Raw genomic sequence first — 57,671 nt, 5'->3', positions numbered from 1 at the left:
AAGCTCACCGTCCACCCCGTCCGGGAGCGCATCCCGCTGTACATCGCCGCCATCGGCCCGAAGAACCTGGAGCAGACCGGCGAGATCGCCGACGGCGCCCTCCTCGTCTTCTTCGCGCCCGAGCACGCCGAGGAGACGGCCCTGGCCCCGCTGCGCGCCGGACGCGCCAAGGCGGGCAGGGAACTGGACGGCTTCGACCTGTGCCCGACCGTCCCCATGGCCCTCGGCGGGGACTCCGAGGCCGACATCGACGCGCTCGCCGACACCTTCCGCCCCTACACCGCCCTGTACGTCGGCGGCATGGGCAGCCGCAAGCAGAACTTCTACAACAAGCTCGCGCGGCGCATGGGCTACGAGAAGGAGGCCGCCGAGATCCAGGACGCGTACCTGGCCGGGGACAAGGACGGCGCCGCGCGCGCCGTGCCCCGGCAGCTCATCGACTCCACCACCCTGCTCGGCAGCGTGGACCGCATCGCCGACCGCATGCGCGCCTACGCCGAGGCCGGGGTCGGCACCCTCTCGCTCGCGCCCGCCGGTTTCACCCTGGACGAGCGCCTCGCCTCGCTGCGCGCCGGAGTGGAGGCCATGGAGCGCGCCGGGCTGGCCTGACGCCGCCCCTTTGGCGGTGGCCGCAGGAGGGGCGCGGCCGTGGCGGGGGCTCGGGGGTCGACCCCGCCACGGCCGTCACCGCACCCAACGCCCGGCCCCGCCCGAAGTTACGGGGCCGGTCCGCCCCGGTGCGTCACGTCCCGGGCCGCCCGGCGGCCGGTCCCGTCGCGCGGTGCCCCGCGCCATCCGCCCGGGCGTGCGCCTGGCTTACCCTGGCTGGCATGCCCACCCTGCTCCTGGTCCGTCACGGCCGCTCCACCGCCAACACCGCCGGGCTGCTGGCCGGACGCGCGCCCGGCGTCCGTCTCGACGAACACGGCGAGGCCCAGGCCGCCGCGCTGCCCGACCGCCTCGACGGCCTGCCGCTGGCCGCCGCCGTCCGCAGCCCGCTGCTGCGCTGCCGCCAGACGCTGGCACCGCTGGCCGCCCGCCGCCCGGAGCTGTCCGTCACGCAGGACGAACGCGTATCCGAGTGCGACTACGGGGACTGGACGAACCGCAAGCTCGGCGAACTGTCCGACGAGCCGCTGATGGCGGTCGTCCAGCACCACCCCAGCTCCGTCGCCTTCCCCGGCGGCGAGACGATGCGCGGCATGCAGCAGCGCGCGGTGGAGGCCGTACGGGACTGGAACGCCCGGGTGGAGGCCGAGCACGGGCCGGAGGCGGTGTACGTGATGTGCACGCACGGGGACGTCATCAAGTCCGTCGTCGCCGACGCCCTCGGCATGCACCTGGACCTCTTCCAGCGCGTCAGCGTCGAACCCGCGTCCGTCACCGCGATCCGCTACACCCCCTCGCGGCCCTTCCTGCTGCGGCTCGGCGACACCGGCCACCTCGCCTCCCTCGCTCCCCGCGAGCCGGACGCCGCACCCGCCCGGGGCGCGGGGGACGCCCACGGCCGGGGCGGCGACGCAGCCGTCGGGGGCGGTGCGTGAGCGCGTAGATCACCGCGCGCAGTAGGGTGCCATTGACCCACGTTTCCGAAACCGTTGGAGCAGGACGTGTCCCGTCAGGTGTTCCTCTACGACCCCCCGGACCGATTCGTCGCCGGGACGGTCGGACTGCCCGGACGGCGCACCTTCTACCTCCAGGCATCAGCAGACGGGCGCACCACCAGCGTCTCCCTGGAGAAGGCCCAGGTCGAGGCGCTGGCCGAACGGATCGACGAACTGCTCGACGAGGTCGTGCGGCGCAGCGGCGGCAGCACCGCCGTGCCGGCCGTCGCACCGGCGGAACTGGCCGACAGCCAACCGCTGGTGAGCCCGGTCGAGGAGGAGTTCCGCGTCGGCACCATGGCGCTCGCCTGGGACGGCGACACCGAACGCATGGTCGTGGAGGCGCAGGCACTGGTCGCGCTGGACGCCGAGACGGACGAGTCGCTGGCCGAGGCCGAGGAGCGGCTGCTGCACGACGACGAGAACGGGCCGCCCATGCTGCGCGTGCGGATCACCGGGTCCATGGCCCGGGCCTTCGCCAAGCGCGCCATGGAAGTGGTGAACGCCGGGCGGCCGCCCTGCCCGCTGTGCAGCCTGCCGCTCGACCCGGAGGGACACGTATGCCCCCGGCAGAACGGGTACCGGCGCGGGGAAGCGTGACCCCCTCCGTACCCGCGCCGCCGCCCGCCCCCGGGGGCGCTAAGGGCGCCGGGGGCCCCGACCGCGTCGCCGCGCTGCTGGCCGGCGGCGAGCTGACGGTGACCGGCCGCATCACGGACGCCTCCAACGCCGTGCTGTACGGCACGGTCACCGCCGTGCCCGACGGCGGGACGGAGCCGGTGGCCGTCCCCTGCGTCTACAAGCCGGTCGCCGGGGAGCGGCCCCTGTGGGACTTCCCCGAGGGCACGCTCGCGGGCCGCGAGGTCGCCGCCTACGAGGTGTGCCGGGCGCTGGGCTGGGAGATGGTGCCCCCCACCGTGCTGCGGGACGGACCCTACGGCGAGGGCATGTGCCAGCAGTGGGTGGGCCCGCCCCCCGACGGCTCGTCGCCCCGGCCGACGGCCGCCGACGGGCTGCTCGCGCTGGTCGACGGCACCGAGCCCGAGCCCGGCTGGAAGGCCGTCGGCTTCGCCGAGACCGGACCGGGCCGCACCGCGCTGCTCGTGCACGCCGACGACGCACGGCTGCGCCGGCTCGCGGTGCTCGACGCCGTCCTGAACAACGCCGACCGCAAGGGCGGCCACCTGCTGCCGCTGCCCGACGGCAGCCTCCACGCCATCGACCACGGCGTCACCTTCCACTCCGACGACAAACTCCGCACCCTGCTGTGGGGCTGGGCGGGCGAGCCGCTGCCCGCCGAGGCCACCGGGCGGCTGCGGGGCCTGGCCGACGCGCTCGCCCCGGACCGGCCGCTCGCCGCCCGCCTGGCCGCGCTGCTGCCCGCCGCCGACCTCGACGCGCTGCGCAAGCGCACCGGGAACCTGCTGGCGGCCGGACGCCATCCCCTGCCCGGCGGCGACTGGCCCGCCATCCCCTGGCCGCCCATCTGACCCGGCCCGCGCGCGATGCCGCGCCCGAGCCCCTCCCGCGCCCCCGCCGCCCCGTGGCCGGGGGCGCGCCGCGTGCCGCCGTGATGCCCGCCGGGCGGGCCGTGCTGCTCACCGGATGGTCAGCAGCCGCACTCCGACGCCTGTTTCCGCACGTGGTGAACGTGTCCACGGCCGTTCCACGGCGTTGACACGCGCCTTCACCGCCACCGCCACGCCCTGCTGCCAGCGTATGCCGCGTGAAGCCGGACGACGGGGAAGGCGGTGCGCCGGTGCGGGCGAGAGCGACGGCGGTGGCGGTCCTTGCGGTCCTGCTCGCCGGATGCGCGGGAGGCGGGACGGCGGACGGTGGCCCGGGGCCGGGGGAGGTGGATCCGCGCCACCGCGCGAACTGGCCGACCACCGACCGGGGCGGGCTGGTCGCGGGCCTGAGCCTCCCCCTGGAGGAGTACCTCGTGGCCTACCCCGACTACGTGGCGGCGGAGAACGCCCGCATCGCCGCGATCGACGCCTGCATGGACCGGTACGGGTTCGAGTACGCGCCCACGCCCTTCGGGGAGTACCCGCCGCCGTCCGTCAACGGCGCGAACCTGGAGCGCCGCTACGGCGTCTCCGACCGCGCCGCGGCCGAGACCTACGGCTACCGGCTGCCGGCCGCCGTCGCCGGTGAGCCCGACAGCTACGAACCGCCCGGCGGTGACGCCGCGTACGTGGTGCTGCGCGGCACCGAGGAGGCGCCGCCGGGGACGCGGGCGAGCGGTGACGTCCCCGAGGGCGGCTGCGCGGGGGAGGTGGACCGCGCCATGGGACGGCTGGACGACCACTTCGCCAGCGACCTCGACGGGGAGTCCCTGCGGCGGTCCGAGGAGGACCCCGCCGTGCGCGAGGCCATCGCCGCCTGGTCGGACTGCATGTCCGCGAAGGGGTACCGCGTCACGCATCCGTACGAGGCCGACGAACTGGTGCCCCCCGTGCTGGACGAGCCCCCGCCCGAGGAGATCACCGCGGCCGTCGCCGACGTCGGCTGCAAGGCCGGGACGGACCTGATCCGGATCTGGTCCGACGTCGAGCGGGAGATCCAGCAGGAGCTCATCGAGGAGAACGCGCCCGTGCTGAACGAGCTGCGGGAGGCCAACGAGCGCGTCCTGAAGCGCGTGGCCCGGTCCTGACCGCCGCGCGACCCGGCCCCGGGCGGCACCGCCACCGGGCCCCACACGTCCGCGCCGGACGGGCCGGCGCGGGAACACCCACACCACAGGGAGCACACCATGAAGACACGTCACCTCGGGGTCCTCTCCGGTCTGGCAGCGCTCGCCGCGACGGCACTGCTGCCGGGCACGGCCTCCGCGTCCACCGTCTACTCCTCCGACGAGTGCAGCTCCAGCAACAACCGCTACTGCTTCATCCTGGAGTACACCGTCTTCTCCGACGGCTGGCCGACCGGGGTCTGCTTCGCGACGAACAAGAGCGAGTACAGCCACACCGGCCGCGGCAACCAGTTCGGCAACGTGCGGTACGTGTTCCGCCGGGGCGCCCACTGCGGTTCGGTCGGCTCGGGGGACACCCGGGGCGTCGGGGAGTCGATCCGCAACAACGCCGCCTGGGCCGAGAACAAGGACACCCGCACGCACACCGTCTACTACAGCCCGGGATACGACGGGCGGTACAAGGTCTACGGCCCGGGTTCCCACGGCCTCCTGGGCGCGCTGCGCAACGACAACGCCTCCAGCAAGCGCAGCTCGTGAGGCCACGCCTGCGCAGATGGGGAGCGGCCGCCGCCGGGCTGGCCGTCCTCAGCGCGCTGACCCAGCCCGAGGTGCTCGCGGCGGAGCGGGGCGCCGCCCCGTCCGCCGCGGGCCCCGGGGCCGCGCCCGGCGCACCGGCGGCCGCGGCCGTGCCCCCGGACGACCGGCGCACGGTGCTGGGCCGGGACTGGCAGGAGTCCGACGACCGCGCGTGGACGACCTCCGGTGACGCGCAGGGGTTCCACGTGCTCGTCGCCGACCAGCGGGACGGCTACCACTGGCGCACCGCCGCCACCCTCACCGAGCCGGGCTTCGACGCCGACTCCTGGATCGGCAACGCCTGCGTGACGGGCTCCGGGGAGCGGGCGGTGGTCGTCTACGCGCCGCGGACGTTCACCAACGAGGCCCACCTGTCCGAGCGCGGCGGCTTCACGGCCGTCGTCGAACTGTCCACCGGCGCCGTGACCAAACTCCCGGTCCGCACCTCGCTGGCCTACTTCAACCCCGGCTGCGGCGCGGACGAGACCGCCGTGCTGACCCAGGAGGGCGACGAGAGGCTCGGTGCCACCCGGCTGCTGCGGCTGGACGCCCGGACCGGGCGGACGGCCGAGCCGGTCGAGACTCCGGGACAGGTCACCTCCGCCGTCCCCGTCGGCAAGGGCATCGTCGCCGCCGACGGGGCCCGCCTGGTGTCCCTGGCCGCCGACGGCGCCCGCACCGCCGTCGCCCACACCGGCGGCACCCCGTTCCGGCTGGCACCGGACCGCGACGGCGGTGTCGTCTTCCTCGACCGGGACAGCTCCGGCGCCACCGCACGGAGCGCCGACGGGGACGGCGGCAAGGGCGGGAGCACGGCCGCCGGGAGTCGGACGGAGGACACCACCCGCCACCTCGCGCGGGTGCGCCGCGTCAGCGCCGGGCAGATCAAGCAGGCCGACGCCGACGCGGCGCGTCCCGCGCTGCTCGCCCAGGGACCGTGGAGCGCGGTCGGGCTGACGCGCTCGGCCGACGGCGCGGTGTTCATCACCGGTGAGAGCGACGCGCGGACCACGCGGCTGCCCCGCACCGTCCGGCACCTGCCCGCGCTGCCCAAGCACAGCCTCGCCAGCACCCGGGGCGAGGCGGTACTGACCGGCACCGCCTGGGCCGACGGCAAGGACAGCCGGGTCAGGCCGTCCCCGGCCGCCCGCCCCGCCGCGCTGTCGCTGAAGGTGCTTCAGACCGGGCGGACGGCTGCCTTCACCGTCGGCCCGCAGGAGCGCACCGCGGGCCACGAGGCGCAGGGCGGAGCACGCTCGCCCGCGCTGACCGGGCCGCCGGAGAAGAAGGCCGGGGACGGACCGCGTCCGCAACTGGGGACCACCAGCGCGCCCGACTGGGTGGAGGGCGAGGACGAGCGCTACTGCGCCGTCCCCCGCAACGACCCGGCCAACCAGGTCACGCAGCCCAAGCCGCGGCAGGTCGAGTGGGCCGTGGACCAGGCGATCCTCGGCAACCTCGACGACCACATCCGCCGCCCGGCCAACTGGAAGAACCTGGGCATGGGCGCCTACTCGCCGCAGGACCTGTTCCCGCGGCGGGGCCTGAACGGCGGCGGGCACGTGCCCGCGCAGGTGATGCTCGGCGTCATCGCCCAGGAGTCGAACATGTGGCAGGCCGCGCGCTTCGCGGTCCCCGGCGTGACCGCCAACCCGCTGATCGGCAACTTCTACGGCATCGACCTCTACGACGCGGACGAGGGCAACGACTGGGACATCCGCTGGTCGGACGCCGACTGCGGCTACGGCCTGACCCAGATCACCGACGGCATGCGCCTGGCAGGCAAGACGAAGCCCGGCGAGACGGCGCTGTCCCCCCTCCAGCAGCGGGCGGCGGCCCTGGACTACACCGCCAACATCGCCGGCGGGCTGCGCATCCTGGAGGACAAGTGGAACCAGACCCGCGCCGCCGGACTGACCGTCAACAACGATGACCCGGACAAGCCGGAGAACTGGTTCTTCGCGCTGTGGGCGTACAACTCCGGCTTCTACCCGGAGAGCCAGAAGGGCAGCAACGGCGGTGCCTGGGGCGTCGGCTGGCACAACAACCCGGCCAACCCCCGCTACGAGGTCAACCGCGCGCCGTTCCTGGAGACCAGCTACGCGGACGCCGCCCGCCCGCAGTTCTGGCCCTACCCGGAGAAGGTGCTCGGCTGGGCGGCGTACCCCATCGAGGCCCTGGAGTCGCCGGGGAAACTGGTCTCCGGCTTCCGGCCCGCGTGGTGGACCACGAGCGCCGCGCGGACGGCCGTCAAGCCGCCGGAGACGCTCTTCTGCTCGCCGTCGGTGAACGACTGCGACCCCGCGCACCTGCGGGACGGCGCCTCCAACGACGACGCCACCACCGGGCCGTGCCGCAGGGAGGACTTCCGCTGCTGGTGGAACGAACCGGTCACCTGGAAGGAGAACTGCGCCACCACCTGCGGCAACCAGATCGTCCGCTTCGACCACACCTATCCCGAGGAACCCGACGGCACCGCCTATCCGCCGTCGTGCACCCGCTCGGGTCTCCCGTCGGGCGCGCTGATCATCGACAACCAGCCCACCTCCGTGCCCTCGTCGCGGCCGGGCTGCGCGAAGAACTTCGACAACCGGGGCACGTTCGACCTGGACTTCGCCCAGGACCGCGACGGGTCGGTGCCCACCGGGCGCTACCCGTCCAAGGTGAACACGCATCAGCTCGGTGCGGGATTCGGCGGGCACCTCTATTTCTCGGACACCCGCGGAGCCGGTGACGCGGCGGACCGCGCCAAGGCCGAGCGGCTCAAGGTCACCGCGACCTGGAGGCTGGACCGCAAGCTGGAACAGCCCGCGCGGGTCTGGGTGCACCTGATGGACCACGGCGTCCGCACCAAACGTGCCGAGTACGAGGTCAGGACGGCGAACGGGACGAAGACCCGCCGCCTGAACCAGAACAGCTCCAGCAACCGCTGGGTGCCGCTGGGCGCCTTCATGTTCGACAACGTGCCCGAGGTGCGGCTGGACAACATCGCCACGGACGGCGAGGGGACGGACAACGTCATCTTCGACGCCGTCGCCGTCGAGCCCATCCGCGGCACGTACGTCGAGGAGACCGTCGACGCGGTCGCCTTCTTCGACGAGCGGCAGAACATCGACGCGGACGTGCAGAGCACCTGGTTCGTCTACTCACCGCTCAAGAGCAGGAAGAACGTCTACGAGTGGGCGGTCGAGTCGGCCGAGTCCATCCTGGACTCCCCGGTGTGCGCGGAAGGACCCACACCGAGCTGCGTGACCGCCAACGTGCGCGACGCCGTACAGGACTGGTACACGCACGTCTCAGCGGTGGACGAGACGGCCGTCGAGCCGGAGGACTACCCGGCGGGCAAGGGGGCCCCGAGCTGGCTCTCCCTGGCCAACCACCACTCCTACCGGCCCGCTTCCACCCGGATGCCGGACCACTTCCGCGACGCGCGGGCGGACGACGCCACCAAGATGCGCAGCACGGTCACCGTCTCCTTCGTCAAGACCGACGACGGCCAGATCGTCGAGGGGAGCCAGTGGGCGGAGTACTCGGACCGCACCGCCGACACGCACCTCCCGGACTTCGTGACCGACCTGATCGAGGCGGTCGAGGAGGACTACGGCGTCGGCGCGGACCTGCGCTACCGGTACGCGAACCTGAACGAGTACGACGGGCGCGTCAAGCAGGTCGACCCGCTGGCGTCGGGGGTGCTGCCCGGCAAGGCGTACCAGTCGATCGGTGTGGCCCCCCGCGTCACGGGTTCGTGCGTCGCGGCGCAGTACACCGCCGGCGGTGCCATCGGCTACCGGACCCTCCTCGACACCGACGCCGCGGAGGCGGCGCGGCTGTGGAAGAACCAGCTCCAGGGCGCCCCGGTGCACACCGGAGTGGCCAGACTGGCCGGTGACGTCTTCAGCGCCTTCTTCAACCCGGGACTGCTGCCCTGGCCGGACATGGACGGTTCGCCGTACGGCATGGCGCCGCCGATCTGGCAGGAGCTCAGCTTCAAGGTGTGCGCGGACGGCACCATCCAGCGGAACGGCTCCGTGCCGATCCTGCGGGCCAGCCACATGCCCGACCAGTACCTGTACCGGAACGGGCAGGCCCTCAACCTGGACGGCAGCCGCCGCACCAGCGCCGCGCCCGTCTACAGCGGGAACTTCTCCACCTTCAGCCGGATGGGGGCGCTGACCCCCCAGGACCGGACGCCCTCCGCGTACGGCTACTGCAACGACTACCTGGCCCAGGGGGCGGACGCGAGCGGCCGGTCCGGCAACCCCTGGACGATCGCGCCCGGCAGCAGGGCCGGGACGGACCCCGAAGGGAGGTTCTGCTCCGACCGCGCCCTGCAACCCGACCCCGACCACAGCCGCTGAGGCGGAACGCACCACGGGGCGGCGGCCCAGCGGCCGCCGCCCCGCCCTTCCCTTCGGTTCCAGACTCCCGTCCCGCCCCGCGCGTGCCGGCCCGTCCCGCGCACCCTATGAACGGAGGACCTCCTCGTGCTGCACCAACGCCGCCGGGCCGTGGTGGCCGTCGCCGCCGGAGCCGCCGTGCTGGCCGTGGCGGGCGTAGCCGCCGGCACGGTCGTGAAGTCACCGCAGCAGGTCGTCGCGGAGGCCGGCCCGCCACCGCCGGACGTCCTCACCACGCCCGTACGGCAGCAGGTCCTCACCGACACGGTGGTCACCCGCGGCACCGTCGCCGCCGCCCAGACCGTGCGGTTCACCCCCGACACCCCGCCCGGCGAGGGCACCTCGGCGGCCGTCGTCACCCGCACCATGGCCGACGCCGGCGACACCGTGCGGCCCGGACACGTCCTGGTGGAGGTCTCCGGCCGTCCGGTCTTCGCCCTGCCCGGCGCCCTGCCCGTCTACCGCGACCTGCGGTCGGGCGCGCGGGGGGATGACGTCACCCAGCTCCGCGGCGCGCTGGCGAAGGCGGGCTTCCCCTCCGACGGCGACCCCGAGGGCCTCTTCGGGCCCGCCACGGCACGGGCCGTCACCGGCTTCTACGACGAACTGGGCTACCGGCCCCGGCTGCACGAGCGGACGGGCACCGCGATGGTGCCCGCCTCCGAACTGGTCTTCCTCACCGCCTTCCCGGCCCGGGTCGTGGCCACGAACGCCCGGGTCGGCGGCCCCGTGGAGGCCGACCTGCTCACCCTCTCGGCCGGTGAGCTGACGGTGCGGGGCACCGTCACCGCACACGAACAGGGCCTGATCCGGCGGGGCCAGCCCGTGCGCATCCACTCCGAGACCACCGGCCTGACCGTCTCCGGGAAGGTGTCCGCCGTCGCGCCCGGCACCGCCGCCGTCCCGGCCGGACCCGGTCCGGAGACCGCGCCCGGTCCGGAGACCGCGCCCGGTCCGGAGGCCGGAGCCGGTCCGGAGGCCGTGGGCGGCTCCGGGGACGCCGCGGCGGAGAGCGGCGCGCCGGGCCTCGTGGTGCGCCCCGACGAGGAACTGCCCGCCGGGCTCGCCGGCCAGGACGTGCGGCTGACCATCGAGGCGGCCTCCTCCGACGGTCCGGTGCTCGCCGTCCCGGTCTCCGCCGTCTCCGCCGCCGCCGACGGCGCCACCTCGGTGACCGTGCTGGGCCAGGACGGCACCCGGCGCCGCGTCGAGGTGCGTACCGGCACTTCCGGCGCGGGGCTCGTGGAGGTCGCCCCGGTGAAGCCCGCACGGCTGTCCGCGCGGGAGGCCGTCATCGTCGGCCTGCGCGCTGGCGCGGAGGGCGACCGGTGAGCGGCCCCGGCACCCCGGGGCCCGGCGCCCCCGCGCCCGTCATCGCCTTCCACGGCGTCGGCCTCACCTACCCGGGACCACCCCCGCTGACCGCCCTGCACCCGTTCGACCTCACCCTCGACGCCGGGGAGTACCTGACGGTGACCGGACCTTCCGGCTCCGGCAAGTCCACCTTCCTCAACATCGTCGGACTGCTCCAGGCCCCGACGGCCGGGCGGTACCTCCTGGACGGCATCGACACCGGACCGCTCGGTGACGCCGGACTGACGGCCCTGCGCGGCGGCCGCATCGGCTTCGTCTTCCAGGCGTTCCACCTGCTTCCCCACCGCACGGCCGAGGACAACGTCACCCTCGCCCTGCTGCACGCCGGCCTGCCGCGCCGCGAGCGCGCCGCCACGGCCCGCGAGGCGCTGCACCGCGTCGGCCTGGCGCACCGCGCCGACGCGCTGCCCACCCGGCTCTCCGGCGGCGAGCGGCAACGCGTGGCCATCGCGCGGGCCCTGGCCGTGCGCCCGTCCCTGCTCCTGTGCGACGAGCCCACCGGAAACCTCGACAGCGGCAACGCCCGGCAGGTCATGGCGCTCCTGGACGACCTCTCCGCGCAGGGGCAGACGCTCCTGGTCGTCACCCACGACCCCGAGGTGGCGCGCCGGGGCGGACGTGCCCTGGCCCTGCACGACGGCGTGGCCACGTGCGGGGAAGTGGCGCGGTGAGCCGAACCCGGCCGCCTGTGCGGCCCTCCCGGATGTCCCCGCGCGACCTGTTCGCCGAGGCCCTCGCCGGGGTGCTCCAGCGTCCGGCCCGCTCGGCGCTGACCGCGCTCGGCACCGTCCTCGGCGTCGGCGCCTTCGTCGCCGTACTCGGCCTGACGAGCACCGCCTCCTCCCAGATCGACACCCGCTTCGACGCGCTGACCGCGACGGAGGTGACCGTCCGCTCCACCGGCGGGGCGCCCGGGGACGGGGAGGACGGCGTCTTCTCCGAGAGCGCCGACCGAGCCGCCTCCGCACTGGGCGGTGTCGAGGCGGCCGGTGTGTACTGGCCCGTCCGCCTCCCCGCCGAGGCCACCGTCACCGGGGCGCCGGTGGCCGGGGGCGACGGTGTGCGGACCCAGGTCGTCGCCGCGACCCCGGGCATGCTGCGCGCCGCCGGGGCACGGCTGGAGGAGGGCCGCCTGTTCGACGGCTTCCACCAGGAGACGGCCCAGCCCGTCGCCGTCGTCGGGGCCGGGCTGGCCTCGCGGCTCGGCATCACCACCCTGGAGACCGCACCGGCCGTCTTCATCGCCGGACGGCCCTTCACCGTCGTCGGCGTCGTGCGGGACACCGAACGCAAGGCGGACCTCCTGCTCTCCGTCACCATCCCCGCCGCGACCGCCGCACGGGTCTGGGGCGACCCCGACGGCTCCGAACCCGTCGAGATGCTGATCTCCACCGAGGTCGGCGCGGCGGCGCAGGTCGCCCGCACCGTCCCGCTCGCCCTCGACCCGGTGCGCCCGGAACGCTTCGCGGCCGTCCCCCCGCCCGACCCCCGGAACCTGCGCACCTCCGTCGGTTCCGACCTGGAGCAGCTCTTCCTCCTGCTCGCCGCCGTCTGCCTGCTCATCGGCGCGGTCGGCATCGCCAACACCACCCTGGTCGCGGTGCTGGAGCGCACCGGCGAGATCGGACTGCGCCGCGCGCTGGGCGCCCGCGCCCGGCACGTCACCGCCCAGTTCCTCACCGAATCCGGCCTGCTGGGCGCGCTCGGCGGCATAGTGGGCGCCAGCATCGGCACGGTCGCCGTCGTCGCGGTGTCCCTCGTCCAGTCCTGGACCCCCGTGCTGGACCCGGGTGTCGTGGCCGCCGCGCCCCTGGCCGGTCTCCTCACCGGCCTGGTCGCCGGCCTCTACCCCGCCTGGCGGGCCAGCCGCGTCCCTCCGGCCGAGGCGCTGCGCCGCTGACCCGCCCGCCGACGGCCGGACGCGGGCCGGAGCGCCGGGCGGCAACACCTTGCCGGGGCGGGCCGTGCCAGGTGTAATGATCAATAGGCCGCCGGAATGGCGCAGTTGGTCCGGTGCCGCACCGCGTACGCAGGGGGACAAGTGGAAGTGCGTCTGCTCGGGCCCGTCGGGGTCGTCGCCGACGACGGGACCGCCCTCCCGCTCACCGCGTCGATCCCCCGCACGGTTCTCGCCGTCCTCGCGCTGCGCCCCGGCCAGACGGTCCTCGCCGACACCGTCATCGACCAGGTGTGGGGCACCAGGCCGCCCCGCACGGCGCGCGCCACGCTGCGCAGCCACGTCATGCGCCTGCGCAAGATCCTGCCCGGCCAGCGGCTCCACACCGGAGCGGGCGGCTACCGCCTCGCCGTCCTCCCCGCCGAGACGGACCTCGGGCGCTTCCGCGACCTGCTGTGCCGGGCCCGGCAGCGGGCGGCCGACGACCCGGCCGAAGCGCTGGCCCTGCTGGAAAGCAGCCGGCAGCTGTGGCAGGGCGCCCCGCTCGGGGGCGTCGCCGACAGTCCCCTGCGCGACACCGAACGGCCGCGCCTGGAAGACCTCGCGCTGGCCGCCACGGAGGAGCGCTTCGTGCTGCGCCTGGCCCTCGGCCAGCACGCGGCCGTCGTCGAGGAGATCGCCGAGGCCGCCGCCGCCCACCCGCTGCGCGAGCGCTTCGCCGCCCAGCTCATGACGGCCCTGCACGCCTGCGGGCGGACGGCCGAAGCCCTGGTGGTCTACCGGGACATCCGGCGCCGCCTCGTGGCGGAACTGGGGGTCGAACCGGGCGCTGAACTGCGGCGGACGGAACAGGCCGTGCTGTGCGGGGAGCACCGCGCGGAACCGGCCGCGGCGCGCGGCGGGACGGGGACCTTGGCCGGCCGGCCGCCGTCCCGCGCGCCGGAACCGGCCGCCGCGCCGCCGGCTCCGCCGCCCCGCGTCACCGGGTTCGTCGGCCGCGAACCGGAGCTGGAGCGGCTGCGGGGGTGGCTCGCCGTGGCCGCGACGGAACCGGTGACCTGCCTCCTGGCCGGCCCCGGCGGCGTCGGCAAGTCGACGCTGGCCGTGCGCGCGGCACGGCTCGCCGCCGACCGGTTCCCCGACGGCCTCCTCTACCTCGACCTGCGCGGAGCCGACCCCCACAACGCCCCGCGTGACCCGGCCGAGGCCCTGCACCTGCTGCTGCCCGCCCTCGGGGTGCCCCGGCGGGACCTGCCCGTCGCGCCCGCCGACGCGGCGCGGCTGTACCAGGAGCGGCTGCGCGGCCGCCGCTGCGTGCTCGTGCTCGACAACGCGGAGAGCGCCGCGCAGGTCGCCCCCCTGCTCCCGGAAGGCCCGGGGACGGCCGCGCTGGTGACCAGCCGGCCCGTCCTGGCGGGCGTCGCGCACGGCCACCACCTGCACGTGGACCCCGTCGACCCGGCGCAGGCCGTCCGCCTGGTGCAGGCGGTCGCCGGCAGCTCGGCGGGCCAGGGCACGCACGGGCAGTGGCGGAAGCTGGTGGCCTTGTGCGGCCACCTCCCGCTGGCCCTGTCGATCATCGCCACGCGCATGGCGTCCCGGCCGCACTGGGGCCTGCCGGAGTGGATCGCGCTGCTGGAGGACGAGCACCTGCGCACCGACGAGCTGACGGCCGGCCGGGAGCGGGACGTGCGCGCGAGCCTGATGGTCACCGTCGACCAGCTCGCGGGAGGGGACGACCCGGCGGACCGGCTGGCGGCCGGGGTGTTCCCCCTGCTCGGCGTCGCCGCCGTGCGGGCCCACACCGCCGGTTCGGTCGCCGCGCTCGCCGGGGTCCGCCCGGCGGAGGCCGAAGCGGCCCTGGAGCGGCTCACCGACGCACAGGTCACGATGAGCCCGCGTCCGGGCCGCTACAGCCTGCACGACATGGTGCGCTCGGTCGCGGTGTGGCAGGCCGCGCGGCTGCCCCGGGGCCGGGCCCGCCCGTCGCTGGAGCGGCTGGCGCGGTGGTACGCGGGAACGCTGTACCGGGTCAACGGACCGCTGGCGGTGAGCCCGTGGCGGGGCCGGACGTACGCCGAGGCCGCCGCGCGCTTCCCGGAGGGCGAGGGGTTCGCCGACGCCCGGTCGGCCCTCACCTGGGCGGACGAGGGGCTGGCGGACGTCATGTCCCTGGCCGCGCAGACCGCGGGGGAGGGCGACGAGGGCGGGGAACTGGCCGGCCGTCCGCTCTCCGCCTTCGCGGTGGAGGCGTGCCGGGCCCTGGAGAGCTATTTCGGCATGCGGCTGCGCTGGCGGGAGCAGGAGCGGCTGTGCGAACTCGCCCTCGCGGGGGCGCTGCGCCGCGGTGACGCCGCCGACCAGGCGCTGGCCCTGGCCCAGCTGGGGAAGCTGGCCGGGCAGCGCGGGGACGCACCCCGCGGCGTCGGGCACCTGGAGAGGGCGTTGGAGCTCTACCGGGGACTGGGCCACGAGGAGCTGGCGATGGGGGCGGAGGTCAACCTCGTCGCCTGCCTGGCCACCGCCGGACGTGTTCCCGAGGCGCTGGCCATCGCCGAACGGCTCCAGCGGGCCGCGCATCCGGCTGTCCCCGGGGCCGGGATCAACCTGAACAACCTCGCCCGCTGCCACCTGTACCTCGGTGCGCCGGACCGGGCCGTGCGGACCTTCGCACTGAGCCACGAGGTGGCCGAGACGGCGTACGCCCGGATTCACGCCGCGGCGGGACTGGCCGAGAGCCACCTCGTCCGCCGGGCCTACCGGGAGGCCGCCCGGTGGGTGCGGCGGGGCCTCGCGGAGGTCGACGACGAGCAGACCGACCTGTACACGGTGGCCCACCTGCGCACCCTCAGCGGGCGGGCGCTGCGCGGCCTGGACGACGAGCGGGGGGCCCAGGGCGAGGAGCGCGAGGCGGCCCGGGCGCTGGAGACGCTCAGCCGGCGGGAGAGCCGGGAGGTGGCCGTGCAGCTCGCCCCGGTCGCCGAACCCGCCCCCTGCTGACGGACGACGGGGCGGCCGCGCCCTGTCCCTGCCCCTCCCGCGCCCCCGCCGCCCCGTGCCGCGTCCGCGCCGTCGTCCGGTTACGCTCTTGACCATGCATGCCTGGCCCGCTTCCGAGGTCCCCGCCCTGCCCGGCACGGGCCGCGACCTCGCGATCCACGACTCCGCGACCGGCGGACGGGTGACCCTCGCCCCCGGCCCCGTCGCCCGCCTCTACGTGTGCGGCATCACGCCGTACGACGCGACCCACCTGGGTCACGCGGCGACCTACAACGCGTTCGACCTCGTGCAGCGCGTGTGGCTCGACACCAAGCGGCAGGTGCACTACGTGCAGAACGTCACCGACATCGACGACCCGCTGCTGGAGCGCGCCGTCGCCACGGGGGAGGACTGGTCGGCGCTGGCCGAGCGGGAGACGGCCCTCTTCCGCGAGGACATGACCGCCCTGCGGATGCTGCCGCCGCGCCACTACGTCGGCGCCGTGGAGTCGATACCCGCCATCGTCCCGCTGGTCGAGCGGCTGCGGGACGCCGGAGCCGCCTACGAGCTGGACGGTGACGTCTACTTCTCCGTGGAGGCCGACCCGCACTTCGGGGAGGTGTCCGGGCTGGACGCCGCCACCATGCGGGCCCTGTCCGCCGAGCGCGGCGGCGACCCGGAGCGGCCCGGCAAGAAGAACCCGCTCGACCCGATGCTGTGGACGGCCGCACGCGAGGGGGAGCCGCACTGGGACGGCGGCTCGCTCGGCCCCGGGCGCCCCGGCTGGCACATCGAGTGCGTCGCCATCGCGCTCGACCACCTCGGCATGGGCTTCGACGTCCAGGGCGGCGGCTCCGACCTCGTCTTCCCGCACCACGAGATGGGCGCCTCGCACGCCCAGGCGCTCACCGGCGAGCACCCGTTCGCGGCGGCGTACGTGCACGCCGGGATGGTGGCGCTGGACGGCGAGAAGATGTCGAAGTCGAAGGGCAACCTCGTCTTCGTCTCCACCCTGCGCCGCGACGGCACCGACCCGGCGGCCATCCGGCTCGCCCTGCTCGCCCACCACTACCGCGCCGACTGGGAGTACACGGACGCGGTGCTGGACGAGGCCGTCACCCGGCTCGGCCGCTGGCGCGCCGCCGTCTCCCGGCCCGACGGCCCGCCGGCCGACACGCTGGTGGAGGAGATCCGGGCGGCCCTCGCCGACGACCTGGACGCCCCGGCCGCGCTCGCCGCCGTGGACCGCTGGGCGCGCGCGCAGCAGGAGACGGGCGGAACGGACGAGGGCGCCCCCGGCCTGGTGTCCCGGGCCGTGGACGCCCTCCTCGGCGTGGCGCTGTAACAGGCGCGCCCCGGCGGGCGGTGCCCGGCCCTACGGCCGGGTGCCGCCCGCGTCGTCGTCGCCGTCCGCCTGCCGTTCGTCCGGCTCCGCGCCGTCCGGGCCGGAGCCGTCCGGGCCCGCTTCATCCGCACCGGAGCCGTCCGGGCCCGAGCTGTCCGGTGCGGTGTCGCTCCGGCCGGCTTCCGGCGCGTCCGCGTCCTCGGGCGTCCGGCCGCGGGCCGCGTCCGCCTCCCGCGGCTCCGTGCCGCCGTGCTCCGCCGCGCCCCGGTGCTCCTCACGGCGCTCCGGCCCCGCGGCGTCGCGGCCCCCGGCCTCCTGCGGACCGCGGCGCGGCGGGCGGGTCCGGCCGCTGCCCGGGTCGCGCAGGTACGGTCCCGGTCCGCCCGGGTCCGGGCCGAGCCCGCTCTCGCTCGCCTGGCCGCCCGGCGGCCCCGGCTGCCCGTCCCGCCGCCGCAGGTAGCGTTCGAACTCCCGGGCGATGGCCTCGCCCGACGCCTCCGGCAGTTCCGCCGTGTCCCGTGCCTCCTCCAGCGACTGGACGTACTCGGCCACCTCGCTGTCCTCGGAGGCGAGCTGGTCCACGCCCAGCTGCCACGCCCGCGCGTCCTCCGGCAGCTCGCCGAGCGGCACCCGGATGTCGAGGAGGTCCTCCAGCCGGTTCAGCAGCGCGAGCGTCGCCTTCGGGTTCGGCGGCTGCGAGACGTAGTGCGGTACGGCCGCCCACAGGCTCACCGCGGGCACCCCCGCGTGGGAGCACGCCTCCTGGAGGATGCCCACGATGCCCGTCGGGCCCTCGTAGCGCGACTCCTCCAGATCAAGCGAACGGGCGAGGTCGGCGTCCGAGGTGACGCCGGTCACCGGCACCGGACGGGTGTGCGGGGTGTCGCCCAGCAGCGCGCCCAGCACCACCACCATCTCCACGCCCAGTTCGTGCGCGAAGCCCAGCAGCTCGTTGCAGAACGAGCGCCAGCGCATGCTCGGTTCGATGCCGCGCACGAGCACCAGGTCCCGCGGCCGGTCGCCCGAGACCCGTACGACGGACAGCCGTGTCGTCGGCCACGTGATCTTCCGCACACCGCCGTCGAGCCACACCTGCGGCCGGTTCACCTGGAAGTCGTAGTAGTCCTCCGCGTCCAGCGCCGCGAAGACCTCACCCTTCCACTGCTGGTGCAGATGCCCGACCGCGCTGGATGCGGCGTCGCCGGCGTCGTTCCAGCCCTCGAACGCGGCCACCATGACCGGGTCGACCAGCTCGGGAACACCCTCCAGCTCGATCACCCAGCGCCTCCTTCATGCCGGGGGCAGGCGCGTCCTCCGCCCGGCTGACGATCGTTGTCCGTGCGGGGATCAGCCTACGGCGTCACGCCACCACGCCCGCAGCCCGCAGGCGGGGGAGCGCGGTGTCCCGCGGCGGGCGGGCGCACGCGGACGGGGCGGGGCGTCCGCACGCCCCGCCCCCTCGCGCCGCGTCTCCCGGCGGCCCGCGGCGGTCTGCGGCCCGGCGCCGCGGGGCACAGTCCGGCTCAGCCGGTGCGGCGGGCGAGCAACTCCTCGACCCGGGAAGTGATTTCGGGCGTGTCCAGCCCCCGCACGGTGAGCGTCGTACGCCGCCGCAGCACGTCCTCGGCCGTGACGGCCCACTCCTGGTCCCGGGCGTGGACGACCTGCGCCCAGATTTCGGGCCCGTCCGGGTGGACGCGCTCGCCCAGCGCCGGGTCCTCGCGGACCAGCCGGGCGATGTCGAAGGCCAGCGCCCCGTAGTGGGTGGCCAGGTGGCGGGCCGTCAGCGGGTCGATGCGCCCGCCGGACTCCCGGTCGGCCAGCAGCCGGTGCGCGACCGCGTCCGGGTTCGCCACGCCCGGCAGCGGCACCCGGCGCGGCAGCGCGGAGACCGGCTGCATGTCCTGCGCGAGGGCGCCGCCGGGCAGCTGCGCCAGCCGGTTCATCACCGTGCGCCCGATGTGCCGGTACGTCGTCCACTTGCCGCCGGCCACCGACAGCATGCCGCCGCGGCCCTCGGTGACGACGGTCTCGCGCTTGGCGGACGTGACGCCGCCCGGCCCGCCGGGCAGCACCCGCAGTCCCGCGAACGCGTACGTGATGAGGTCCCGCGACAGGTGCTCCTCCCGCACGGAGACGGCCGCCTCGGCGAGGATCTGGTCGATGTCCGCCGCGGTGGCGGCCACCTCGCCCGGGTCGCCCTCGTAGGGCTCGTCCGTGGTGCCCAGCAGGAGCTGGTCCTCCCACGGCAGGGCGAAGGTGATGCGGTACTTGTCGATCGGCGTCGCCATGGCCGCCCGCCACGGCGCGTTGCGCCGCAGCACCAGGTGTGCGCCCTTGGACAGCCGGATGCTGGGCGCGGCCCCGGCGTGCTCCATGCGGCGCAGGTGGTCCACCCACGGGCCGGTGGCGTTGAGCACGAGCCGCGCGTCCACGCCGAACTCGGTGCCGTCCGCCCGGTCCCGCAGCTCGGCGCCGGTCACCCGGCCGCCGGTGAAGCGCAGCCCGGTGACCTCGGCGTGGTTGAGCACCACGGCACCGGCCGCGACCGCCGCCCGCACCGTCATGACGGCCACCCGCGCGTCGTTCATCTGGTGGTCGCCGTACACCGCGACGGCCTTCAGGTTCTCGGTGCGCAGCCCCGGGTTGTCGGCGGCGGCCTTCGCCGGGGAGACGACGCGCCCCACGCCGTCCCCGAAGGCGGAGAGCGCCGAGTACGCGAAGACGCCCGCGCCCAGCTTCGCGGCGCCGTGCGGACCGCCCTTGTAGACGGGCAGGTAGAAGGTGAGCGGGTTCACCAGGTGCGGGGCGACGTCCCTGGCCAGCACCCGCCGCTCGTGGTGGTTCTCCGCGACCAGCTTGACCGAGCCCGTCTGGAGGTAGCGCAGCCCGCCGTGCACCAGCTTGGAGGACGCGGACGAGGTGGCGCCGGCGAAGTCGCCGGCGTCCACCATCGCCACCCGCAGTCCCGACTGCGCCGCGTGCCAGGCGACCGAGGTGCCGAGGATGCCGCCGCCGACGACCAGCAGGTCGTACGTCGCGCGGGCGAGCACGTCCCTGGTCTCGGCGCGCCCCGGGTCGGCACCGGCGGCCGGGTGCGTCCCGGGGGTGGGGACGCCTCGCGTGGTGTTCATGGGGATCAGTTCTCCTCTTCGATCCAGCCCATGGCCCGCTCCACGGCCTTGAGCCAGTTCTGGTACTCGCGGTCGCGCACGGCCGCGTCCATACGGGGGGTCCATTCGGCCGCGCGCCGCCAGTTGGCGCGCAGCGTGTCGGTGTCCGGCCAGTAGCCGACGGCCAGCCCGGCCGCGTAGGCGGCTCCCAGACAGGTCGTCTCGGCGACCATCGGCCGGACGACGGGCGCGTCCAGCACGTCCGCGATGTTCTGCATGAGCAGGTTGTTGGAGGTCATGCCGCCGTCCACCTTGAGCGCGGTCAGGTCGACGCCCGAGTCCTTGGCCATCGCGTCGACGATCTCCCGGGTCTGCCAGGCCGTCGCCTCCAGCACGGCCCGCGCCATGTGCGCCTTGGTGACGTAGCGGGTGAGCCCGGCGATGACGCCCCGGGCGTCCGAGCGCCAGTAGGGGGCGAAGAGGCCGGAGAACGCCGGGACGAAGTAGGCGCCGCCGTTGTCCTCGACGGAGCTGGCCAGCGTCTCGATCTCGGCGGCCGTGCTGATCAGGCCCATCTGGTCGCGCATCCACTGCACCAGGGCGCCGGTGACCGCGATGGCGCCCTCCAGGGCGAAGACCGGCTTCTGCTCGCCGATGCGGTAGCCGACCGTCGTCAGCAGCCCGTTGTAGGAGTTCACCGGCTTCTCGCCGGTGTTCATCAGCAGGAACGTGCCGGTGCCGTAGGTCGACTTGCCCTCGCCGGTGGCGAAGCAGGTCTGGCCGAAGAGCGCGGCCTGCTGGTCGCCCAGGGCGGAGGCCACCGGCACACCCTCCAGGGCGCCGCTCGCGGCGTGCCCGTACACCTCGGCGGAGGAGCGGATCTCGGGCAGCACGGCCATGGGCACGTCCATCGAGCTGCAGATGCGCTCGTCCCAGGCCATGGTGTGCAGGTTCATCAGCATGGTGCGCGAGGCGTTGGTGACGTCGGTGACGTGGACGCCGCCCCGGGGGCCGCCGGTGAGGTTCCAGATGACCCAGGAGTCCATCGTGCCGAACAGGATCTCGCCGCGCTCGGCGCGCTCCCGCAGCCCTTCGACGTTGTCGAGCAGCCAGCGGATCTTCGGCCCGGCGAAGTAGGAGGCCAGCGGCAGGCCGGTGTCGCGGCGGAAGCGGTCCTGGCCGACGTTGCGGCCCAGCTCGCGGCAGAGGGCGTCGGTGCGGGTGTCCTGCCACACGATCGCGTGGTGCACCGGCTCGCCGGTGGCCTTGTCCCACAGCAGCGTCGTCTCGCGCTGGTTGGTGATGCCGATGGCCTTCACGTCGTCGCGGGTGATGCCCGCCTTGCGGACGGCCCCGTCGACGACCTCCCGCACGTTCGTCCAGATCTCGGTGGCGTCGTGCTCGACCCAGCCGGGCCTGGGGAAGATCTGCTCGTGCTCCTTCTGGTCGACGGAGACGATCCGGCCGTCCGTGTCGAAGACGATGCAGCGGCTGGAGGTGGTGCCCTGGTCGATGGCCGCGATGAACGGTCCGGTGGAGTGGCTGTCGGTCATGTGGGTCAGCTCCTCGGTGTCGGGGGAGGGGGCGGTCAGGCGAACGCGAGCTGGTGGAGCCCGCCGGCGAGGGCGCCGCCGACGAGCGGGCCGAGGACCGGTATCCAGGCGTACCCCCAGTCTGACCCGCCCTTGTTCGGCAGCGGCAGCAGCGCGTGCACGATCCGCGGGCCGAGGTCGCGTGCCGGGTTGATCGCGTACCCCGTCGGCCCGCCCAGCGAGAGGCCGATGCCCACGACGACGAGCGCCACCATCAGCACCCCGGCGCCGGACAGCGCGAGGCCCTCGTTCATGCCCAGTTCGAGGATGGCGAGCACCAGGACGAACGTGGCGATGATCTCGGTGGCGAGGTTCTGGGCCGTGTGGCGGATCTCGGGACCGGTGGCGAAGACGCCGAGCACCGGGCCGGGCGCGTCCGTGGCCGGGGCCGCGGCGGTCGCCTGCGCCCCGGGTCCTCCGACGACCTCGCGGTCGGTCAGGTGCGCGGCGAAGTGCCCGTAGTAGGCCACCCACACCAGCAGAGCGCCGATCATCGCGCCCAGGAGCTGCCCGCCGAAGTAGAAGGGGACGGTGTCCCAGGCGCTCTCCTTGATGGCCACTCCGACGGTGACGGCCGGGTTGAGGTGGGCGCCGGACAGTCCGGTGGAGATGTAGGCGCCGGTGAGCACCGCGAGGCCCCAGCCGAAGGTGATGGCGAGCCACCCGGCGTTATACGCCTTGCTGCGCTTGAGGACGACGCCGGCGACGACGCCGCCGCCGAGCAGGATGAGCACGGCGGTTCCGATGACCTCGCCGATGAAGATGTCGGAGTTGGACACCCGCGACTCCTTTGTTCACAGGGAAGGCGGAACCGGTCCCGTCCGGTGTTCGACAATGTCGACCGCCGAACGGCAGTGTTTATCCTCGCATCGAGTGTCGTCAAGGGGTACGGCAGGGGTCCGCCCGGTGGCGCCCCCCCCGCTGCCCGCGCCGCGGGCGGGTGCGGCCGTCAGAAGCGCGAGGCGCCCAGGTCCCGGGAGACGGCGCGCGCGCAGTCGCGCACCGACGCCACCAGCTCGGGCCTGATCGCGCCCTCGTGGCAGACCCGCTCCACCGCGCCGGTGATGCCCACCGCGCCCACGGGCAGCCGCCTGCGGTCGTGGATCGGCGCGGCGAGGGACGCGACGCCCTCCCACGTCTCCTCCACGTCGGCGGCCCAGCCGCGCGCCCGCGTCAGGGCCAGGCACTCCTCGACGCGGGCGAGGTCGGTCACCGTCCGCTCGGTGAACGCCTCGCGCGCGCCGTCGGCCAGCTCGCTGTGCGCCACCGGGTCGTAGGCGGCCAGCACCTTGCCCACGGCGGTGCTGTGCAGCGGCTGCATGGCCCCGATCTCCAGTACCTGACGGCTGTCGTCGGGGCGGAAGACGTGGTGCACCACCAGCACGCCGCCGTGGTGCAGGACGCCCAGGTACACCGCCTCGCCGCTGGAGCGGGCCAGGTCGTCCGACCACACCAGGGCCCGGGCCCGCAGCTCGTGCACGTCGAGGTAGCTGTTGCCCAGGCGCAGCAGTTCGGCGCCGAGCTGGTAGCGGCCCGAGGTCTCGTCCTGTTCGACGAAGCCCTCCTGCTGGAGCGTGCGCAGCAGGCCGTGCGCGGTGCCCTTGGCCAGGCCGAGGGTCGAGGCGATGTCGGAGAGGCCGAGGCGCCGCTCACCGCCGGCGAGCAGCCGCAGCACGGCCGCCGCCCGCTCCAGGGACTGGATGCTCCGGGCCATCGGACATCCTCTCCTCATCACCACATGCTGGTCGACAATGCCGAACGGTATCGGATCATGCCGATGGCTGAACAGCCGCACCGAGTCTACGACCGTCCACGCAGCGGAATCGCCGCCGCCCTCGCGGACCGGCCCTATACGCTGGCCGGGTGCGTCCGGGCCGTATCCGGATGCAAAGCCGACAGCCGTCGCACGCCAGGGAGTACCACATGCCGTCGCCGTCCCCTTCCCGCACGCACGCCGAGCGCGCCGCCGCCCTCCGGGAGGCACTGGCCTCCCGCGTGGTGGTCGCCGACGGGGCGATGGGCACGATGCTCCAGGCGCAGGAGCCCTCCCTTGAGGACTTCCAGCAGCTCGAAGGCTGCAACGAGGTCCTGAACGTCACCCGGCCCGACATCGTGCGCTCGGTGCACGAGGAGTACTTCGCCGTCGGCGTGGACTGCGTGGAGACGAACACCTTCGGCGCCAACCACGCGGCGCTCGGGGAGTACGACATCACCGAGCGGGTCTTCGAACTGTCCGAGGCCGGCGCCCGGCTGGCCCGCGAGGTGGCCGACGAGTTCACCGGTGCGGACGGCCGCGTGCGCTGGGTCCTGGGCTCCATGGGCCCCGGCACCAAACTGCCCACCCTCGGCCACGCCGCCTACCCGGTGCTGCGCGACGCCTACCAGCGCAACGCCGAGGGCCTCATCGCCGGCGGCGCCGACGCGCTGCTGGTCGAGACGACGCAGGACCTGCTCCAGACCAAGGCCGCCGTGCTCGGCGCCCGGCGCGCCCTCGAGGCCACCGGCCTCGACCTGCCCGTCGTCTGCTCGGTGACCGTCGAGACGACCGGCACCATGCTGCTGGGCTCGGAGATCGGCGCGGCGCTGACCGCCCTGGAACCCCTGGGCATCGACCTCATCGGCATGAACTGCGCCACCGGTCCGGCCGAGATGAGCGAGCACCTGCGCTACCTGTCCCGGCACTCCCGCGTGCCGCTCGCCTGCATGCCCAACGCCGGACTGCCGGTCCTGGGCAAGGACGGCGCCCACTACCCGCTCACCGCCGCCGAGCTGGCGGACGCGCAGGAGTCCTTCGTCACCGAGTACGGCCTCTCCCTCGTGGGCGGCTGCTGCGGGACGACGCCCGAGCACCTGCGGCAGGTCGTCGAGCGGGTGAGGGACCTCAGCCCGGCGCCGCGCGACCCGCGGCCCGAGCCCGGCGCCTCCTCCCTCTACCAGACGGTGCCCTTCCGCCAGGACACCGCCTACCTGGCCATCGGCGAGCGGACGAACGCCAACGGCTCGAAGAAGTTCCGGACGGCCATGCTGGAAGGCCGCTGGGACGACTGCGTCGAGATGGTGCGCGAACAGATCCGCGAGGGCGCGCACATGCTCGACCTGTGCGTCGACTACGTCGGCCGGGACGGCGTGGCCGACATGACGGAGCTGGCCGGGCGGTTCGCCACCGCCTCCACGCTGCCGGTCGTCCTCGACTCCACCGAGGTCGACGTCCTGCGGGCCGGGCTGGAGAAGCTCGGCGGCAGGGCGGTCATCAACTCCGTCAACTACGAGGACGGCGACGGCCCCGACTCGCGGTTCGCCAAGGTCACCGCGCTGGCCCGGGAGCACGGCGCGGCCCTGATGGCCCTCACCATCGACGAGGAGGGCCAGGCCCGCACCGCCGCGCACAAGGTCGCCATCGCCGAACGGCTCATCGCCGACCTCACCGGCAACTGGGGCATCCACGAGTCGGACATCATCATCGACTGCCTGACGTTCACCATCTGCACCGGGCAGGAGGAGTCCCGCCGCGACGGCATCGAGACCATCGAGGCGATCCGCGAACTCAAGCGCCGCCACCCCGGCGTGCAGACCACGCTCGGGCTGTCGAACATCTCCTTCGGCCTGAACCCGGCCGCCCGCATGGTGCTGAACTCCGTCTTCCTGGACGAGTGCGTCAAGGCCGGGCTGGACTCGGCGATCGTGCACGCCTCCAAGATCCTGCCGATCGCCCGGCTGGAGGAGGAGCAGGTCACCACCGCCCTCGACCTCATCCACGACCGCCGCCGCGAGGGCTACGACCCGCTGCAACGGCTGCTGGAGCTGTTCGAGGGCGTCGACACCCGGTCCATGCGGGAGGGCAAGGCCGAGGAACTGGCCGCGCTGCCGCTGGACGAGCGGCTCCAGCGGCGCATCATCGACGGCGAGCGCAACGGGCTGGAGGCGGACCTGGACGCCGCCCTGGCCGAGCGGCCCGCGCTGGACATCGTCAACGACACGCTGCTGTCCGGCATGAAGGTCGTCGGCGAGCTGTTCGGCTCCGGGCAGATGCAGCTGCCCTTCGTGCTCCAGTCCGCCGAGGTGATGAAGACCGCCGTCGCCCACCTCGAACCGCACATGGAGAAGACGGACGACGAGGGCAAGGGCACCATCGTCCTGGCCACCGTGCGCGGCGACGTGCACGACATCGGCAAGAACCTCGTGGACATCATCCTGTCCAACAACGGCTACACCGTGGTCAACCTGGGCATCAAGCAGCCGGTCTCCGCGATCCTGGAGGCCGCCACCGAGCACAGGGCCGACGTCATCGGCATGTCCGGCCTGCTGGTGAAGTCCACCGTGATCATGAAGGAGAACCTGGAGGAGCTGAACTCCCGCGGACTGGCCGCCGACTACCCCGTCATCCTCGGCGGCGCCGCCCTGACCCGCGCCTACGTCGAGCAGGACCTGCACGAGGTGTACCAGGGCGAGGTGCGCTACGCCCGCGACGCCTTCGAGGGGCTGCGCCTGATGGACGCCCTCATCGCCGTCAAGCGCGGCGTGCCCGGCGCGGCGCTGCCCGAGCTGAAGCAGCGCCGCGTCGCCCGGCGCGACCTTGGCGCGGACGAGCCCGGCGTCTCCCTCGCGGACACCACCCGTTCCGACGTGGCCACCGACAACCCGGTGCCCGTCCCGCCCTTCCGCGGCACCCGTGTCGTCAAGGGCGTCCAGCTCGCTGAGTACGCCTCCTGGCTGGACGAGGGCGCCCTCTTCAAGGGCCAGTGGGGCCTGAAGCAGTCCCGCACCGGTGAGGGCCCCGGTTACGAGGAGCTGGTGGAGAGCGAGGGGCGTCCCCGCCTGCGCGGCTGGCTGGAGCGGCTGCAGACCCAGAACCTGCTGGAGGCCGCCGTCGTCTACGGCTACTTCCCCTGCCACTCCGAGGGCAACGACCTCGTCCTTCTGGACGAGGACGGCGCCGAACGCACCCGCTTCACCTTCCCCCGCCAGCGCCGGGGCCGCCGGCTGTGCCTGGCGGACTTCTTCCGCCCCAAGGACAGCGGCGAGACGGACGTGGTCGGCCTCCAGGTCGTCACCGTCGGCTCCCGCATCGGGGAGGCCACCGCCGAGCTCTTCGCCGCCGACGCCTACCGCGACTACCTGGAGCTGCACGGCCTGTCCGTCCAGCTCGCCGAGGCGCTGGCCGAGTACTGGCACGCCCGGGTACGCGCCGAGCTGGGCTTCGCGGGGGAGGACCCCGCGGCCGTCGAGGACATGTTCGCCCTCAAGTACCGCGGCGCCCGCTTCTCCCTGGGCTACGGCGCCTGCCCCGACCTGGAGGACCGCGCCAAGATCGCCGACCTGCTCCAGCCGGAGCGGATCGGTGTCAAGCTGTCGGAGGAGTTCCAGCTCCACCCCGAGCAGTCCACCGACGCCATCGTCCTCCACCACCCGGAGGCGAAGTACTTCAACGCTCGGTAGCCGCCCGCCGTACAATGACCGGTCCGGTACCGGCAGGCCGGCGCGCCCCGCACCCGGGGCGCGCCAGCCCGCTGTCGTGTCCCACGGAGGTTCTGGATGACCAGTTCGATGCCCGCTGTCGCCACCCGTACGGGCGACGGCTTCGCCCTTCAGGCCGTACTCCTCGACATGGACGGCACCCTGGTCGCCACCGAGGACTTCTGGTGGGACGCGGAGGTCGAGGTCTTCGCCGAGCTGGGACACGTCCTGGCGGAGGAGCACCGCACCGTGGTCGTCGGCGGGCCCATGACCCGCAGCGCCGCCTACCTCATCGACGTCACCGGCGCGGACATCACCGTGCCCGAGCTGTCCGTGCTCCTCAACGCCAGGTTCGAGGAGCGCATCGACCGCGGCGTGCCGCTCATGCCCGGCGCCCGCAGACTCCTGACCGAACTCTCCGCGCACGGCGTGCCCACCGCGCTGGTGTCCGCCTCACACCGCCGGGTCATGGACCGGGTGCTGCGCTCCCTCGGCCCCGAGAACTTCGCCTTCTCGGTCGCCGGGGACGAGGTCGGCCGGACCAAGCCGCACCCCGAGCCCTACCTCACCGCGGCCCGGCGCCTGGGAGCGGAACCCGCCCGCAGCGTCGTGGTGGAGGACACCGTCACGGGCGTCACCTCGGCCGAGACGGCGGGCTGCCCCGTGGTCGCCGTGCCGTCCGTCACCGCCATCGAGCCGGGTCCCGGGCGGACCGTGGTGGCCTCGCTCGAAGACGTGGACCTGCCGTTCCTGCGCTCGCTGGTGACGGCCGCCCACCCAGCGTGAGCCGGAACCGGGGCGGACCGTGCAACGGACTGGGCACGGTTCAGGCGGACTTGGCTTGATCCCGACGCTCGCCGTCCCGGCGTGACGGGTGATGTTTCTCACCCGGTCCGCGGTCGACATCGCTGTCATGCGGTGTTCCGGCCCGCACGCGCCCCGGCCGGCCGGGGCCAAGTGCCCCGGTTTGCCGACGCTCGCCCGCTACGTCCTCGTGTCCGGATAGCGGATGGCGCACCCGGCCCGGCCCCCGTCGGCCGGCCGGGCGCGGTTCCCCGGTCGGAGCCCCTGGGTGCCAGCTACTAATGTCTGCCTCCGGCCCCAATTGACCCCCCAGAAGGACCGGGGCCGGATGAGGGAGACCACCGACATGAACCGCACCAGGCCGCAGCCCGGGGCGTGCGCCGCGCGCCCGCCTGCCCGCGCCCGCAGGACGCCGTCCCCGGTGTCCGCGGCCGCCGGGAGCGCCCTGCGCCGTTCCCCGGCTCCCCGTCCCGGCCCGGGGCCGGCAGTGCCCGCAAGCCCAGGCCGGCCCCGCTTTCGAGACAAGGTGACAACGTGCGTGTGAGGAATCGGGCCACCTGGGTGGCGCTACCGGCCGGTGCGGCCCTGACGGCCGTCCTGCTGAGCGGCTGCGGCGTGGGAGGCGGCGACTCCGCGGGGCAGGGCGAGCCGATCGTCATGGGAATGACCGACGACGTCCTGTCCATCGACCCGGCGTCCGGCTACGACCCGGGTTCCTGGCTGGTGTTCAACAACGTCTTCCAGTCGCTGCTCAGCTTCCCCAAGGGCGACACACAGCCCCAGCCCGAGGCCGCCGAGAAGTGCGAGTTCCGGGACAACGCCAGCAAGCTGTTCCCCTGCACCCTGCGCGACGGGCTGAAGTTCAGCACCGGCGAGAGCCTCACGTCCAAGGACGTCAAGCACTCCTTCGACCGCACGCTGAAGATCGACGACCCCGACGGCCCCGCCGTCATGCTCAACACGATCGACCGGATCGAGACGCCGGACGAGAAGACCGTCATCTTCCACCTCAACACCTCCGACGCCACCTTCCCGCAGAAGATCGCCTCCGGCGCCGGTTCCATCGTCGACCACCGCTCCTACCCGGCCGACGAGCTGCGCACCGACGGCGAGGCCGTCGGCTCCGGCGTCTACACCCTGGACTCCTTCAGCGAGGAGGAGGCCGTCTTCTCGGTCAACGCGGACTACCAGGGCCCGGCCGAGGTGCAGAACTCCGGCATGACGATGAAGTTCTTCGAGGACCCGGCCGCGCTCAAGGACGCCGTCAAGGGCCAGGACGTCGACCTCGCCTACCGCCACCTGACCACCGGGGACATAGCCGAGCTGGAGGCCAGCACCAACAGCTCCCAGCAGGACATCCAGGTCGTCCAGGGCACCAGCGCCGAGGTGCACCACCTCGTCTTCAACCACGACCATCCGGTCACCGGCCAGCTCGGCGTCCGTCAGGCCATCGCCTACCTCATCGACCGCTCCACGCTGCTGCGCGACGTGTACGAGCGCACCGCCGAGCCGCTCTACTCGATCGTCCCGGCGGGCATCACCGGCCACAACACCGCCTTCTTCGACCTCTACGGCGAGCGCCCGCAGCCCACGAAGGCCAAGGATGCCCTGCGCGAGGAGGGCATCACCGAGCCGGTCGAGCTGACCCTGTGGTCCACGCCCGTGCGCTACGGCGCCGGCACGGACGAGGAGCTGGAGGCCATCGCCGAACAGCTCAACGCCAGCGGCCTGTTCAAGGCCACCGTCCAGAGCGTCGAGCTGGAGCAGTACGAGAAGGACATCGCCGCCGGCAAGTACGGCGTCTACGTCAAGGGCTGGGTCCCCGACTACCCGGACGCCGACAACTTCACCGCGCCGTTCTTCGGCGAGGACAACGTGCTGGGCAACAACTACGACGCCGGGCCGATCACCGGTGAACTCCTGCCGCGCACCGCGGCCGAGTCCAGCCGCGCCGCGACCGTCGAGGACTTCGGCGAGATCCAGGACATCGTCGCCGAGCAGTTGCCGCTGCTGCCCGTCTGGCAGGGCAAGCAGTACGCCGTCGCGCAGGACGACATCTCCGGGCTGGAGTGGACGCTGGACGCCTCCACCGTCTTCCGCTTCTGGGAGATCTCCAAGAACCCGGCGGACTGAGCCGCGCCGCAGCCGAACCGAAGCCGCACCGCCCCGGACGCGCCACGCGTCCGGGGCGGTGCGGCTCGCGGGGGCCGGGCGGCTCACCCCCCGGGGCGCACCAGGCCGCTCTCGTAGGCGTGGACCGCGGCCTGCACCCGGTCGCGCAGCCCCAGCTTGGTCAGCACGTGCCCCACGTGCGTCTTGACCGTCGTCTCGCTGACGAACAGGTCCGCGGCGATCTCCGCGTTCGACAGCCCCTTGGCGACCAGCTTCAGGACCTCCACCTCGCGGTCGGTGAGGGTCTGCAAGGTGTCCGGCACCGATTCCTCGCCCGTCGGGAGCTGCCCGGCGTACTTGTCCAGCAGCCGCCGGGTGATGCTCGGCGCGAGCATCGCCTCCCCGGCCGCCACCACCCGGATGGCCTGCACCAGCTCCGGGGCGGGGGCGTCCTTGAGGAGGAAGCCGCTCGCCCCGGCGCGCAGCGCCTCCACCACGTACTCGTCCAGGTCGAAGGTGGTGAGTACCAGCACCTTCGCCGGCCCGTCCTTCGCCGGGCCGGTGATCTGGCGGGTGGACTCGACGCCGTCCATGCGCGGCATCCGGATGTCCATCAGCACCACGTCCGGCTGGAGCGCGCGGACCTGCTCCAGTGCCTGGAGCCCGTCGCCGGCCTCCCCGACGACGGCGATGTCCTGCTCCGCCTCCAGGATCATGCGGAAGCCGGTGCGCAGCAGCGGCTGGTCGTCGACGAGCAGGACGCGGATTGCCACGGGTACCTCCACAGGCCACGAGCGATGGTCGGCCCATTGTCGCCCAGGGCGCGCCACGCGGTGCGGGCCGGGGCCGGAGCGGCCCGCACCGGCCCGCTCCGGGGAAGACGCCCTAACCGGCCGTGCCGGGCTCCTTCGGGACGGCGTCGTCCAGCGGGTGCCGCGGCGCGGGCGGACCCGTGACGGCGGCGTCCGGCCCGGACGCCGCCGCCTGCGGCCCGGCCGACCCGGTGTCCGCCGCGTGAGGCGCCTCCGCCTCCGCCGCGCCCGCCGGCCCGGGCGGGGCAAGCGGCAGGACCTGCGGGTAGGGCGGGGGAGTGCCGCCGAACTCCGGGCACCGCTCCTGGTGGTCGCACCAGTCGCACAGCCGGCCGCGCCGGGGCCGCCAGTCACCCGACTCGGTGGCCCGCTCGATGGCCTCCCACAGCGCCAGCAGCTTGCGCTCCACGCCCGCGAGGTCCGTCTCGTCCGGGTCGTACGTGAGCACGTCGCCGCTGCCCAGGTACACGAGCTGGAGGCGGCGCGGCACCACGCCCTTGAGCCGCCACACCACCAGCGCGTAGAACTTCATCTGGAACAGCGCCTCGGCCGCGTACTCCGGCCGCGGCGCCTTCCCCGTCTTGTAGTCGACGATGCGCACCTCGCCGGACGGCGCCACGTCCACCCGGTCGATGATGCCGCGCAGCCGCAGTCCCGACTCGAGCCGCGCCTCGACGAACAGCTCCCGCTCGGCCGGCTCCAGACGCGTCGGGTCCTCCAGCGAGAACCACCGCTCCACCAGCGCCTCGGCCTGCTCCAGCCAGCGGGCCAGCTCCGCGCCGTCCGTCGCGCCGTCCTCCTCGCGGGTGAACAGCTGCGCCAGTTCCGGGCGCCGCTCCAGCAGCCGCTCCCACTCGCCGGGCACCAGCGCGCGCGCCCGGGGCACGCTGCGGTCGCCCGCCGGGACGTCGAACAGCCGTTCCAGCACCGCGTGCACCACCGTGCCGCGCACCGCGGCCGCGCTCGGCTTCTCGGGAAGTTTGTCGATGACCCGGAAGCGGTACAGCAACGGGCACCGCATGAAGTCCGCCGCCCGGGAGGGCGACAGCGACTGCGGCGGCACGGCGGGCCGGTTTGCGGTGGTTCCCATGGGGCACGACCCTACGGCCCGGCACTGACATGCGGGACATACCATCGACGGCGGCACCCGGCGCCCCGCATGATCGTGGGAACGCACGAGACGGCGCCGACCGGCAGCAGAGGGGAGCCAGTGGCCAACACGGGCAGCAAGGGGGACGACAACGGCACGCCCGGACGGCGGCCGAAGGAGCGCCGCCCCGCCGGGCAGCCGCGCCGCCCCCGGGAGCGCGGCGGCGGCCTCCTCATGGGCCGCCCCTTCGGCGTGCCCGTGTACGTGGCGCCCAGCTGGTTCCTCGTCGCGGCCCTCATCACCTGGGTGTTCGGCGGGCAGCTCGACCGCGTCCTGCCCCAGCTCGGCGCCGCGCGGTACCTCATCGCGCTGTTCTTCGCCGTCGCCTTCTACGCCTCCGTCCTCGTGCACGAACTCGCCCACACCGTCGCCGCGCTGCGCTTCAGGCTCCCCGTGCGCCGCATCCAGCTCCAGTTCTTCGGCGGCGTCTCGGAGATCGAGAAGGAATCGGAGACGGCGGGCCGCGAGTTCGTCCTCGCGTTCGTCGGACCGCTGCTCTCCCTCGTGCTCGCGGGCGTCTTCTACCTCGGCATGCAGGGCGTGGAGCCGGGCACCATCCCCGGCGTCCTGCTGGCCGGGCTGATGATCTCCAACCTCATCGTGGCCGTCTTCAACCTGCTGCCCGGCCTGCCGCTGGACGGCGGGCGCATGCTGCGGGCGGTCGTGTGGAAGCTCAGCGGCGACCCCATGACGGGCACCGTCGCCGCGGCCTGGACCGGCCGCGCCCTGGCCGTCGCCGTGCTCATCGGGCTGCCGCTGGCCACCCACGCGCAGGGCTTCGCGGGCGACGAGAGCCCCGGCGGCCTGAACTCCGTCACCGACGCGCTGCTCGCCGCCATCCTGGCCGCCATCATCTGGACCGGGGCCGGCAACAGCCTGCGCATGGCCCGGCTGCGTGCCCGGCTGCCCGAGCTGAGCGCCCGCAGCCTGACCCGGCGGGCCGTGCCCGTTACCGCCGGCACCCCGCTGTCCGAGGCCCTGCGCCGGGCGAACGAGGCCGGAGCCCGCGCCCTGGTCGTCGTCGACGGGCAGGGCGCGCCCACCGGGCTCGTCCGGGAGGCGGGCATCGTGTCCGTGCCGGAGCACCGCAGGCCCTGGGTCGCCGTCAGCACCCTCAGCCAGGACCTCACCGACGAGCTGCGGCTGTCGGCCGAACTCTCCGGCGAGGACCTGCTCGAGAACCTGCGGGCGGTCCCGGCCACGGAGTACCTCGTGGTGGAGGAGACCGGCGAGATCTACGGCGTCCTGTCCACCGGGGACGTCGAGCGCGCCTTCGTCGCCGCGATGGCCGGGGCCTCCGGGCGCTCCCGGGGCGGTTCCCGCTCCTCGGTGGGCTGACCGCCCGGTCCGCCCCCGGCCCTCGATTCGGTGGCACCGCCCGTCTCGACTAGGCTGGCGCCCATGTCCGAACCGACCGGTGCCGCCCGTCGTCGCGGCCCCTTCCAGGTCGGGGACCAGGTCCAGCTCACCGATCCGAAGGGTCGCCACTACACGTTCACGCTCGAAGAGGGAAAGAGCTTCCACACCCACAAGGGAGCCTTCCCCCACGACGAGCTGATCGGCGCGCCCGAAGGCAGTGTCGTCCGTACCACGGGGAACGTCGCCTACCTGGCGCTGCGCCCCCTGCTCCCCGACTACGTCCTGTCCATGCCGCGCGGCGCGGCCGTCGTCTACCCGAAGGACGCCGGCCAGATCCTCGCCATGGCCGACATCTTCCCCGGCGCGCGCGTCGTCGAGGCGGGCGTCGGCTCCGGCTCCCTCAGCACCTTCCTGCTGCGCGCCGTCGGCGACCAGGGGATGCTGCACTCCTACGAGCGCCGCGCCGACTTCGCCGACATCGCGCGGCAGAACGTCGAGCGGTACTTCGGCGCGCCGCACCCCGCCTGGCGGCTCACCGTCGGTGACCTCCAGGACCACCTGTCCGACACCGGCGTGGACCGGGTCATCCTCGACATGCTGGCGCCCTGGGAGTGCCTGGACGCCGTCTCCAAGGCGCTGGTGCCCGGCGGGCTGCTGTGCGCCTACGTCGCCACCACCACGCAGCTCGCCCGCACCGTCGAGGCCATCCGCGAGCACGGCACGTTCAACGAGCCCGCGGCCTGGGAGACGATGGTGCGCAACTGGCACATCGAGGGCCTCGCGGTGCGGCCCGACCACCGCATGATCGGCCACACCGGCTTCCTCCTCACCGCCCGGCGCCTGGCCGACGGCGTCGAGCCGCCGCTGCGCCGCCGCCGGCCGGCCAAGGGCGCCTACGGCGAGGACTACACCGCTCAGGGCTCCGGCGCGGGCGGCGGGGGCCGGGCCTAGGCGCACGCACCGGCGTGCCCGCCCCGGGCGGGGAGCGGGCGCGCCGTGCCCCGGCGGCGCGCGGCCCCCGGGCCGCCGCCGTGCGGAGGGGCCGGCGTTCCCCCGCCGTGTGACCTGTGGCACGATGCTCGCACCCCTGGTCGCCACCGCCCTCACAGGAGAGAACCCGCGTGCAGCCCCCGGCAGGCCCGGACCTCCCGCACACCCGAACCCGTACCGCGCACTGGCTCCTCACCGCCGTCGCCGTGGCCGCTGTCCTCGGCGCCACCGCGCTCCTGCCCAGCGCAGGCGCCACCGCGTCGGCCGCTGCCCCCGGGCCGGACCCGGCCGCGGCCCGTTACCCGGTGGACTGCGGTCCCTGGGAGCTGGGCGTGGTCGACCACGCGGCCGCCGACTTCGACGGGGACGGGCGCGCCGAGACGGTCGCCGTCGTCCGCTGTTCCACCGGCACCGGCACCCCGCCCAGCGGCATGTTCGTCCTGGCCCACCCGGCGGCGGAGGGAGGCACTCCGCGCGTCGCCGCGACGCTGGTCACGCCCGGCGACGAGGTGACCGTGGACGCCTTCTCGGTGCGCGGCGCCGCCGTGCGCGCGGCCCTGCTCGGCTACTCCTCGCCCCACGTGCCCCGGTGCTGCCCCGACCTGGAACAGGACGCGCACTGGCAGTGGGACGCCGCGGCAGGGGCCTTCAGGGCCGGCGCGTCCCCCGCCGTGCCGACGCGCTGAGCCGCGGCCGCGCTGCGGCGCGCGGGAGCGGACGGCGGCCGGTCAGGCCGCGTCCGGCCCGTACACCTCGACGCCGTCCGCCGCGCGCCGCACGTGGATGCAGTCGCCCGGGCACTCCTTGGCCGAATCGGCCACGTCCCGCAGCAGCGGCAGCGGGACGGGGACCGTCGCACCGGCCTCCGTGCGCAGCTCGTCGTCCTCGCCCTTGACGTACGCCAGCCCGTCGATGTCCAGCTCGAACACCTCCGGCGCGTACTGGGCGCAGATGCCGTCCCCGGTGCAGAGGTCCTGGTCGATCCAGACCTCAAGCTGCCCGGTGTCTGCCTCGTCGCCCACGTTCTGCCCGGTCATGTCGCCTGCCGTTTCCCTGCGTGCGTGTACCGATCGGTGCCAGCCCCGACGGCTGTTGACCCCTCCGACGATACTCGGCGGCGGCTTTCCGATGTTTGACGGGTGGGTATCCCCCTGGGGTGAGGGAGCGCGCAAGGGTGAAGATCAGACACACCCCGACCGTCTTTGTGATCTAGGGGTTTCAACCACCACGGGCCCAGGTAGGGTCAGGAAGCGTCCAGCTCCCCCCAGAGGAGGTGAGGACCGTGGCAGCCCACGACGACGACATCAACCGCGGCTCCCGGCCCGGCCGGGGTTCCGAAGACCCTGCCGGCCAGGTTGCCTATCTTGAGCAGGAGATCGCCGTCCTGCGCCGCAAGCTCGCCGACTCTCCGCAGCACACTCGGATTCTCGAGGAGCGGATCGTCGAGCTGCAGACCAACCTCGCCGGTGTGTCCGCTCAGAACGAGCGGCTCGCGGGCACCCTGCGCGAGGCGCGCGACCAGATCGTGGCGCTCAAGGAGGAGGTCGACCGGCTCGCCCAGCCGCCCGCCGGTTTCGGCGTCTTCCTCCAGGCCAACGAGGACGGCACGGCTGACATCTTCACCGGGGGCCGCAAGCTCCGGGTCAACGTCAGCCCCAGTGTCGAACCCGGGGCCCTTGAGCGTGGCCAGGAAGTCATGCTCAACGAGGCGCTCAACGTGGTCGAGGCCATGGAGTTCGAGCGCGCCGGGGACATCGTCACCCTCAAGGAGGTCCTGGAGGACGGCGAGCGGGCCCTGGTCGTCGGGCACACCGACGAGGAGCGCGTGGTACGGCTCGCCGAACCGCTGCTCCAGACGACGCTCCGCGCCGGCGACGCCCTCCTGCTGGAGACGCGCTCCGGCTACGTCTACGAGGTCGTGCCCAAGAGCGAGGTCGAGGAGCTGGTACTCGAAGAGGTACCGGACATCGACTACACCAAGATCGGCGGTCTGGGCGGGCAGATCGAGCTCATCCGTGACGCGGTCGAGCTGCCCTACCTCTACCCGGACCTCTTCAAGGAGCACGAGCTGCGCCCGCCCAAGGGCGTGCTGCTCTACGGCCCGCCCGGCTGCGGCAAGACGCTCATCGCCAAGGCCGTCGCCAACTCGCTGGCCAAGAAGGTCGCCGAGGTCACCGGCAAGCCCGCGGGCAAGAGCTTCTTCCTCAACATCAAGGGCCCCGAGCTGCTCAACAAGTACGTCGGTGAGACGGAGCGGCACATCCGGCTCGTCTTCCAGCGGGCCCGGGAGAAGGCCAGCGAGGGCACGCCGGTCATCGTCTTCTTCGACGAGATGGACTCGCTGTTCCGCACCCGCGGCTCGGGTGTCAGCTCGGACGTGGAGAACACCATCGTTCCGCAGCTCCTCTCCGAGATCGACGGCGTGGAGGGCCTGGAGAACGTCATCGTCATCGGTGCCTCCAACCGCGAGGACATGATCGACCCGGCGATCCTGCGGCCCGGACGCCTCGACGTGAAGATCAAGATCGAGCGCCCGGACGCCGAGGCCGCCAAGGACATCTTCTCCAAGTACCTGACCGCGACCCTGCCCATCCACACCGACGACCTCGCCGAGCACCAGGGCGACGCGAAGGCGGCCGTGGCCGGGATGATCCAGTCGGTCGTGGAGCAGATGTACGCGGAGTCCGAGGAGAACCGTTTCCTGGAGGTCACCTACGCCAACGGTGACAAGGAGGTCCTCTACTTCAAGGACTTCAACTCCGGCGCCATGATCCAGAACATCGTGGACCGGGCCAAGAAGATGGCCATCAAGGCGTTCCTCGACCAGAACCAGAAGGGCCTGCGCGTCTCCCACCTGCTCGCCGCCTGCGTCGACGAGTTCAAGGAGAACGAGGACCTGCCCAACACCACCAACCCCGACGACTGGGCCCGCATCTCCGGCAAGAAGGGCGAGCGGATCGTCTTCATCCGCACGCTGGTCACCGGGAAGCAGGGCGCGGACACCGGGCGCTCCATCGACACGGTGGCCAACACCGGCCAGTACCTGTAGTGACGACACCGTCCGGCTGCGGCAGCCCGCGTGCGGGCTGCCGCAGCCGGACCTTTTCCGACCGGTTCCGCGACCGATCGCCCCGCCGGGCCGCAGGCCCGTCTAGGCTCGGGCCCACTGGCGCCCGACGCAGTGCGGCACCAGGAGCCGCACACGGGGCGGATGCGCAGCGGGACTTGAGCACCGGCCCGGGGACGGGCCGGCGCCGGGCAAGGAGGGCCGCATGACCGTACGGCGCGTAATGGGTATCGAGACCGAGTACGGGGTCTCCGTGCCCGGGCACCCCAACGCCAATGCCATGCTCACCTCGTCCCAGGTCGTCAACGCCTACGCGGCGGCGATGCACCGGGCGCGCCGCGCCCGCTGGGACTTCGAGGAGGAGAACCCGCTCCGGGACGCGCGCGGCTTCGACCTCGCCCGGGAGACCGCCGACGCCAGCCAGCTCACGGACGAGGACATCGGGCTGGCCAACGTCATCCTCACCAACGGCGCCCGGCTCTACGTCGACCACGCCCATCCCGAGTACAGCGCCCCCGAGGTCACCAACCCCCGGGACGCGGTGCTCTGGGACAAGGCGGGGGAGCGCATCATGGCCGCGGCCGCCGAACGGGCGGCCGAGGTGCCCGGCGCCCAGCCCATCCACCTGTACAAGAACAACACCGACAACAAGGGCGCCTCCTACGGCACCCACGAGAACTACCTGATGACCCGGGAGACGCCGTTCTCGGACATCGTGCGCCACCTGACGCCGTTCTTCGTCTCCCGGCAGGTGATCACCGGCGCTGGCCGGGTGGGGCTGGGGCAGGACGGCAGCGAGCACGGTTTCCAGCTCAGCCAGCGCGCGGACTACTTCGAGGTCGAGGTGGGCCTGGAGACCACGCTCAAGCGCCCGATCATCAACACCCGCGACGAACCGCACGCGGACGCCGAGAAGTACCGCAGGCTGCACGTGATCATCGGGGACGCGAACCTCTCCGAGATCTCCACCTACCTGAAGCTGGGGACGACCGCGCTGGTCCTGTCCATGATCGAGGACGGGTTCATCGCGGTGGACCTCGCGGTGGACCAGCCGGTGCGCACCCTGCACCAGGTCAGCCACGACCCGGGCCTGCGGCGCCTGGTCACCCTGCGCAGCGGGCGCACGCTCACCGCGGTGCAGCTCCAGATGGAGTACTACGAGCTGGCCCGCAAGTACGTCGAGGAGCGCTGGGGCGCCGACGCCGACGACCAGACACGGGACGTGCTGGCCCGCTGGGAGGACGTCCTGACCCGGCTGGAGCGCGATCCGATGAGTCTGTCCGGGGAGCTGGACTGGGTCGCCAAGCGGGAGATCCTGGAGGGCTACCGGCGCCGTGACGACCTCGACTGGGACGCCGCCAGGCTGCACCTGGTGGACCTCCAGTACGCCGACGTGCGGCCCGACAAGGGCCTCTACAACCGGCTGGCGGCCCGGGGCCGGATCACCCGGCTGCTGGACGAGACGGAGGTCCGCAGGGCGGAGCACAAGCCGCCGGAGGACACCCGCGCCTACTTCCGCGGCCGCTGCCTCGAACAGTACGCGGACGACGTGGCCGCCGCCTCCTGGGACTCGGTGATCTTCGACCTGCCCGGACGGGACTCGCTCCAGCGCGTCCCCACCCTGGAGCCGCTGCGCGGCACGCGGCAGCACGTCGAGGAGCTGCTGGACCGGTGCCGTTCGGCGGAGGACCTGGTGAAGGCGTTGTCCGGCGGCTGACAGGTCCGGCGCCCCCGGGGGAATCAACGGAGTGGCCCGCGGGCGTTGTAGCAAGAGCAGAGCCGATGTCGGCGCCTGCTTGTAGGGTCTGATCTTGAACGTCGAATCCGAGCGGGGTGAGGCAGATGGCGACGAAGGACAGCGGCGGCGGGCAGCAGAAGGCCACGCGTGCGACCGAGGAAACCGAGGAGCAGACGCAGGACGCGGAGGTCTCCGAGGAGCTCAAGGAGCGCCAGGAGGCACTGTCGGACGACGTGGACTCCGTCCTGGACGAGATCGACGACGTCCTGGAGGAGAACGCGGAGGACTTCGTGAGGTCGTTCGTCCAAAAGGGCGGCCAGTGAGCTGAGCCGCCCGGCCGCAACGGTCCGCGTCCCGGTCACGTCCCGGTCATCCACCGGTCGTGGCCGGGTCGCGGACGGGCCGGGGCGCGCTGCCGGGAGTGCTCCGCGAAGCGCTCCCGGCAGCGCCGTTCGGCCGCGCGGAGGGGCGGTGCTCGCGCCGCCACCGCGCGGGCGGCGTCCGCCGGCCGTCATTCCCCGACCCGGACAGGTGGTTCACGATCATGTGGCGGGTAAGGTCCGGGAGTGCCGTGCGTCGACGGGCGACGCGGCACTCGGCACGTTGAGAGATGGTCCCGATGCCCCGCGTCGGGCGACCGCCTACCGGAAGGAAACGCGTGGAAGCCAACACTCGTAGCACCGGGCGTCTGCCGGCTGCCTTCCTGACGCCCGGCTCGTCCTCCTTCATGGACTTCCTGGCCGAGCACGCGCCGGACCAGCTGCCGGGCAGGCGTCCGCTGCCGCCGGTGCAGGGCGCCGTCGAGGCACCGCACGGCACCACCATCGTCGCGGCGACGTTCTCCGGCGGCGTGGTGCTCGCCGGCGACCGCCGGGCCACGATGGGCAACATGATCGCGCAGCGCGACATCGAGAAGGTCTTCCCCGCCGACGAGTACTCGGCCGTCGGCATCGCCGGCACCGCGGGACTGGCCGTCGAGATGGTCAGGCTGTTCCAGCTGGAGCTGGAGCACTTCGAGAAGGTCGAGGGCGCCCAGCTCTCCCTGGAGGGCAAGGCCAACCGGCTCTCCACGATGATCCGCAGCAACCTGGGCATGGCGATGCAGGGGCTGGCCGTCGTCCCGCTGTTCGCCGGGTACGACGGCGAGCGCGGCAAGGGCCGGGTCTTCTCCTACGACATCACCGGTGGCCGCTCCGAGGAGCTGGGCTTCGCCGCGGTCGGCTCCGGCTCGGTCTTCGCGCGCGGCTCGCTGAAGAAGCTCTACCGCGAGGGCATGACCGAGGAGCAGGCGCGGACGGTCGTGGTCCAGGCGCTGTACGACGCCGCCGACGACGACTCGGCCACCGGCGGCCCGGACCTGGTGCGGCGCATCTACCCGGTGGTCACCGTCATCACCGATGAGGGCTACCGCAGGCTCGGTGAGAACGAGGTGTCCGACATCGCCCGAGCCGTCCACGAAGGCCGCCTGCAGCACCCCGACGGGCCGCAGGCCCCGGTTCTCTAAGCCCAGGAAGGAACGGGAACGCCGGTGTCCACGCCGTTCTATGTCTCACCCCAGCAGGCCATGGCGGACCGCGCCGAGTACGCCCGCAAGGGCATCGCGCGCGGCCGCAGCGTGGTGGTGCTGCAGTACGCCGACGGCATCGTGTTCGTCGCGGAGAACCCCTCGCGCGCCCTGCACAAGGTGAGCGAGATCTACGACCGCATCGCGTTCGCCGCGGTCGGCAAGTACAACGAGTTCGAGAACCTGCGCATCGGCGGTGTCCGCTACGCGGACCTGCGCGGGTACACCTACGACCGGGCCGACGTCACCGCCCGGGGCCTGGCCAACGTGTACGCGCAGACGCTGGGCACCATCTTCTCCAGCGCCGGCGAGAAGCCGTACGAGGTCGAGCTGATCGTCGCCGAGGTCGGTCCCGCGCCGCAGGACGACCAGATCTACCGCCTCCCGCACGACGGCTCCATCGTCGACGAGCACGGCTCCGTCGCGGTGGGCGGCAACTCCGACCAGATCGGCAGCTACCTTAGCGAGCGCCAGCGGGACGACATGACGCTGGGCGAGGCGCTGCGGCTGGCCGTGGAGGCCCTCACCCGGGACAACAACGGCGGCGAGCGCACGCTCACCGCCGACCAGCTGGAGGTGGCGGTCCTGGACCGCACGCGTCCGCAGCAGCGCAAGTTCAAGCGGGTGCTCGGGCGCCAGCTCTCCCGGCTGCTGGAGAACGCGCCGGACGGCGCCGCGGGCCCGGCCGCATCGGCGGACGGCCCCGGGGACGAGGACGGCGCACAGGACTGAACAGCGGCGGCCCCCGGGCCGGGCGGCCGTGCCGCGAGCGGTGCCGGGGCCCCGGCGGGCCGGTGCGCCCGCCGGGGCCCCGGCCGTGCGGCCGGCTCAGCCGCCGGGGCGCGCGGTGGAGCCCCGGACGACCAGCGTCACCGGAAGCGTCGTCGTCCGCGCGGCCCGGCCGTCGAGCACGGAGACCAGCGCGCGCATCCCGGCCGCGCCGACCTCCTCGGCGGGCAGCCGCACGGTGGTCAGTTCGGGCTCCACGGCGGTGGCCAGCGCGAGGTCGTCGAAACCGGTGACGGAGACGTCCTCGGGCACGCGCAGGCCCAGCCGTCTGGCGGCCTTGCAGGCGCCCGCGGCCAGCAGGTCGTCGTCGCACACCAGGGCGGTGGGCGCCGGGGCCGCGGACAGCGCCCGCCCGGCCGCCCGTACGCCTCCGGCCACGCTCAGCTCGTCCGCCGCGACGCGCTCCGCCGCGACGTCCGGCACGCCGGACAGGGCCGCGTCCAGCGCGCGGGCGCGCACGTCGAACGTCCAGCTGTCCACACCCGCGCTCAGGTGGGTGATCCGGCGGTGACCGAGGCCCAGCAGGTGGCCGGCGGTCTGCCGCATGCCGTCGGCCAGGTCGAGGTTGACGGTCGCCGCGGCGGACGGCGCCTTCGGGTTGCTGTCGAGCATGACCAGGGGCAGCCCGCCGTCGTGCAGGGCGCCGAGCGCGTCGGCGGCCATGGAGGAGGCGATGACGCCGTCGAGCGCGGACCGGGCGGACTCGAAGGGGTCGCGGGCCGGTCCGGTGCCCTCGGGGGAGGGGTAGAGCACCACCCCGGCGTCGTGCTCGGCGGCCACGCGGGCGGCGCCGGCGTACACGCGGGCGAAGAACTCGTTGGTGAGCGCCGGTACGACGAGCAGCGCGGTGCGGGTGCGGCCCAGGCGCAGGCTGCGGGCGGTGAGGTTGGGCCGGTAGCCCAGGTCCCGTGCGGCGGCCCGCACGGTCTCGGCGGTGCCGGGGGAGACGCGGCCGTGCCACTTGCCGCCCAGCACGAGTGAGACGGTGGCCTGGGAGACGCCCGCCGCGCGGGCCACGTCGCGGCTGGTGGGCCGGGGTCGGGCGGTGGTCACGGCGTGCGTTCTCTCTCCCGGGGGCGTCCGGTACGCGGGCGGCGCGGGCCGGGCGCGGACGGAACGGAATGGACGGGCGGACTGGGCACATGGTACGTATGATCCGCCACGTTATACGTAAAACTGCCTGACGAAGGAGCCGTCGCATGGCAACGGGCTACGCCGAACTGCTGCGCGCCCGGCACGCGGCCCGGCTCCTGGCGGGGACGCTCGTCGGGCGGCTGCCGAACGCCACCGCGCACATCGCCATCGTCCTCTTCGCCCGGTCCGAGGGCGCCAGCTACACGCTCGCCGGAGTGCTGGCCACCGTCTACGGCCTGGCCACGGCGCTCGGGCAGCCCCTGCTGGGCCGGGCGGTGGACCTCTACGGACAGCCGAAGGTCATGCTGCCCGCGGCCGTCGTCTCCGCCCTGGGCATGGCCGCCTTCGCCGCCACGGGCATCGAGCCGCTGCCCGTGGCGGCGGCCGCCGTCCTCGTCGCCGGGATCGCCACCCCGCCGCTGGAGGGCGGGCTGCGGGCGCTGTGGCCCAGCGTGCTGGGCCGCAAGGACCAGGTCCACACCGCCTACGCGCTGGACTCGGTCGCCCAGGAGGTCATGTTCACGGTCGGCCCGCTGCTGGTCACGGCGGCCGTCGCGGTGTGGTCCGAGGCCGGGGCACTGCTCGCCGTCAACGCCGTCGGGGTGCTGGGCGCGCTGTCCGTCGCCGTCTCCCGGCCCTCCCGCGCCTGGCGCAGCGCCCCGCGCGAGGCGCACTGGCTCGGCGCACTGCGCTCCCCGGGACTGCTGGCCCTGCTCGGCTCCTTCCTGTGCGTGGGCATCGCGCTCGGCTCCATCACCGTGGCGGCGGTCGCCTACGCCGACGAGCGGGCCCAGGGGCACGCCGACCTCGTCTACGCCCTGATCATGTCCGGAATCGGGTTCGGGGCGCTGGTCGGCGGACTCGCCTACGGTGCCCGCCCCTGGCCCGGCGTGCCGGAGGCACGGCTGCGGCTGCTCATCGGCCTGCTCGCCGCCGGTTACCTGCCGCTCGTCCTGGTGCCGGGCGCGGTCGCCATGACGGTGCTCGCCTGCGTCGCCGGTCTCTTCCTGGCCCCGGCCCTGACGTGCGCCTTCGTCGTCGTGGACCGGCACGCGCCGCGCGGCACCGTCACCGAGGCGTTCTCCTGGCTGGTGACCGTCTTCGGCGTCGGCGCGGCGCTGGGCACCGCCGTGGTCGGCCCGGCCATCGAGGGCGGCGGCCCGGCGGGCGGATTCGCCGTGCCGGGGGCCGCCGGGTTCGCGGCGCTGGCCGTGCTGCTGCTGACGCGCCGCGCGATGGCACGGCCCCGCGAGGAGCCGGACCCGGCATCCGCGCCGGTCACGCTGGGGGAAAATGATCGGAACGGGGCCGCCGAACCCGGTTTCAGAACCGGGCATCAGGCGTAATGTTCACTCATGGACCGCCGAATCTTCGGGCTGGAGAACGAGTACGGCGTCACATGTACGTTTCGGGGGCAGCGGCGCCTGTCCCCTGACGAGGTGGCGCGGTACCTCTTCCGCCGTGTCGTGTCATGGGGCCGCAGCAGCAACGTCTTCCTCCGCAACGGCGCCCGCCTCTACCTCGACGTGGGCTCGCACCCCGAGTACGCCACTCCCGAGTGCGACGACCTGATCGAGCTGGTCACCCACGACAAGGCGGGTGAACGCATCCTGGAAGGGCTGCTGGTCGACGCCGAGCGCCGGCTGCACGAGGAGGGCATCGCCGGCGACGTCTACCTGTTCAAGAACAACACCGACTCGGCGGGCAACTCCTACGGCTGCCACGAGAACTACCTGGTGGCCCGGCACGGGGAGTTCTCCCGGCTCGCGGACGTCCTCATCCCCTTCCTCGTCACGCGGCAGCTCATCTGCGGCGCGGGCAAGGTCCTCCAGACGCCGCGCGGCGCCGTCTACTGCGTCAGCCAGCGCGCCGAGCACATCTGGGAGGGGGTCAGCTCGGCCACCACCCGCTCCCGGCCGATCATCAACACCCGGGACGAGCCGCACGCCGACGCCGAGCGGTACCGCCGTCTCCACGTCATCGTCGGCGACTCCAACATGTCCGAGACGACGATGCTGCTCAAGGTCGGCGCCACCGACCTGGTGCTGCGCATGATCGAGGCGGGCACGGTCATGCGCGACCTCACCCTGGAGAACCCGATCCGGGCGATCCGCGAGGTCAGCCACGACATCACCGGCCAGCGCAAGGTGCGCCTGGCCAGCGGCCGTGAGGCGTCCGCGCTGGAGGTCCAGCAGGAGTACTTCGACAAGGCGGCCGACTTCTGCGACCGGCGCGGCATCCGCACCGGCGTCGTGGAGCAGGTCCTGGAGCTGTGGGGCCGCACCCTGGAGGCCGTCCGCACCCAGGAGCTGGACCGGGTCAACACCGAGATCGACTGGGTGATGAAGTACCAGCTCCTCGACCGCTACCGGGCCAAGCACAACATCACCATGTCGCACCCCAGGGTCGCGCAGATAGACCTCGCCTACCACGACATCCACCGCAGGCGCGGGCTGTACTACCTGCTGGAGCGCAGCGGGCGCGCCAAGCGGGTCTGCAACGACCTCAAGATCTTCCAGGGCAAGTCCGTGCCGCCGCAGACCACCCGGGCACGGCTGCGCGGCGACTTCATCCGCCGGGCCCAGGAGCAGCGCCGGGACTTCACAGTCGACTGGGTCCACCTCAAGCTCAACGACCAGGCGCAGCGGACGGTGTTGTGCAAGGACCCGTTCCGCTCGGTGGACGAGCGGGTGGAGAAGCTGATCGCCGGGATGTGAGGGGGCGGGTGCCGCTCCGGCCGCGCAGGCCATGGGTGCGCGGCCGGGGCAGCCCGTAGAGTGGCGCGCACTGCCATTCACCCCCCGACCCGAACGAGGACGACGTGCGACGACGATCCGTACTCCTTGCTCTCCCCGCCGGTCTGCTCACCCTCGCCGCCTGCGGCGGCGAAGGAGAGGGCGCTGACGCCGAAGAGAGCGTGGAAGCCACGCAGCCGCCGCAGAGCCCGCAGGCCGCGCCCACCGGGAAGATCGTCGACGGGCCGCTCCCGGAGATCACCGAGGGCAAGGCGTTCGGGGAGGCGCCCACCGTCGCCAAGGGCCAGGGCGAGCCGTCCTCCGACATCGCCGTCCAGGTGCTCACCGCCGGTACCGGTGCCACGGTGGCCAAGGGCGACTACCTCCAGTTCAACTACCTCGGCCAGATCTGGGACACCGCCAAGGTCTTCGACAGCTCCTTCGAGCGGGGCAAGGCGTCCGTCTTCCAGATCGGCATCGGGCAGCTCATCCCGGCCTGGGACCAGGTGCTCGTCGGCAAGAAGGCCGGCAGCCGCATCGAGCTGGGGGTGCCCCCGGCCTACGGGTACGGCGAGCAGGGCCAGCCGCAGGCGGGCATCGAGGGCGACGACACCCTCGTCTTCGTCATCGACGTCGTCGGCACCTTCAACGGCAAGAGCTCGGCGCAGGGCGAGGAGAAGCCGCAGGACGACGACGCCCTGCCCACCGTGGGGACCAACACCGACGGCGCGGCCCCCGCCATCGAGCTGCCCGGCGGCCAGCCGCCGAAGGACCTGGTCGCCGACTACGTCATCGAGGGCGACGGGGCCGAGGTCGAGTCGACGGACGCCGTCCTCGTCCAGTACAAGGGCGTCCTGTGGGACGGCGGCAAGGAGTTCGACTCCACCTACGGGCGCGGCCAGCTCGCCCAGTTCGGTCTGGACGGCGTCGTCGAGGGCTGGTCGCGCGGGCTCACGGGCAAGAAGGTGGGCAGTCGCGTCATGATCGTCGTACCTCCGGACCTGGGTTACGGTGAGAGCGGGCAGAACGAGATCCCCGGCGGCGCGACCCTCGTGTTCAGCGTGGACATCCTCGCCGTTGTCTAGACGGGCCGCCGTCCGCACCACGCCGCCCGTACACAGTCCATGAGGAGCAGTTTCGTGAACATCGACAAGCCCGAGGTCGACTTCCCCGAGGGCGAGCCGCCGGCCGACCTGACGATCGAGGACATCTGGGAGGGCGAGGGCCAGGTCGCCGAGGCCGGGAACACCGTCTCCGTGCACTACGTGGGTGTCTCCTTCAGCACCGGCGAGGAGTTCGACGCCTCCTGGAACCGCGGCAAGCCGCTCCAGTTCCAGCTCGGCGTCGGCCAGGTCATCCCCGGCTGGGACCGCGGTGTGCAGGGCATGAAGGTCGGCGGCCGGCGCCGGCTGACCATCCCGCCGCACCTCGCCTACGGCGAGCAGGGCGCGGGCGGCCGGATCAAGCCCAACGAGACCCTGATCTTCGTCTGCGACCTCGTCGCCGTCTGAGCGGCCGCCCGGCGGCCGTCGGCACACCACCGGCGGCCGCCGGGCGGACCGCCGCGCCGCCCCGCGGCGCCGGGCCCCGCGCCGTGTGGCGCGGGGCCCGAACGCGTTTGGTCCGCGCTGGTCACCAGCGGTACGGTCAGCGCTCGGGGACGGGGAAGAAGAGAGGGCGTCGATGGCCATTGCCAAGGCCGAGCGGCTCATGAACCTGGCGCTGTGCCTGCTCGGGACGCGGCGCCCGCTCACCAAGCGGGAGCTGCGCGCCTCCATCGAGGCCTACCTCGAAGCCGCGAGCGACGACGCCTTCAACCGCATGTTCGAGCGGGACAAGGACGACCTGCGGGAACTCGGCCTGATCATCGACACGGCCGAGAACGTGGACGGCGAGGCCGCCTACCAGGCCCGCCGGGACCTCAACCAGCTCCCGCCCATCACCCTGGACCCGGCCGAGGCCGCCGCCCTGGGCCTGGCCGCACGGGTGTGGCAGCAGGCCCGGCTCGCCGGGGCGGCGAGCGGCGCCCTGCAAAAGCTCCGGGCCGCGGGCATGCCGCTGGCCGAGGAGGAGGCGTACGGGCCGCTCAGCGCCCTGGAACCGCGCATCCCGGCCACCGACGCCGCGTTCGAGCCGCTCATGCTGGCCTGCCGCGACCGCCGTCCCGTCGTCTTCCACTACCGCAGGTCCAACGAGGCACGGGCCGTCAAGCGGCACGTCGAACCGTGGACGCTGGAGTGCTGGCGCGGCCACTGGTACCTGGCGGGCTGGGACCGCGACCGGCAGGCCGAGCGGGTCTTCCGCCTCTCGCGGATCACCGGCCCGGTGCGCTCCCGGGCCGGTGCCTACACGGCGCCGGTGCCCGACCAGGTCCGGGTGCGCGAGACCGTCGAGCGCTTCGCCGGGGAGAACGCCACCGCGAGCGCCCGCATCCGGCTGCGCCGCGGCTCCGGCTACCCGCTGCGGGCGCGCGCGCTGGACGTGCGCCCGGCGGGGGAGGGGTGGGACGAGCTGGAGATCCCGTACGGACACGGACTGGACGCCTGGCTCGCCGAGTTCGGGCCCGACGTCGTCGTCCTGGAGCCCGCCGAGCTGCGCGCCGACGTCATCGACCGGCTGCGTGCCGTGGCCAAGGGCTGAGGGGGGTTCACCACACATGGCAGTCAACGCCATCGACCAGACCCGGCGGATGCTCTCGCTGGTCACCTACCTGCGCGAGCGCCCCGGCGCCCGGGTGGACGAGGTGGCCCGCGCCTTCGGCATCACCCCGGACGAGCTGACCGCCGACCTCCAGGTGCTCCCCATGTGCGGCACCAGCTTCCGCGGCGGCGACCTGCTGGACATCGACACCGACGGCGAGCACATCTGGTGGCACAACGCCGACGCGGTGGACTCCACCGGGCAGCCGCTGCGGCTCGCCGCCGACGAGGCCACCGCGCTGCTGGTGGCCGCGCGCGCCGTCGCCACCCTGCCGGGACTGCGCGAGGGCGACCGCGACGCGCTGCTGCGGGCGTCGGCCAAGCTGGAGGAGGCGGCGGGCGAGAACGCCCGCGCCAGCTCCCGGCTCTCGGTCACCTTCGAGTCCGAGGGCGGGGTGTTCGCCGACGTCGACCGGGCGATGGCCGAACGCCGCCGCATCTGGCTGCGCTACTACTCCCCGGCCCGCGACGAGCTGACCGAACGGGAGGTCGACCCGATCCGCCTCTTCGTCCTCGGCCACACCTACATGGAGGCGTGGTGCCGGCTCTCGGAGGCCCGGCGCACGTTCCGGCTGGACCGGGTGGCCGAGATCCGGCTGCTGGACGAACCGGCCGACCCGCCGCCCGTCACCCCGCGCGACCTGTCGGCGGGGCTGGTGCAGCCGGCCGCCGAGGACCCGGAGGTCGTCGTCGAGGTCGGGCCGCGCGGGCGGTGGGTGGCCGAGTACTGGCCGCACGACAGCGCCGAGGAACTGCCCGACGGGGGACTGCGCATCACGCTGCGCACCCCCGACCCGGCCTCCCTGCGCCGTCTGGCGCTGCGGCTGGGCGCCGACGGCCGGATCACCGCCCCCGCCGAGCTGGCCGGGCACGCGCGGCAGGCCGCCCGGGAGGCCCTGGCCGGGTACGGGCACTGAGGGCGCGCCGCCCGGGAGACTGAGCGCGCGCCGCCCGGCGGCCGTCGGGCGGGTGCGCGCCCCGGCGCCGGTGGACCGGTGCCCGCGGGCGGTGGACTACGCTCACCCGCATGCTGTGGCCCATGGTCTTCCTCGCGCTCGCCTTCAGCGGAACCGTCGTGCTGGGGGTGCTCGCCGTCCGGGTGGCCGTCGAGGTCCGCCGGCTGTCCCGCGCGGTGGGGGACAGCGCGGAACGCATCACCCGGGCCACCGAGGAGCTGGAGCGGGCGGCCGGGCCGCTCGCGGCCCGCGCCGGATCGGCGGGACGCGGCTGAGCGGGCGGGCCGGCCGCCGGGCCGCCGGACCGAACGGCTACCAGGCCGCTTCCGAGGCATTGCCGCACGTTTACCCCTGAGCGTTACGATGGTCCCTCGTGCGGCGCTGGATACAGATCACCACGGCCCGCAACCGGAACGTCCCTTGCGGTCTCGGCGAGAAGGTAGGCACTCACATGCCCGGTAACATCGGCATCTGGCAGCTCGTGATCATCATCGGCCTGGTCGTGCTGCTCTTCGGTGCCAAGCGCCTGCCCGACACGGCCCGCGCCCTGGGCAAGTCCCTGCGCATCCTCAAGAGCGAGACGTCCGCGATGAAGAAGGACGGCAAGTCCGAGGACGAGGAGCGGGACGGCGCGGCCGAGAGCACGGCTCCCCGTACCATCCAGGCCGCCCCCGGTGACGTGACCAGCTCCCGCCCCGTCGAGGAGCCCAAGCGCACCACCCAGGGCTGACCCCCGGGCTTTCACCGCAGGCAAGCGGCAGCCGCGCGCTGAGCGGGCCGCCCCATGAGATGAGGACGTGGGTTGCTCAAGTCCGCCCGCACCAAGGCAGCCAAGGACCCCGAGGGGCGGATGCCCCTGGTGGAACACCTGCGTGAGCTGCGCAACCGGCTGGTCAAGTCGCTGCTGGCCATCGTGCCGCTGCTGATCGTCGCGATGTTCTACGCCAAGGACATCGGCGAGTTCATCACCGAACCGCTGCCCATCTGCCGGACGGACGCCGAACTGGCCGAGGCGAGGGAGGCGGGCGAACGCTGCGCGACGCTCTCCCAGATGGGGCTCACCTCCCCGTTCACGACGTACGTGAAGGTGGCCCTGCTCACCGCGGTGGTCACGGCCGCGCCGGTGTGGCTCTACCAGTTCTGGGCGTTCCTCGCGCCCGGACTGCACCGCAGCGAGAAGAAGTACGCGCTGTCCACCGTCGCCTTCGGCACCCCGCTCTTCCTGACCGGCGCGGCGCTGGCGCACTGGCTGCTGCCGCACGCCATCCCCGTGCTGCTGGGCTTCAGCCTCGACGGCTCCACGAACCTCGTCACCGTCGACGACATGATCGACATCTCGGTGAAGCTGGTCCTCGCCTTCGGCCTGGCCTTCCAGCTGCCACTGGTGCTCATCCTGCTCAACCTCGGCGGAGTCCTCAGCGGCAAGCGCATGCTGGGCTGGTGGCGCGCCATGGTGATGTGCATCTCCGTGTTCGCCGCGATGGTCACCCCCACCGACCCGCTCTCCATGCTCGTGCTGGCCGTCCCCATCACGGTCCTCTACTTCGGCGCGACGGGCTTCGCGCTGATCAACGACCGCCGCAGGGCCGCGAGCGACCCGGACGCCGATCTGGACGACGACGAGGCGTCCGAGCTGGACCTCACGCCCGAGACGGTCTCCGCCGGGCCCCTGCTGCCCGAGCAGTCCGACGGCTCCCCGGCACCGCGGCGAGGCGGGTTCGACGACGCGACGTGAGCCGCCGCCCGGCGGGGCGGGACGGCGGGCGGCGGCGGGGCCGGGCCGAAGGGCCGCACGGGGAAATGATCGTGCGGTGTCGCACCCGGCCGGTAGGCTCGACGGCACGATGACCGAGGACATGTCCCCAGCTGAGCGCTACGCCGCCGCTCGCCACCGGGCCGCCGAGCAGGCCACCGCCCTGGCGCCCTTCCGCGAGATGTACGAGTTCGACCTCGACCCCTTCCAGCTCGACGCCTGCCGCGCCCTGGAAGACGGGAAGGGCGTGCTGGTCGCCGCGCCAACGGGTTCCGGCAAGACGATCGTCGGCGAGTTCGCCGTCCACCTGGCTCTCACCCAGGGCCGCAAGTGCTTCTACACCACCCCGATCAAGGCGCTGTCGAACCAGAAGTTCGCCGATCTCGCCAAGCGCTACGGCGCGGAGCGGGTCGGCCTGCTGACCGGTGACAACAGCGTCAACGCCGAGGCGCCGGTGGTCGTGATGACCACCGAGGTCCTGCGGAACATGCTCTACGCCGGGTCGCAGACGCTGCGCGGCCTGGGCTACGTGGTGATGGACGAGGTGCACTACCTCTCCGACCGCTTCCGCGGCGCGGTGTGGGAGGAGGTGATCATCCACCTCCCCGACTCGGTGACGCTGGTGTCGCTGTCCGCGACGGTCTCCAACGCCGAGGAGTTCGGCGACTGGCTGGACACCGTGCGCGGCGACACCCGGGTCATCGTCTCCGAGCACCGTCCGGTGCCGCTGTGGCAGCACGTGCTGGCGGGGCGGCGCATGTACGACCTGTTCGAGGAGAAGGGCGGGCGGCGCGAGGTCAACCCGGACCTGGTGCGCATGGCCCGGATGGAGAACAGCGCCACGGGCCCGCGCGACCGGCGGCGGCCCAAGCGGGAGGCCGACCGGGAACGGGAGCGCCGCGAGCGGCGCCGGATCTGGATTCCGAGCCGTCCCGAGGTCATCGACCGGCTGGACGCCGAGGGGCTGCTGCCCGCCATCACCTTCATCTTCAGCCGCGCGGGCTGCGAGGCGGCGGTCCAGCAGTGCCTGGCCGCCGGGCTGCGGCTCAACGACGCCGCGGCCCGCACCCGGGTGCGGGAGCTCGTGGAGCGGCGCACCGCGGAGATCCCCGACGAGGACCTGCACGTCCTCGGGTACTTCGAGTGGCTGGAGGGTCTGGAGCGGGGCATCGCCGCCCACCACGCCGGGATGCTGCCCAGGTTCAAGGAGGTCGTCGAGGAGCTGTTCGTGCAGGGCCTGGTGAAGGCCGTGTTCGCCACCGAGACGCTCGCCCTCGGCATCAACATGCCCGCCCGCTCCGTGGTGCTGGAGAAGCTCGTCAAGTGGAACGGCGAGCAGCACGCCGACATCACGCCCGGCGAGTACACCCAGCTCACCGGGCGCGCCGGGCGCCGCGGCATCGACATCGAGGGCCACGCGGTGGTGCTGTGGCAGCGCGGCATGGACCCGGGCGCCCTCGCGGGCCTGGCCGGAACGCGGACGTATCCGCTGCGCTCCTCCTTCAAGCCGTCCTACAACATGGCCGTCAACCTGGTCGAGCAGTTCGGACGGCACCGCTCCCGGGAGCTGCTGGAGACCTCCTTCGCGCAGTTCCAGGCGGACCGCTCCGTCGTCGGCGTCTCCCGGCAGGTGCAGAAGAACGAGGAGGGCCTGGAGGGCTTCAAGGCCGCCATGACCTGCCACCTCGGGGACTTCGAGGAGTACGCCCGGCTCCGCCGCGACCTCGGGGAGCGGGAGACGGAGCTGGCCAAGCAGGGCGTCGCCCAGCGCCGTGCCCAGGCCGCCGCCGCCCTGGAGAAGCTCCGGCCGGGCGACATCATCCACGTGCCCACGGGCAAGTTCGCGGGGCTGGCGCTCGTGCTGGACCCGGGCCTGCCCGCCGGACGCAGCACCGGGCACCGGGGCCTGGACCACCACGACGGGCCGCGCCCGCTGGTGCTCACCGCGCAGCGGCAGGTCAAGCGGCTGGCCGGGGTGGACTTCCCGGTCCCCGTCGAGCCCGTGGAGCGGATGCGCATCCCGAAGTCCTTCAACGCGCGCAGCCCGCAGTCCCGCCGCGACCTGGCCTCCGCGCTGCGCACTAAGGCGGGCGGCGCCGCGTACGAGGGACCGCCGCACCGCCGCAGGCGGCAGCGGGCCGCCGCCGCGGACGACGAGCGGATCAGCCGGCTGCGCGCCGAGATCCGGGCCCACCCCTGCCACGGCTGCGACGAACGCGAGGACCACGCCCGCTGGGCGGAGCGGTACCACCGGCTGCGCCGCGACACCCGGCAGCTCGAACGCCGGATCGAGGGGCGTACCAACACCATCGCCCGCACCTTCGACCGGGTCTACGCGCTGCTGTCGGCCCTGGGCTACCTGCGCGGCGACGCGGCGACCGAGGACGGCAGGCGGCTGGCCCGGCTCTACGGCGAGCTGGACCTGCTGGCCGCCGAGTGCCTGCGCGAAGGCGTGTGGGAGGGCCTGAAACCGGCCGAACTGGCGGCCTGCGCCTCGGCGCTGGTCTATGAGGCGCGCACACCCGACGACGCGTTGCCGCCGCACCTCCCCGGCGGCCGGGCGAAGGCGGCGCTGGGCGAGATGGTCCGCATCTGGGGCAGGCTGGACGCCCTGGAGGAGGACCACGGCGTCAGCCAGAGCGAGGGGGTGGGCCAGCGCGAACCGGACCTCGGCTTCGCCTGGCCCGTGTACCGCTGGGCCGAGGGGGAGAACCTTGACGCGGTGCTCCGGGAGGCGGAGATGCCCGCCGGTGACTTCGTGCGCTGGTGCAAGCAGGTCGTGGACGTGCTCGGGCAGCTCGCCGCCGCCGCGCCGGAGGGCAGCACCGTGCGGCGCGGCGCCCGCAAGGCGGTGGACGAGATGCTGCGGGGCGTCGTGGCGTACTCCTCCCTGGGATGAGGCCCGGCGGCGCCGGCCCCGCCGGGCCGCGCGTCACCGGGGCAGCGCGGCCAGCAGGCGTTGCAGCGAGCCGCCCAGGCCCCAGCGCCCGGCCAGCTCCGCCAGCCGCCGCGGGTCCTTCGGGGCGCGGGGCAGCGTGGCGTCCTGCCCGGCCAGCGGGACGTCGTCGGCCACCCGCACCACCGTGGGCGCCACCGCCAGGTAGGGGCGGGCCTCCGCCAGGCGGCGCCGCTGAGCGGGCGTCAGGCCGGAGCGCGGGTCCTCCACGGCGGCCAGGATGCCCGGCAGGCCGCCGTACGCGGCGATGAGCTTGGCGGCCGTCTTCTCGCCGATGCCCGCGACGCCGGGCAGCCCGTCGCTCGGGTCCCCGCGCAGCAGCGCCAGGTCGGCGTAACCGGCGCCGTCCACCCCGTACTTGGCGCGCAGCGCCGCGCCGTCGAAGGCCGCGAGCGTCCCCATGCCCTTCACCGGGTAGAGCACACGCACCCCGCGGGCGTCGTCCACGAGCTGGAAGAGGTCCCGGTCCCCGGTGACGATGTCGACCGGGCCGTCCGCGCGGTGGGTGAGGGTGCCGATGACGTCGTCGGCCTCGTAACCGGCGGCCTCGGCGCGGGCGATGCCCAGCGCGTCGAGGACCTCCTCGATGACGGGCACCTGGGGGGCTAGCGTGTCCGGCACGACCTCGGCGTCCGGGCCCTCCGGCGTCTCCTCGGCGACCCGGTGCGCCTTGTAGGAGGGGATCAGCTCGACCCGCCAGGCCGGCCGCCAGTCGGCGTCCATGCAGGCCACCAGCGCGTCGGGCCGGTGGTCGTGCACCAGCCGCGCGATGAAGTCCAGCAGCCCGCGCACCGCGTTGACGGGCGTGCCGTCCGGCGCGGTGACGGATTCGGGCACCCCGAAGTAGGCGCGGAAGTACAGGGATGCGGTGTCGAGGAGCATCAGGCGTCGCGTGGTCACCTGACGATGATGCCGCAGCGGTCGGACACCCGGCCGGCGCCCCGCGGACCGGACCGCCCGGTGTCCGGCGGACCGGCGGTCCGTCCCGGCTCCGGGCCGCGGCGGGCCCGGCCGCCCCTGAGACCGGAACGTGATGTGTGGCCACGGGCCAGCCGGGCAGGCGTGCGAAGTCGGGGCCCGTGTGCCCCGTTGTCAAGAGTCACGATCGAGACAGAGGTAATACCTGGTGGCCGCTGAGCAGACGGCGAGACAGCCGAAGGACCTACCGCAGAAAGAGCCGTCCGGAACACCCGGCGGCCGGTCGTCGATCGCGCCCCGGGTGTTCTGGCCGTCGACGGTCGTCATCGTGGGATTCGTGCTGTACGCCACGGTCTTCCGCGAATCGGCCCAGGAGCAGATCGCCACCGTGCAGGCCGAGATCGTCGGCGGCCTGGGGTGGTACTACACGGCCATCGTCTCCCTCTTCGTCATCTTCGCCCTGTGGGTGGGCATCGGCCGCTACGGGGACATCCGGCTCGGCAAGACGGGCCAGCCGCCGGAGTTCGGCATGGGCTCGTGGCTGGCGATGCTGTTCGCCGCGGGCATGGGCATCGGGCTCGTCTTCTGGGGCGTGGCCGAGCCGATGAACCACTTCGCCGCGCCGCGCCCCGGCACCGGCGAGGGGCAGGCGGAGCGCGCCGAGTTCGCCATGGTGCAGACGTTCCTGCACTGGGGGGTGCACCCCTGGGCGGTGTACGCCATCGTCGGCCTCGCCGTCGCCTACGCCGTGCACCGCAAGGGCCACCCCGTCTCCATACGCTGGGCCCTGGAACCGGTGCTCGGACAGCGCGTCAAGGGCTGGCTCGGCGACGTCATCGACACCGTCGCCGTCGTCGGCACCCTGTTCGGCGTGGCGACCTCGCTGGGCCTCGGCGTGATGCAGATCTCCGCCGGGCTGAACTTCCAGGGCTGGACGGACGACCCGGGCGACAAGGGCCTGCTCGTCGCCCTCATCGTGGGGATCACGCTCGTCGCGGTCATCTCGGTGGTCACCGGCATCGGCAAGGGCATCAAGTGGCTGTCCAACGCCAACATGGGCGTGGCCGCGCTCATCCTGCTGTTCGTGCTGATCACCGGCCCGACGCTGTACCTGCTCGACACGTTCGTGCAGGACACCGGCGGCTACCTGCAGAACGTGCTCGCGCTCAGCTTCGACACCGGTGCCGCGCACGGCGACGAGGGCTCCGCCTGGGTGCAGGCGTGGACGGTCTTCTACTGGGGCTGGTGGATCTCCTGGGCGCCGTTCGTGGGCATCTTCATCGCCCGCATCTCCCGGGGCCGCACGGTGCGCGAGTTCGTCTGCGGCGTGCTGCTCGTCCCCACGCTGCTGACCTTCGTCTGGTTCGCCGTCTTCGGCGGTGCGGCCCTGCACGAGGAGACCTTCGGCGAGGGCGGCTTCGTCGGCGAGGACGGCGCGGTGGGCACCGACAGCGCCCTGTTCCAGCTGCTGGACACCCTGCCGGGCGGTGCCTTCGTCGCGGGCGTCGCGGTGCTGCTGATCGTGATGTTCTTCGTGACGTCGTCCGACTCCGGCTCCTACGTGGTGGACATGCTCACCTCCGGCGGCAACCCCAACCCGCCGGTGTGGAGCCGGGTGTTCTGGGCGTTCGCCGAGGGCGCGGTGGCCATCGCGCTGCTGGTCGCCAGCGGTACGGGGACGGCGTCCCTGGACACGCTGCAAACAGCGGCGATCATCATCGCGCTGCCGTTCAGCGTGGTCATGCTGGGCATGTGCGCGGCCACCCTGAAGTCCTTCCACCAGGAGCGCCAGGCGTACCTGGCGGCCAAACGCCGCGAGGCACAGGACCGGATCATCGACCGGGCCGTCGCCGCGGTCGAGGAGGGCCTGGAGAACGGCTCCCTGTCGGACGGATCCGGCCACGAGCGGACCGGGAGCGGCAAGCGGTGACCTGACGGCCGTCCGTCTCCGGACGCGCGCCGCCCGGCAGCCCCGGGGTCCGCACAGCGCGGGCTCCCGGGGCTGCCGCGTCCCCGGGGCCGGGTGGGCGGGGACGCCGGCGCCCTCCCCTAACCTGGCCCCATGACGGACACCCATCGATACGAGCTGAACCTCAAGTGGACCGGCGACACCGGCTCGGGCACGTCGGCCTACCGCGCCTACAGCCGCGCGCACGAGGTCACGGCGCCGGGGAAGCCGCCGCTGGCCGGGTCCGCCGACCCGGGCTTCAGGGGGGACGCCGACCGGTGGAACCCCGAGGAACTGCTCGTCTCCGCCCTGGCCCAGTGCCACATGCTGTGGTATCTGCACCTGTGCGCGGCCGGCGGCGTGACGGTCACCGGCTACACCGACGCCCCCACGGGCACGATGGTGACGGGCGCCGACGGCACCGGCGAGTTCACCGAGGCCGTCCTGAGACCGCGGGTGACGGTGGCGGAAGCGGGCATGGCCGACGCGGCGCGGGCCCTGCACGCCGAGGCGGGCCGCCGGTGCTTCATCGCCCGCTCCGTGCGCTTCCCTGTGCGGTACGAGCCGCACGTCGCGGTGGCCGGGAGCGCCGCCGGGTGACGGCCGGTGCGCGCCGTGTCGTGTCGCTGGTGCCCTCGCTGACGGAGGCGGTGGCCGCGACGGCCCCGGACCTGCTGGTGGGTGCCACCGACTGGTGCAGCCACCCGGCCGGGCTCGGGGTGGCGCGCGTCGGCGGCACCAAGAACCCCGACACGGCGCGAATCACCGCCCTCGCGCCCGACGTCGTCCTCGCCAACGAGGAGGAGAACCGCCCGGCCGACCTGGCGGCGCTGCGCCAGGCGGGGCTGGCGGTCCTCGTCACCGAGGTGCGCTGCCTCCCGCAGGCGTTCAGCGAGCTGGAGCGGGTGCTGGGGGAGGGCTGCGGCCTGGCCCGGCCGGGATGGCTGGACGACGCCGAGGCGGCCTGGCGGGACGCCGCCGCCCACGCCGTGCGCCCGGCCGTGCGCGCGGTGGTGCCCGTCTGGCGCAGGCCCTGGATGGTGCTGGGCCGCGACACCTTCGCCGGGGACGTCCTCGCCCGGCTGGGCGTGCGCCACCTGTACACCGGCCACGCCGAGCGCTATCCGCGCGTGCCGCTCGCCGCGCTGACCGGCAGCGGGG

The 57,671-nt window shown here is 73.7% G+C and carries 47 protein-coding genes (2 of these 47 only partly in view); 36 read left to right on the top strand and 11 right to left on the bottom strand.

Features of this window, described 5'->3' with window-relative positions:
• The 12 genes from V1J52_RS13590 to mshC all read left to right on the top strand — a co-directional run.
• A protein-coding gene (locus V1J52_RS13590; RefSeq protein ID WP_330139995.1) for an LLM class F420-dependent oxidoreductase crosses the window boundary here: on the top strand, positions 1 to 609 show its 3' portion. The gene continues 453 nt to the left of window position 1, outside the view; 609 of the gene's 1,062 nt are visible here — the last part of the coding sequence; the start codon falls outside the window, past its left edge; it ends in the stop codon at positions 607 to 609.
• Positions 610 to 830: 221 nt separating this feature from the next.
• Complete coding sequence (locus V1J52_RS13585) at positions 831 to 1,544, top strand: histidine phosphatase family protein (protein ID WP_330139994.1); 714 nt, start codon at positions 831 to 833, stop codon at positions 1,542 to 1,544.
• A gap of 66 nt (positions 1,545 to 1,610) precedes the next feature.
• Complete coding sequence (locus tag V1J52_RS13580) at positions 1,611 to 2,204, top strand: DUF3090 domain-containing protein (RefSeq protein ID WP_330139993.1); 594 nt, start codon at positions 1,611 to 1,613, stop codon at positions 2,202 to 2,204.
• Entirely contained in the window at positions 2,165 to 3,094 is a 930-nt protein-coding gene (locus V1J52_RS13575) for an SCO1664 family protein (RefSeq protein ID WP_330139992.1), read from the top strand. Before V1J52_RS13580 ends, V1J52_RS13575 begins: the two co-directional genes overlap by 40 nt.
• Before the next feature lie 290 nt (positions 3,095 to 3,384).
• Complete coding sequence (locus V1J52_RS13570; protein ID WP_330139991.1) at positions 3,385 to 4,260, top strand: hypothetical protein; 876 nt, start codon at positions 3,385 to 3,387, stop codon at positions 4,258 to 4,260.
• A 99-nt stretch (positions 4,261 to 4,359) separates the two neighbouring features.
• On the top strand, positions 4,360 to 4,836 hold the full coding sequence (locus V1J52_RS13565; RefSeq protein WP_330139990.1) for a hypothetical protein: 477 nt from the start codon (positions 4,360 to 4,362) through the stop codon (positions 4,834 to 4,836).
• A complete protein-coding gene (locus V1J52_RS13560) occupies positions 4,833 to 9,233 on the top strand; it encodes a golvesin C-terminal-like domain-containing protein (RefSeq protein ID WP_330139989.1) in 4,401 nt (1,466 codons plus the stop codon). Before V1J52_RS13565 ends, V1J52_RS13560 begins: the two co-directional genes overlap by 4 nt.
• 126 nt (positions 9,234 to 9,359) lie before the next feature.
• Positions 9,360 to 10,604, top strand: coding sequence for a peptidoglycan-binding domain-containing protein (locus V1J52_RS13555; RefSeq protein ID WP_330139988.1), 1,245 nt, complete (start codon positions 9,360 to 9,362; stop codon positions 10,602 to 10,604).
• The gene (locus V1J52_RS13550; RefSeq protein WP_330139987.1) at positions 10,601 to 11,317 is read left to right on the top strand and encodes an ABC transporter ATP-binding protein; all 717 of its coding nucleotides are present in this window, start codon (positions 10,601 to 10,603) and stop codon (positions 11,315 to 11,317) included. Before V1J52_RS13555 ends, V1J52_RS13550 begins: the two co-directional genes overlap by 4 nt.
• 32 nt (positions 11,318 to 11,349) lie before the next feature.
• The gene (locus V1J52_RS13545) at positions 11,350 to 12,546 is read left to right on the top strand and encodes an ABC transporter permease (RefSeq protein ID WP_330140114.1); all 1,197 of its coding nucleotides are present in this window, start codon (positions 11,350 to 11,352) and stop codon (positions 12,544 to 12,546) included.
• 141 nt (positions 12,547 to 12,687) lie between these two features.
• The gene (locus V1J52_RS13540) at positions 12,688 to 15,543 is read left to right on the top strand and encodes an AfsR/SARP family transcriptional regulator (protein WP_330139986.1); all 2,856 of its coding nucleotides are present in this window, start codon (positions 12,688 to 12,690) and stop codon (positions 15,541 to 15,543) included.
• Between the two features lie 94 nt (positions 15,544 to 15,637).
• Positions 15,638 to 16,867 (top strand): cysteine--1-D-myo-inosityl 2-amino-2-deoxy-alpha-D-glucopyranoside ligase, encoded by a 1,230-nt coding sequence (mshC, locus tag V1J52_RS13535; protein ID WP_330139985.1) that lies wholly within the window; start codon positions 15,638 to 15,640, stop codon positions 16,865 to 16,867.
• A 30-nt stretch (positions 16,868 to 16,897) separates the two neighbouring features.
• Here mshC and V1J52_RS13530 read toward each other — a convergent pair whose 3' ends face one another.
• The 5 genes from V1J52_RS13530 to V1J52_RS13510 all read right to left on the bottom strand — a co-directional run bounded on the left by V1J52_RS13530 (position 16,898) and on the right by V1J52_RS13510 (position 23,286).
• A complete protein-coding gene (locus tag V1J52_RS13530; RefSeq protein WP_330139984.1) occupies positions 16,898 to 18,145 on the bottom strand; it encodes a PAC2 family protein in 1,248 nt (415 codons plus the stop codon).
• A 245-nt stretch (positions 18,146 to 18,390) separates the two neighbouring features.
• Positions 18,391 to 20,001 carry a glycerol-3-phosphate dehydrogenase/oxidase gene (locus tag V1J52_RS13525; protein ID WP_330139983.1) on the bottom strand — a complete coding sequence of 537 codons (1,611 nt, stop codon included), beginning with the start codon at positions 19,999 to 20,001 and terminating at the stop codon, positions 18,391 to 18,393.
• Between the two features lie 5 nt (positions 20,002 to 20,006).
• The gene (glpK, locus tag V1J52_RS13520) at positions 20,007 to 21,533 is read right to left on the bottom strand and encodes a glycerol kinase GlpK (RefSeq protein ID WP_330139982.1); all 1,527 of its coding nucleotides are present in this window, start codon (positions 21,531 to 21,533) and stop codon (positions 20,007 to 20,009) included.
• Between the two features lie 35 nt (positions 21,534 to 21,568).
• Positions 21,569 to 22,351 carry an MIP/aquaporin family protein gene (locus V1J52_RS13515; RefSeq protein ID WP_330139981.1) on the bottom strand — a complete coding sequence of 261 codons (783 nt, stop codon included), beginning with the start codon at positions 22,349 to 22,351 and terminating at the stop codon, positions 21,569 to 21,571.
• A 170-nt stretch (positions 22,352 to 22,521) separates the two neighbouring features.
• Positions 22,522 to 23,286 carry an IclR family transcriptional regulator gene (locus tag V1J52_RS13510; RefSeq protein ID WP_330139980.1) on the bottom strand — a complete coding sequence of 255 codons (765 nt, stop codon included), beginning with the start codon at positions 23,284 to 23,286 and terminating at the stop codon, positions 22,522 to 22,524.
• A 209-nt stretch (positions 23,287 to 23,495) separates the two neighbouring features.
• Between V1J52_RS13510 and metH the strand changes: the two genes are divergently transcribed.
• The 3 genes from metH (at position 23,496) to V1J52_RS13495 (ending at position 29,963) form a co-directional block, all read left to right on the top strand.
• Entirely contained in the window at positions 23,496 to 27,008 is a 3,513-nt protein-coding gene (metH, locus tag V1J52_RS13505) for a methionine synthase (protein WP_330139979.1), read from the top strand.
• 96 nt (positions 27,009 to 27,104) lie between these two features.
• Complete coding sequence (locus tag V1J52_RS13500) at positions 27,105 to 27,812, top strand: HAD family hydrolase (protein WP_330139978.1); 708 nt, start codon at positions 27,105 to 27,107, stop codon at positions 27,810 to 27,812.
• Positions 27,813 to 28,370: 558 nt separating this feature from the next.
• Positions 28,371 to 29,963 carry an ABC transporter substrate-binding protein gene (locus tag V1J52_RS13495; protein WP_443075813.1) on the top strand — a complete coding sequence of 531 codons (1,593 nt, stop codon included), beginning with the start codon at positions 28,371 to 28,373 and terminating at the stop codon, positions 29,961 to 29,963.
• Between the two features lie 83 nt (positions 29,964 to 30,046).
• Here the strand turns inward: V1J52_RS13495 and V1J52_RS13490 are convergent, their stop codons facing one another.
• Together V1J52_RS13490 and V1J52_RS13485 are read right to left on the bottom strand one after the other, a co-directional pair.
• On the bottom strand, positions 30,047 to 30,715 hold the full coding sequence (locus V1J52_RS13490; RefSeq protein ID WP_330139976.1) for a response regulator: 669 nt from the start codon (positions 30,713 to 30,715) through the stop codon (positions 30,047 to 30,049).
• 112 nt (positions 30,716 to 30,827) lie between these two features.
• Positions 30,828 to 31,844 carry a RecB family exonuclease gene (locus V1J52_RS13485; protein WP_330139975.1) on the bottom strand — a complete coding sequence of 339 codons (1,017 nt, stop codon included), beginning with the start codon at positions 31,842 to 31,844 and terminating at the stop codon, positions 30,828 to 30,830.
• 69 nt (positions 31,845 to 31,913) lie between these two features.
• Between V1J52_RS13485 and V1J52_RS13480 the strand changes: the two genes are divergently transcribed.
• The 3 genes from V1J52_RS13480 to V1J52_RS13470 all read left to right on the top strand — a co-directional run bounded on the left by V1J52_RS13480 (position 31,914) and on the right by V1J52_RS13470 (position 34,939).
• Entirely contained in the window at positions 31,914 to 33,242 is a 1,329-nt protein-coding gene (locus tag V1J52_RS13480) for a site-2 protease family protein (protein ID WP_330139974.1), read from the top strand.
• A 63-nt stretch (positions 33,243 to 33,305) separates the two neighbouring features.
• On the top strand, positions 33,306 to 34,214 hold the full coding sequence (locus tag V1J52_RS13475; protein WP_330139973.1) for a tRNA (adenine-N1)-methyltransferase: 909 nt from the start codon (positions 33,306 to 33,308) through the stop codon (positions 34,212 to 34,214).
• A 170-nt stretch (positions 34,215 to 34,384) separates the two neighbouring features.
• Positions 34,385 to 34,939, top strand: a complete 555-nt coding sequence (locus tag V1J52_RS13470; RefSeq protein ID WP_330139972.1) for a hypothetical protein — start codon at positions 34,385 to 34,387, stop codon at positions 34,937 to 34,939.
• A 42-nt stretch (positions 34,940 to 34,981) separates the two neighbouring features.
• On the opposite strand, the gene V1J52_RS13465 is transcribed toward V1J52_RS13470, so the two are convergent.
• Positions 34,982 to 35,290 (bottom strand): ferredoxin, encoded by a 309-nt coding sequence (locus V1J52_RS13465; protein WP_330139971.1) that lies wholly within the window; start codon positions 35,288 to 35,290, stop codon positions 34,982 to 34,984.
• A 245-nt stretch (positions 35,291 to 35,535) separates the two neighbouring features.
• On the opposite strand from V1J52_RS13465, the gene arc reads away from it, so the two are divergent.
• The 5 genes from arc to prcA all read left to right on the top strand — a co-directional run bounded on the left by arc (position 35,536) and on the right by prcA (position 41,354).
• The gene (arc, locus tag V1J52_RS13460; protein ID WP_330139970.1) at positions 35,536 to 37,302 is read left to right on the top strand and encodes a proteasome ATPase; all 1,767 of its coding nucleotides are present in this window, start codon (positions 35,536 to 35,538) and stop codon (positions 37,300 to 37,302) included.
• 223 nt (positions 37,303 to 37,525) lie between these two features.
• Positions 37,526 to 39,037, top strand: a complete 1,512-nt coding sequence (dop, locus tag V1J52_RS13455) for a depupylase/deamidase Dop (protein ID WP_443075812.1) — start codon at positions 37,526 to 37,528, stop codon at positions 39,035 to 39,037.
• 125 nt (positions 39,038 to 39,162) lie between these two features.
• Complete coding sequence (locus V1J52_RS13450) at positions 39,163 to 39,381, top strand: ubiquitin-like protein Pup (protein WP_330139969.1); 219 nt, start codon at positions 39,163 to 39,165, stop codon at positions 39,379 to 39,381.
• Between the two features lie 335 nt (positions 39,382 to 39,716).
• Positions 39,717 to 40,562: a proteasome subunit beta gene (gene prcB, locus V1J52_RS13445; RefSeq protein WP_330139968.1), complete on the top strand. Its 846-nt coding sequence runs from the start codon at positions 39,717 to 39,719 to the stop codon at positions 40,560 to 40,562.
• A 24-nt stretch (positions 40,563 to 40,586) separates the two neighbouring features.
• Positions 40,587 to 41,354, top strand: coding sequence for a proteasome subunit alpha (gene prcA / locus V1J52_RS13440; RefSeq protein WP_330139967.1), 768 nt, complete (start codon positions 40,587 to 40,589; stop codon positions 41,352 to 41,354).
• A gap of 96 nt (positions 41,355 to 41,450) precedes the next feature.
• Here prcA and V1J52_RS13435 read toward each other — a convergent pair whose 3' ends face one another.
• Positions 41,451 to 42,464, bottom strand: coding sequence for a LacI family DNA-binding transcriptional regulator (locus V1J52_RS13435; RefSeq protein ID WP_330139966.1), 1,014 nt, complete (start codon positions 42,462 to 42,464; stop codon positions 41,451 to 41,453).
• 146 nt (positions 42,465 to 42,610) lie between these two features.
• Between V1J52_RS13435 and V1J52_RS13430 the strand changes: the two genes are divergently transcribed.
• From V1J52_RS13430 to V1J52_RS13385, 10 genes are all read left to right on the top strand, one after another.
• The gene (locus tag V1J52_RS13430; RefSeq protein WP_330139965.1) at positions 42,611 to 43,891 is read left to right on the top strand and encodes an MFS transporter; all 1,281 of its coding nucleotides are present in this window, start codon (positions 42,611 to 42,613) and stop codon (positions 43,889 to 43,891) included.
• A 9-nt stretch (positions 43,892 to 43,900) separates the two neighbouring features.
• Positions 43,901 to 45,262, top strand: coding sequence for a Pup--protein ligase (pafA, locus tag V1J52_RS13425; protein WP_330139964.1), 1,362 nt, complete (start codon positions 43,901 to 43,903; stop codon positions 45,260 to 45,262).
• A 104-nt stretch (positions 45,263 to 45,366) separates the two neighbouring features.
• Positions 45,367 to 46,365, top strand: coding sequence for an FKBP-type peptidyl-prolyl cis-trans isomerase (locus V1J52_RS13420; RefSeq protein ID WP_330139963.1), 999 nt, complete (start codon positions 45,367 to 45,369; stop codon positions 46,363 to 46,365).
• A 54-nt stretch (positions 46,366 to 46,419) separates the two neighbouring features.
• Positions 46,420 to 46,791 (top strand): FKBP-type peptidyl-prolyl cis-trans isomerase, encoded by a 372-nt coding sequence (locus V1J52_RS13415; protein ID WP_330139962.1) that lies wholly within the window; start codon positions 46,420 to 46,422, stop codon positions 46,789 to 46,791.
• A 172-nt stretch (positions 46,792 to 46,963) separates the two neighbouring features.
• On the top strand, positions 46,964 to 47,920 hold the full coding sequence (locus tag V1J52_RS13410; protein ID WP_330139961.1) for a helix-turn-helix transcriptional regulator: 957 nt from the start codon (positions 46,964 to 46,966) through the stop codon (positions 47,918 to 47,920).
• Positions 47,921 to 47,936: 16 nt separating this feature from the next.
• The gene (locus tag V1J52_RS13405) at positions 47,937 to 48,896 is read left to right on the top strand and encodes a helix-turn-helix transcriptional regulator (RefSeq protein WP_330139960.1); all 960 of its coding nucleotides are present in this window, start codon (positions 47,937 to 47,939) and stop codon (positions 48,894 to 48,896) included.
• A gap of 110 nt (positions 48,897 to 49,006) precedes the next feature.
• On the top strand, positions 49,007 to 49,210 hold the full coding sequence (locus V1J52_RS13400) for a hypothetical protein (RefSeq protein ID WP_330139959.1): 204 nt from the start codon (positions 49,007 to 49,009) through the stop codon (positions 49,208 to 49,210).
• A gap of 176 nt (positions 49,211 to 49,386) precedes the next feature.
• Positions 49,387 to 49,665 (top strand): Sec-independent protein translocase subunit TatA, encoded by a 279-nt coding sequence (tatA, locus tag V1J52_RS13395; protein ID WP_330139958.1) that lies wholly within the window; start codon positions 49,387 to 49,389, stop codon positions 49,663 to 49,665.
• A gap of 72 nt (positions 49,666 to 49,737) precedes the next feature.
• On the top strand, positions 49,738 to 50,670 hold the full coding sequence (tatC, locus tag V1J52_RS13390) for a twin-arginine translocase subunit TatC (protein ID WP_330139957.1): 933 nt from the start codon (positions 49,738 to 49,740) through the stop codon (positions 50,668 to 50,670).
• A gap of 109 nt (positions 50,671 to 50,779) precedes the next feature.
• A complete protein-coding gene (locus V1J52_RS13385; RefSeq protein WP_330139956.1) occupies positions 50,780 to 53,587 on the top strand; it encodes a DEAD/DEAH box helicase in 2,808 nt (935 codons plus the stop codon).
• Positions 53,588 to 53,620: 33 nt separating this feature from the next.
• Here V1J52_RS13385 and V1J52_RS13380 read toward each other — a convergent pair whose 3' ends face one another.
• Together V1J52_RS13380 and V1J52_RS13375 are read right to left on the bottom strand one after the other, a co-directional pair.
• Positions 53,621 to 54,526: a 5'-3' exonuclease gene (locus V1J52_RS13380; RefSeq protein ID WP_330140112.1), complete on the bottom strand. Its 906-nt coding sequence runs from the start codon at positions 54,524 to 54,526 to the stop codon at positions 53,621 to 53,623.
• A 210-nt stretch (positions 54,527 to 54,736) separates the two neighbouring features.
• A complete protein-coding gene (locus tag V1J52_RS13375) occupies positions 54,737 to 54,889 on the bottom strand; it encodes a hypothetical protein (protein WP_330139955.1) in 153 nt (50 codons plus the stop codon).
• 1 nt (position 54,890) lies between these two features.
• Here V1J52_RS13375 and V1J52_RS13370 point away from each other — a divergent pair, with 1 nt between their 5' ends.
• The 3 genes from V1J52_RS13370 to V1J52_RS13360 form a co-directional block, all read left to right on the top strand.
• Positions 54,891 to 56,492, top strand: coding sequence for a BCCT family transporter (locus V1J52_RS13370; RefSeq protein WP_330139954.1), 1,602 nt, complete (start codon positions 54,891 to 54,893; stop codon positions 56,490 to 56,492).
• Positions 56,493 to 56,624: 132 nt separating this feature from the next.
• Positions 56,625 to 57,110 (top strand): OsmC family protein, encoded by a 486-nt coding sequence (locus tag V1J52_RS13365; RefSeq protein WP_330139953.1) that lies wholly within the window; start codon positions 56,625 to 56,627, stop codon positions 57,108 to 57,110.
• Positions 57,107 to 57,671, top strand: the 5' portion of a protein-coding gene (locus tag V1J52_RS13360) for a helical backbone metal receptor (RefSeq protein ID WP_330139952.1). Its footprint extends 182 nt past the window's final position; the window shows 565 of its 747 coding nt (coding positions 1-565); it begins with the start codon at positions 57,107 to 57,109; its stop codon lies beyond the right edge, outside the window. The genes V1J52_RS13365 and V1J52_RS13360 overlap by 4 nt, the downstream gene beginning before the upstream one ends.

This window comes from Streptomyces solitudinis, from assembly GCF_036323765.1.
Classification (GTDB): domain Bacteria; phylum Actinomycetota; class Actinomycetes; order Streptomycetales; family Streptomycetaceae; genus Streptomyces.
This window is presented reverse-complemented; position numbering and strand designations above follow the sequence as displayed.

Excerpts from the sequence above, each read along its gene's own strand:
- V1J52_RS13585 (WP_330139994.1), top strand. The coding sequence starts at position 831 with ATGCCCACCCTGCTCCTGGTCCGTCACGGCCGCTCCACCGCCAACACC.
- V1J52_RS13575 (WP_330139992.1), top strand. The coding sequence starts at position 2,165 with ATGCCCCCGGCAGAACGGGTACCGGCGCGGGGAAGCGTGACCCCCTCC.
- V1J52_RS13565 (WP_330139990.1), top strand. The coding sequence starts at position 4,360 with ATGAAGACACGTCACCTCGGGGTCCTCTCCGGTCTGGCAGCGCTCGCC.
- V1J52_RS13545 (WP_330140114.1), top strand. The coding sequence starts at position 11,350 with ATGTCCCCGCGCGACCTGTTCGCCGAGGCCCTCGCCGGGGTGCTCCAG.
- mshC (WP_330139985.1), top strand. The coding sequence starts at position 15,638 with ATGCATGCCTGGCCCGCTTCCGAGGTCCCCGCCCTGCCCGGCACGGGC.
- V1J52_RS13525 (WP_330139983.1), bottom strand. The coding sequence starts at position 20,001 with ATGAACACCACGCGAGGCGTCCCCACCCCCGGGACGCACCCGGCCGCC.
- glpK (WP_330139982.1), bottom strand. The coding sequence starts at position 21,533 with ATGACCGACAGCCACTCCACCGGACCGTTCATCGCGGCCATCGACCAG.
- V1J52_RS13510 (WP_330139980.1), bottom strand. The coding sequence starts at position 23,286 with ATGGCCCGGAGCATCCAGTCCCTGGAGCGGGCGGCGGCCGTGCTGCGG.
- metH (WP_330139979.1), top strand. The coding sequence starts at position 23,496 with ATGCCGTCGCCGTCCCCTTCCCGCACGCACGCCGAGCGCGCCGCCGCC.
- V1J52_RS13500 (WP_330139978.1), top strand. The coding sequence starts at position 27,105 with ATGACCAGTTCGATGCCCGCTGTCGCCACCCGTACGGGCGACGGCTTC.
- V1J52_RS13485 (WP_330139975.1), bottom strand. The coding sequence starts at position 31,844 with ATGGGAACCACCGCAAACCGGCCCGCCGTGCCGCCGCAGTCGCTGTCG.
- V1J52_RS13480 (WP_330139974.1), top strand. The coding sequence starts at position 31,914 with ATGATCGTGGGAACGCACGAGACGGCGCCGACCGGCAGCAGAGGGGAG.
- V1J52_RS13475 (WP_330139973.1), top strand. The coding sequence starts at position 33,306 with ATGTCCGAACCGACCGGTGCCGCCCGTCGTCGCGGCCCCTTCCAGGTC.
- V1J52_RS13465 (WP_330139971.1), bottom strand. The coding sequence starts at position 35,290 with ATGACCGGGCAGAACGTGGGCGACGAGGCAGACACCGGGCAGCTTGAG.
- dop (WP_443075812.1), top strand. The coding sequence starts at position 37,526 with ATGACCGTACGGCGCGTAATGGGTATCGAGACCGAGTACGGGGTCTCC.
- V1J52_RS13450 (WP_330139969.1), top strand. The coding sequence starts at position 39,163 with ATGGCGACGAAGGACAGCGGCGGCGGGCAGCAGAAGGCCACGCGTGCG.
- V1J52_RS13430 (WP_330139965.1), top strand. The coding sequence starts at position 42,611 with ATGGCAACGGGCTACGCCGAACTGCTGCGCGCCCGGCACGCGGCCCGG.
- pafA (WP_330139964.1), top strand. The coding sequence starts at position 43,901 with ATGGACCGCCGAATCTTCGGGCTGGAGAACGAGTACGGCGTCACATGT.
- V1J52_RS13410 (WP_330139961.1), top strand. The coding sequence starts at position 46,964 with ATGGCCATTGCCAAGGCCGAGCGGCTCATGAACCTGGCGCTGTGCCTG.
- V1J52_RS13405 (WP_330139960.1), top strand. The coding sequence starts at position 47,937 with ATGGCAGTCAACGCCATCGACCAGACCCGGCGGATGCTCTCGCTGGTC.
- V1J52_RS13400 (WP_330139959.1), top strand. The coding sequence starts at position 49,007 with ATGCTGTGGCCCATGGTCTTCCTCGCGCTCGCCTTCAGCGGAACCGTC.
- tatA (WP_330139958.1), top strand. The coding sequence starts at position 49,387 with ATGCCCGGTAACATCGGCATCTGGCAGCTCGTGATCATCATCGGCCTG.
- V1J52_RS13385 (WP_330139956.1), top strand. The coding sequence starts at position 50,780 with ATGACCGAGGACATGTCCCCAGCTGAGCGCTACGCCGCCGCTCGCCAC.
- V1J52_RS13380 (WP_330140112.1), bottom strand. The coding sequence starts at position 54,526 with ATGCTCCTCGACACCGCATCCCTGTACTTCCGCGCCTACTTCGGGGTG.
- V1J52_RS13375 (WP_330139955.1), bottom strand. The coding sequence starts at position 54,889 with ATGACGACCGTCGACGGCCAGAACACCCGGGGCGCGATCGACGACCGG.
- V1J52_RS13365 (WP_330139953.1), top strand. The coding sequence starts at position 56,625 with ATGACGGACACCCATCGATACGAGCTGAACCTCAAGTGGACCGGCGAC.